Source organism: Acidocella sp. C78, assembly GCF_907164655.1.
The window spans coordinates 17,501-71,608 of the sequence record NZ_CAJQZK010000018.1; the positions used below are offsets into that span (position 1 = coordinate 17,501).

46 protein-coding genes, 1 tRNA gene, 2 rRNA genes, 1 other RNA gene and 3 pseudogenes are annotated in these 54,108 nt (G+C 67.1%); 32 read left to right on the forward strand and 21 right to left on the reverse strand.

Annotation, left to right across the window (positions count from 1 at the left end):
* The first annotated feature begins 416 nt into the window (after nucleotides 1-416).
* From ACIDOCELLA78_RS000000107430 to hpf, 5 genes are all read left to right on the forward strand, one after another.
* A 23S ribosomal RNA gene (locus ACIDOCELLA78_RS000000107430) occupies nucleotides 417-3,154 on the forward strand.
* Between the two features lie 93 nt (nucleotides 3,155-3,247).
* Nucleotides 3,248-3,362: ribosomal RNA gene (gene rrf / locus ACIDOCELLA78_RS000000107435) — 5S ribosomal RNA — on the forward strand.
* Nucleotides 3,363-3,387: 25 nt separating this feature from the next.
* Nucleotides 3,388-3,464: transfer RNA gene (locus ACIDOCELLA78_RS000000107440), tRNA-Met, on the forward strand.
* Nucleotides 3,465-3,613: 149 nt separating this feature from the next.
* Nucleotides 3,614-5,086, forward strand: coding sequence for an RNA polymerase factor sigma-54 (rpoN, locus tag ACIDOCELLA78_RS000000107445; protein WP_201729040.1), 1,473 nt, complete (start codon nucleotides 3,614-3,616; stop codon nucleotides 5,084-5,086).
* A 127-nt stretch (nucleotides 5,087-5,213) separates the two neighbouring features.
* Nucleotides 5,214-5,819 (forward strand): ribosome hibernation-promoting factor, HPF/YfiA family, encoded by a 606-nt coding sequence (gene hpf / locus ACIDOCELLA78_RS000000107450; protein ID WP_201729041.1) that lies wholly within the window; start codon nucleotides 5,214-5,216, stop codon nucleotides 5,817-5,819.
* 169 nt (nucleotides 5,820-5,988) lie between these two features.
* Here the strand turns inward: hpf and ACIDOCELLA78_RS000000107455 are convergent, their stop codons facing one another.
* The 7 genes from ACIDOCELLA78_RS000000107455 to ACIDOCELLA78_RS000000107485 form a co-directional block, all read right to left on the reverse strand.
* Nucleotides 5,989-6,909, reverse strand: coding sequence for a type II secretion system F family protein (locus ACIDOCELLA78_RS000000107455; protein ID WP_201729042.1), 921 nt, complete (start codon nucleotides 6,907-6,909; stop codon nucleotides 5,989-5,991).
* Between the two features lies 1 nt (nucleotide 6,910).
* Nucleotides 6,911-7,864, reverse strand: coding sequence for a type II secretion system F family protein (locus tag ACIDOCELLA78_RS000000107460; RefSeq protein ID WP_201729043.1), 954 nt, complete (start codon nucleotides 7,862-7,864; stop codon nucleotides 6,911-6,913).
* Nucleotides 7,861-9,195, reverse strand: coding sequence for a CpaF family protein (locus ACIDOCELLA78_RS000000107465; protein WP_249676086.1), 1,335 nt, complete (start codon nucleotides 9,193-9,195; stop codon nucleotides 7,861-7,863). The genes ACIDOCELLA78_RS000000107460 and ACIDOCELLA78_RS000000107465 overlap by 4 nt, the downstream gene beginning before the upstream one ends.
* Nucleotides 9,195-10,397, reverse strand: coding sequence for a pilus assembly protein CpaE (locus ACIDOCELLA78_RS000000107470; protein ID WP_249676102.1), 1,203 nt, complete (start codon nucleotides 10,395-10,397; stop codon nucleotides 9,195-9,197). Before ACIDOCELLA78_RS000000107470 ends, ACIDOCELLA78_RS000000107465 begins: the two co-directional genes overlap by 1 nt.
* A complete protein-coding gene (gene cpaB, locus ACIDOCELLA78_RS000000107475; RefSeq protein ID WP_201729044.1) occupies nucleotides 10,394-11,221 on the reverse strand; it encodes a Flp pilus assembly protein CpaB in 828 nt (275 codons plus the stop codon). The genes ACIDOCELLA78_RS000000107470 and cpaB overlap by 4 nt, the downstream gene beginning before the upstream one ends.
* Nucleotides 11,222-11,382: 161 nt before the next feature.
* Nucleotides 11,383-11,595 (reverse strand): Flp family type IVb pilin, encoded by a 213-nt coding sequence (locus ACIDOCELLA78_RS000000107480; RefSeq protein ID WP_249676105.1) that lies wholly within the window; start codon nucleotides 11,593-11,595, stop codon nucleotides 11,383-11,385.
* A gap of 180 nt (nucleotides 11,596-11,775) precedes the next feature.
* Nucleotides 11,776-12,768 carry an adenosine kinase gene (locus tag ACIDOCELLA78_RS000000107485; RefSeq protein ID WP_201729046.1) on the reverse strand — a complete coding sequence of 331 codons (993 nt, stop codon included), beginning with the start codon at nucleotides 12,766-12,768 and terminating at the stop codon, nucleotides 11,776-11,778.
* Between the two features lie 386 nt (nucleotides 12,769-13,154).
* On the opposite strand from ACIDOCELLA78_RS000000107485, the gene ACIDOCELLA78_RS000000107490 reads away from it, so the two are divergent.
* The 3 genes from ACIDOCELLA78_RS000000107490 (at nucleotide 13,155) to gshB (ending at nucleotide 15,023) form a co-directional block, all read left to right on the forward strand.
* On the forward strand, nucleotides 13,155-13,622 hold the full coding sequence (locus tag ACIDOCELLA78_RS000000107490; RefSeq protein WP_201729047.1) for a polymer-forming cytoskeletal protein: 468 nt from the start codon (nucleotides 13,155-13,157) through the stop codon (nucleotides 13,620-13,622).
* A gap of 59 nt (nucleotides 13,623-13,681) precedes the next feature.
* On the forward strand, nucleotides 13,682-14,005 hold the full coding sequence (locus tag ACIDOCELLA78_RS000000107495; protein ID WP_249676107.1) for a hypothetical protein: 324 nt from the start codon (nucleotides 13,682-13,684) through the stop codon (nucleotides 14,003-14,005).
* 64 nt (nucleotides 14,006-14,069) lie between these two features.
* Nucleotides 14,070-15,023 (forward strand): glutathione synthase, encoded by a 954-nt coding sequence (gene gshB / locus ACIDOCELLA78_RS000000107500; RefSeq protein WP_201729049.1) that lies wholly within the window; start codon nucleotides 14,070-14,072, stop codon nucleotides 15,021-15,023.
* Nucleotides 15,024-15,074: 51 nt separating this feature from the next.
* Here the strand turns inward: gshB and ACIDOCELLA78_RS000000107505 are convergent, their stop codons facing one another.
* Nucleotides 15,075-15,914, reverse strand: a complete 840-nt coding sequence (locus ACIDOCELLA78_RS000000107505) for an N-acetylmuramoyl-L-alanine amidase (RefSeq protein ID WP_201729050.1) — start codon at nucleotides 15,912-15,914, stop codon at nucleotides 15,075-15,077.
* 181 nt (nucleotides 15,915-16,095) lie between these two features.
* Here ACIDOCELLA78_RS000000107505 and ACIDOCELLA78_RS000000107510 point away from each other — a divergent pair, with 181 nt between their 5' ends.
* Nucleotides 16,096-16,512, forward strand: coding sequence for a DUF2177 family protein (locus tag ACIDOCELLA78_RS000000107510; protein WP_201729051.1), 417 nt, complete (start codon nucleotides 16,096-16,098; stop codon nucleotides 16,510-16,512).
* A gap of 9 nt (nucleotides 16,513-16,521) precedes the next feature.
* Here the strand turns inward: ACIDOCELLA78_RS000000107510 and ACIDOCELLA78_RS000000107515 are convergent, their stop codons facing one another.
* Nucleotides 16,522-17,985 carry an NADP-dependent isocitrate dehydrogenase gene (locus ACIDOCELLA78_RS000000107515; protein WP_201729052.1) on the reverse strand — a complete coding sequence of 488 codons (1,464 nt, stop codon included), beginning with the start codon at nucleotides 17,983-17,985 and terminating at the stop codon, nucleotides 16,522-16,524.
* Between the two features lie 298 nt (nucleotides 17,986-18,283).
* Here ACIDOCELLA78_RS000000107515 and ACIDOCELLA78_RS000000107520 point away from each other — a divergent pair, with 298 nt between their 5' ends.
* Nucleotides 18,284-19,753: a DHA2 family efflux MFS transporter permease subunit gene (locus ACIDOCELLA78_RS000000107520; RefSeq protein WP_249676148.1), complete on the forward strand. Its 1,470-nt coding sequence runs from the start codon at nucleotides 18,284-18,286 to the stop codon at nucleotides 19,751-19,753.
* A gap of 30 nt (nucleotides 19,754-19,783) precedes the next feature.
* On the opposite strand, the gene ispF is transcribed toward ACIDOCELLA78_RS000000107520, so the two are convergent.
* Nucleotides 19,784-20,302 carry a 2-C-methyl-D-erythritol 2,4-cyclodiphosphate synthase gene (gene ispF, locus ACIDOCELLA78_RS000000107525; RefSeq protein WP_283770845.1) on the reverse strand — a complete coding sequence of 173 codons (519 nt, stop codon included), beginning with the start codon at nucleotides 20,300-20,302 and terminating at the stop codon, nucleotides 19,784-19,786.
* A gap of 118 nt (nucleotides 20,303-20,420) precedes the next feature.
* On the opposite strand from ispF, the pseudogene dusB reads away from it, so the two are divergent.
* The 5 genes and pseudogenes from dusB (at nucleotide 20,421) to ACIDOCELLA78_RS000000107550 (ending at nucleotide 27,702) form a co-directional block, all read left to right on the forward strand.
* Nucleotides 20,421-21,468, forward strand: a pseudogene (gene dusB / locus ACIDOCELLA78_RS000000107530) (tRNA dihydrouridine synthase DusB).
* Nucleotides 21,465-22,610 (forward strand): nitrogen regulation protein NR(II), encoded by a 1,146-nt coding sequence (locus ACIDOCELLA78_RS000000107535; protein ID WP_201729054.1) that lies wholly within the window; start codon nucleotides 21,465-21,467, stop codon nucleotides 22,608-22,610. Before dusB ends, ACIDOCELLA78_RS000000107535 begins: the two are co-directional and overlap by 4 nt.
* Nucleotides 22,607-24,070 (forward strand): nitrogen regulation protein NR(I), encoded by a 1,464-nt coding sequence (gene ntrC / locus ACIDOCELLA78_RS000000107540; RefSeq protein WP_201729055.1) that lies wholly within the window; start codon nucleotides 22,607-22,609, stop codon nucleotides 24,068-24,070. The genes ACIDOCELLA78_RS000000107535 and ntrC overlap by 4 nt, the downstream gene beginning before the upstream one ends.
* A 4-nt stretch (nucleotides 24,071-24,074) precedes the next feature.
* Nucleotides 24,075-26,300: an ATP-binding protein gene (locus tag ACIDOCELLA78_RS000000107545; RefSeq protein ID WP_374223258.1), complete on the forward strand. Its 2,226-nt coding sequence runs from the start codon at nucleotides 24,075-24,077 to the stop codon at nucleotides 26,298-26,300.
* Between the two features lie 7 nt (nucleotides 26,301-26,307).
* Nucleotides 26,308-27,702: a sigma-54 dependent transcriptional regulator gene (locus tag ACIDOCELLA78_RS000000107550; protein ID WP_201729057.1), complete on the forward strand. Its 1,395-nt coding sequence runs from the start codon at nucleotides 26,308-26,310 to the stop codon at nucleotides 27,700-27,702.
* 76 nt (nucleotides 27,703-27,778) lie between these two features.
* Here the strand turns inward: ACIDOCELLA78_RS000000107550 and ACIDOCELLA78_RS000000107555 are convergent, their stop codons facing one another.
* The 6 genes and pseudogenes from ACIDOCELLA78_RS000000107555 to ACIDOCELLA78_RS000000107580 form a co-directional block, all read right to left on the reverse strand.
* Nucleotides 27,779-29,083: an MFS transporter gene (locus ACIDOCELLA78_RS000000107555; RefSeq protein WP_201729058.1), complete on the reverse strand. Its 1,305-nt coding sequence runs from the start codon at nucleotides 29,081-29,083 to the stop codon at nucleotides 27,779-27,781.
* Between the two features lie 75 nt (nucleotides 29,084-29,158).
* Nucleotides 29,159-30,283, reverse strand: a complete 1,125-nt coding sequence (gene tcuB, locus ACIDOCELLA78_RS000000107560; RefSeq protein WP_201729059.1) for a tricarballylate utilization 4Fe-4S protein TcuB — start codon at nucleotides 30,281-30,283, stop codon at nucleotides 29,159-29,161.
* A pseudogene (gene tcuA / locus ACIDOCELLA78_RS000000107565) lies at nucleotides 30,270-31,675 on the reverse strand (FAD-dependent tricarballylate dehydrogenase TcuA). The gene tcuB and the pseudogene tcuA overlap by 14 nt, the downstream one beginning before the upstream one ends.
* 60 nt (nucleotides 31,676-31,735) lie before the next feature.
* A complete protein-coding gene (locus ACIDOCELLA78_RS000000107570; protein WP_201729060.1) occupies nucleotides 31,736-32,446 on the reverse strand; it encodes a GntR family transcriptional regulator in 711 nt (236 codons plus the stop codon).
* Nucleotides 32,447-32,503: 57 nt separating this feature from the next.
* The gene (locus tag ACIDOCELLA78_RS000000107575) at nucleotides 32,504-32,941 is read right to left on the reverse strand and encodes an RbsD/FucU family protein (RefSeq protein ID WP_201729061.1); all 438 of its coding nucleotides are present in this window, start codon (nucleotides 32,939-32,941) and stop codon (nucleotides 32,504-32,506) included.
* Between the two features lie 95 nt (nucleotides 32,942-33,036).
* Complete coding sequence (locus ACIDOCELLA78_RS000000107580; protein WP_201729062.1) at nucleotides 33,037-34,356, reverse strand: ammonium transporter; 1,320 nt, start codon at nucleotides 34,354-34,356, stop codon at nucleotides 33,037-33,039.
* 331 nt (nucleotides 34,357-34,687) lie between these two features.
* Here ACIDOCELLA78_RS000000107580 and ACIDOCELLA78_RS000000107585 point away from each other — a divergent pair, with 331 nt between their 5' ends.
* Nucleotides 34,688-34,843: a hypothetical protein gene (locus tag ACIDOCELLA78_RS000000107585; protein ID WP_249676110.1), complete on the forward strand. Its 156-nt coding sequence runs from the start codon at nucleotides 34,688-34,690 to the stop codon at nucleotides 34,841-34,843.
* Between the two features lie 235 nt (nucleotides 34,844-35,078).
* Here ACIDOCELLA78_RS000000107585 and ACIDOCELLA78_RS000000107590 read toward each other — a convergent pair whose 3' ends face one another.
* Both ACIDOCELLA78_RS000000107590 and pdxY read right to left on the reverse strand, forming a co-directional pair.
* A complete protein-coding gene (locus tag ACIDOCELLA78_RS000000107590; protein WP_201729063.1) occupies nucleotides 35,079-35,516 on the reverse strand; it encodes a CBS domain-containing protein in 438 nt (145 codons plus the stop codon).
* 118 nt (nucleotides 35,517-35,634) lie between these two features.
* Complete coding sequence (gene pdxY, locus ACIDOCELLA78_RS000000107595; RefSeq protein WP_201729064.1) at nucleotides 35,635-36,513, reverse strand: pyridoxal kinase; 879 nt, start codon at nucleotides 36,511-36,513, stop codon at nucleotides 35,635-35,637.
* Nucleotides 36,514-36,568: 55 nt separating this feature from the next.
* On the opposite strand from pdxY, the gene ACIDOCELLA78_RS000000107600 reads away from it, so the two are divergent.
* The 7 genes from ACIDOCELLA78_RS000000107600 (at nucleotide 36,569) to ACIDOCELLA78_RS000000107630 (ending at nucleotide 44,249) form a co-directional block, all read left to right on the forward strand.
* Nucleotides 36,569-37,651, forward strand: a complete 1,083-nt coding sequence (locus tag ACIDOCELLA78_RS000000107600) for an NADH:flavin oxidoreductase/NADH oxidase (protein WP_201729065.1) — start codon at nucleotides 36,569-36,571, stop codon at nucleotides 37,649-37,651.
* Between the two features lie 150 nt (nucleotides 37,652-37,801).
* The gene (lexA, locus tag ACIDOCELLA78_RS000000107605; protein WP_201729066.1) at nucleotides 37,802-38,497 is read left to right on the forward strand and encodes a transcriptional repressor LexA; all 696 of its coding nucleotides are present in this window, start codon (nucleotides 37,802-37,804) and stop codon (nucleotides 38,495-38,497) included.
* A 56-nt stretch (nucleotides 38,498-38,553) separates the two neighbouring features.
* A complete protein-coding gene (locus tag ACIDOCELLA78_RS000000107610; RefSeq protein ID WP_201729067.1) occupies nucleotides 38,554-39,324 on the forward strand; it encodes a TerB family tellurite resistance protein in 771 nt (256 codons plus the stop codon).
* Entirely contained in the window at nucleotides 39,321-40,001 is a 681-nt protein-coding gene (locus tag ACIDOCELLA78_RS000000107615; protein WP_201729068.1) for an N-acetylmuramoyl-L-alanine amidase, read from the forward strand. The genes ACIDOCELLA78_RS000000107610 and ACIDOCELLA78_RS000000107615 overlap by 4 nt, the downstream gene beginning before the upstream one ends.
* A gap of 21 nt (nucleotides 40,002-40,022) precedes the next feature.
* An RNA gene (gene rnpB / locus ACIDOCELLA78_RS000000107620) (RNase P RNA component class A) lies at nucleotides 40,023-40,414 on the forward strand.
* Between the two features lie 91 nt (nucleotides 40,415-40,505).
* A complete protein-coding gene (gene gyrB, locus ACIDOCELLA78_RS000000107625; protein WP_201729069.1) occupies nucleotides 40,506-42,953 on the forward strand; it encodes a DNA topoisomerase (ATP-hydrolyzing) subunit B in 2,448 nt (815 codons plus the stop codon).
* Between the two features lie 72 nt (nucleotides 42,954-43,025).
* Complete coding sequence (locus ACIDOCELLA78_RS000000107630) at nucleotides 43,026-44,249, forward strand: TCR/Tet family MFS transporter (protein ID WP_201729070.1); 1,224 nt, start codon at nucleotides 43,026-43,028, stop codon at nucleotides 44,247-44,249.
* On the opposite strand, the gene ACIDOCELLA78_RS000000107635 is transcribed toward ACIDOCELLA78_RS000000107630, so the two are convergent.
* Nucleotides 44,207-45,295, reverse strand: a complete 1,089-nt coding sequence (locus ACIDOCELLA78_RS000000107635; RefSeq protein WP_201729071.1) for a glycosyltransferase — start codon at nucleotides 45,293-45,295, stop codon at nucleotides 44,207-44,209. The genes ACIDOCELLA78_RS000000107630 and ACIDOCELLA78_RS000000107635 overlap by 43 nt on opposite strands.
* A complete protein-coding gene (locus tag ACIDOCELLA78_RS000000107640; RefSeq protein WP_201729072.1) occupies nucleotides 45,292-46,497 on the reverse strand; it encodes a glycosyltransferase in 1,206 nt (401 codons plus the stop codon). The genes ACIDOCELLA78_RS000000107635 and ACIDOCELLA78_RS000000107640 overlap by 4 nt, the downstream gene beginning before the upstream one ends.
* 136 nt (nucleotides 46,498-46,633) lie before the next feature.
* Between ACIDOCELLA78_RS000000107640 and ACIDOCELLA78_RS000000107645 the strand changes: the two genes are divergently transcribed.
* From ACIDOCELLA78_RS000000107645 to tolB, 9 genes are read left to right on the forward strand one after another with little or no spacing between them, the layout of a single operon-like run.
* Nucleotides 46,634-47,383 (forward strand): YebC/PmpR family DNA-binding transcriptional regulator, encoded by a 750-nt coding sequence (locus ACIDOCELLA78_RS000000107645; RefSeq protein ID WP_201729073.1) that lies wholly within the window; start codon nucleotides 46,634-46,636, stop codon nucleotides 47,381-47,383.
* Nucleotides 47,384-47,421: 38 nt separating this feature from the next.
* Nucleotides 47,422-47,925 carry a crossover junction endodeoxyribonuclease RuvC gene (gene ruvC / locus ACIDOCELLA78_RS000000107650; protein WP_201729074.1) on the forward strand — a complete coding sequence of 168 codons (504 nt, stop codon included), beginning with the start codon at nucleotides 47,422-47,424 and terminating at the stop codon, nucleotides 47,923-47,925.
* Nucleotides 47,922-48,536, forward strand: coding sequence for a Holliday junction branch migration protein RuvA (ruvA, locus tag ACIDOCELLA78_RS000000107655; RefSeq protein ID WP_201729075.1), 615 nt, complete (start codon nucleotides 47,922-47,924; stop codon nucleotides 48,534-48,536). The genes ruvC and ruvA overlap by 4 nt, the downstream gene beginning before the upstream one ends.
* Nucleotides 48,533-49,573, forward strand: a complete 1,041-nt coding sequence (ruvB, locus tag ACIDOCELLA78_RS000000107660) for a Holliday junction branch migration DNA helicase RuvB (protein WP_201729076.1) — start codon at nucleotides 48,533-48,535, stop codon at nucleotides 49,571-49,573. Before ruvA ends, ruvB begins: the two co-directional genes overlap by 4 nt.
* Nucleotides 49,574-49,584: 11 nt before the next feature.
* Entirely contained in the window at nucleotides 49,585-50,073 is a 489-nt protein-coding gene (ybgC, locus tag ACIDOCELLA78_RS000000107665; protein ID WP_283770847.1) for a tol-pal system-associated acyl-CoA thioesterase, read from the forward strand.
* A gap of 2 nt (nucleotides 50,074-50,075) precedes the next feature.
* Nucleotides 50,076-50,792, forward strand: a complete 717-nt coding sequence (tolQ, locus tag ACIDOCELLA78_RS000000107670; protein ID WP_201729078.1) for a protein TolQ — start codon at nucleotides 50,076-50,078, stop codon at nucleotides 50,790-50,792.
* Nucleotide 50,793: 1 nt separating this feature from the next.
* Nucleotides 50,794-51,237, forward strand: a complete 444-nt coding sequence (gene tolR, locus ACIDOCELLA78_RS000000107675; protein ID WP_201729079.1) for a protein TolR — start codon at nucleotides 50,794-50,796, stop codon at nucleotides 51,235-51,237.
* Nucleotides 51,238-51,289: 52 nt separating this feature from the next.
* Nucleotides 51,290-52,252 (forward strand): hypothetical protein, encoded by a 963-nt coding sequence (locus ACIDOCELLA78_RS000000107680; RefSeq protein ID WP_201729080.1) that lies wholly within the window; start codon nucleotides 51,290-51,292, stop codon nucleotides 52,250-52,252.
* Nucleotides 52,253-52,283: 31 nt separating this feature from the next.
* Nucleotides 52,284-53,885, forward strand: a complete 1,602-nt coding sequence (gene tolB, locus ACIDOCELLA78_RS000000107685; protein ID WP_249676112.1) for a Tol-Pal system beta propeller repeat protein TolB — start codon at nucleotides 52,284-52,286, stop codon at nucleotides 53,883-53,885.
* Here the strand turns inward: tolB and ACIDOCELLA78_RS000000107690 are convergent.
* Nucleotides 53,843-54,108, reverse strand: a pseudogene (locus tag ACIDOCELLA78_RS000000107690) (lytic transglycosylase); the annotation flags it as partial. The gene tolB and the pseudogene ACIDOCELLA78_RS000000107690 overlap by 43 nt on opposite strands.

Consider the following 54,108-nt stretch of genomic DNA (forward strand, 5'->3'; position numbering starts at 1 on the left):
TGGGTGGCCTGAGGGCATTTAGCCTGACGCTGGTCTGTGTGGACTGAAGACTGATGTGGAGGCCTTGAGATACGGTGTTCTGATGAGCGCCGTTGGTGATCGATCTGTGTCGTTCTGCGGCACGGGTTGTTGTTCTTTGATTGGTGAATAGGATTTGGTGCGTTCTGGACGCGTGTATTTTTGTCCTGAACTGCTGGTGATGGGGATTGAAAAATTCCTGTTGTCTGGTGGTTTTGGGGAGCAAAAATCCGGTCGGATCATTCTGGGTGTCTGACCCGGACGTGGCTTAGGCCATTGCCGAAGGATGATGCGATTGAGTGTTCAGAGCGTTGAGTGCTGTGTGCGGACATTGTGATGGTGTCTGTGCATGGTGGGCCGCCATGCTTCTCCTTGGGAGTGTGGCGGTGCGTTGAGACTTCAAGTGAATGAAGGGCATTCAGTGGATGCCTTGGCACCAGAAGGCGATGAAGGACGTGGCACGCTGCGAAAAGCCACGGGGAGCCGCGAGCAGGCGTTGATCCGTGGACATCCGAATGGGGAAACCCACCCGCAAGGGTATCTGCATCTGAATACATAGGGTGTAGAGGCGAACCCGGGGAACTGAAACATCTAAGTACCCGGAGGAAAAGACATCAACCGAGATTCCGTCAGTAGTGGCGAGCGAAAGCGGAGCAGGCCAGTGCCTTGTCATTGAGTAGCAGAACGGATTGGAAACTCCGGCCATAGCGGGTGATAGCCCCGTATGCGAAGCGAAATGGCAAGGCCTTGAGTAAGGCGGGACACGTGAAATCCTGTCTGAAGATGGGGGGACCACCCTCCAAGCCTAAATACTCTCTGGTGACCGATAGTGCACAAGTACCGTGAGGGAAAGGTGAAAAGCACCCCGACGAGGGGAGTGAAAGAGACCTGAAACCGGATGCCTACAAGCAGTCGGAGCCGCATCTGCGGTGACGGCGTACCTTTTGTATAATGGGTCAGCGAGTTTCTGTTTGCAGCAAGCTTAAGCCGGTAGGCGTAGGCGTAGCGAAAGCGAGTCTGAATAGGGCGCGTAGTTGCAGGCAGAAGACCCGAAACCGAGTGATCTAGCCATGGCCAGGCTGAAGGTGCGGTAACACGCACTGGAGGGCCGAACCCACGCCTGTTGAAAAAGTCGGGGATGAGCTGTGGCTAGGGGTGAAAGGCCAATCAAACTCGGAGATAGCTGGTTCTCCGCGAAATCTATTGAGGTAGATCGTCGTGTGTATGCCTTCGGGGGTAGAGCACTGGATGGGCTAGGGGGGCCCAAAGCCTTACCAAACCTAACCAAACTCCGAATACCGAAGTGTCTTGCGCGGCAGACAGACGGTGGGTGCTAAGGTCCATCGTCGAGAGGGAAACAGCCCAGACCACCAGCTAAGGTCCCCAAATTGTGGCTAAGTGGGAAAGGATGTGGGAATTCCAAAACAACCAGGAGGTTGGCTTAGAAGCAGCCATCCTTTAAAGAAAGCGTAATAGCTCACTGGTCTAATAGAAATCCTGCGCCGAAAATGTAACGGGGCTAAAGCCACATACCGAAGCTGTGGGTGCATGGAAACATGCGCGGTAGCGGAGCGTTCCGTAGGCCTGTGAAGGGAGATGGGGTGACCCCTCCTGGAGGTATCGGAAGTGCGAATGCTGACATGAGTAGCGACAAACAGAGTGAGAAACTCTGTCGCCGAAAGTCCAAGGGTTCCTGCGCAAGGTTAATCCGCGCAGGGTGAGCCGGCCCCTAAGGCGAGGGCGAAAGCCGTAGTCGATGGGAAGGGGGTGAATATTCCTCCGCCTGCTGGAAGTGACGAATGCGAGATGTTGTCTGTCCTTATCGGATTGGGCGGGCTTTTTGAGCATTCCGGGAAATAGCTCCAGCGTATAGACCGTACCCTAAACCGACACAGGTGGACTGGTAGAGTATACCAAGGCGCTTGAGAGAACGATGTTGAAGGAACTAGGCAAATTACTCGCGTAACTTCGGGATAAGCGAGACCCGTATGTGGGCAACCATGTGCGGGTGGCACAAAAGAGGGGGTAGCGACTGTTTAGTAAAAACACAGGGCTCTGCGAAGTCGAGAGACGACGTATAGGGTCTGACGCCTGCCCGGTGCCGGAAGGTTAAGAGGAGAGGTGCAAGCCTTGAATTGAAGCCCCGGTAAACGGCGGCCGTAACTATAACGGTCCTAAGGTAGCGAAATTCCTTGTCGGGTAAGTTCCGACCTGCACGAATGGCGTAACGACTTCCCCACTGTCTCCAGCATCGGCTCAGCGAAATTGAATTCCCCGTGAAGATGCGGGGTACCCGCGGTCAGACGGAAAGACCCTATGAACCTTTACTGCAGCTTTGCAGTGGCATCAGAAGAGTGCTGTGTAGGATAGGCGGGAGGCATTGAAGCATGGGCGCTAGCTTGTGTGGAGCCAACCTTGAAATACCGCCCTGCGCGCTTTTGATGTCTAACCGTGGCCGGTTATCCCGGTCCGGGACCCTGCATGGTGGGCAGTTTGACTGGGGCGGTCGCCTCCTAAAGAGTAACGGAGGCGCGCGATGGTGGGCTCAAGCCGGTCGGACATCGGCTGTTGAGTGCAATGGCATAAGCCCGCCTGACTGCGAGAGCGACAGCTCGAGCAGAGACGAAAGTCGGCCATAGTGATCCGGTGGTTCCACGTGGAAGGGCCATCGCTCAACGGATAAAAGGTACTCTAGGGATAACAGGCTGATCTCCCCCAAGAGTCCACATCGACGGGGAGGTTTGGCACCTCGATGTCGGCTCATCACATCCTGGGGCTGGAGCAGGTCCCAAGGGTTCGGCTGTTCGCCGATTAAAGTGGTACGTGAGCTGGGTTTAGAACGTCGTGAGACAGTTCGGTCCCTATCTGCCGTGGGTGTTGGAGACTTGAGAGGATTTGTCCCTAGTACGAGAGGACCGGGATGAACATACCTCTGGTGCATCGGTTGTCACGCCAGTGGCACAGCCGAGTAGCTAAGTATGGACGGGATAACCGCTGAAAGCATCTAAGCGGGAAACCCACCTCAAAACTAGGTCTCCCCGAGGGTCGTGATAGACCATCACGTCGATAGGCCGGGTGTATAAGCGCGGTAACGCGCTCAGCTAACCGGTACTAATCACCCGATAGAACTTGAATATCTCAACCACCCCCACCATGCACAAACACCAACACAGTCTCACTCAACACACCAAATCCACACCAGTCCAAAACATCACGATAGATTGGACGACCTGGTGGCCATTGCGGGGAGCCCGCACCCGATCCCATCCCGAACTCGGCCGTGAAAACCCCCAGCGCCCATGGTACTGTGCCTCAAGGCACGGGAGAGTAGGTCGCCGCCAGGTCCTCCAATCTATCGTCCACCACAACCGCGGGGTGGAGCAGCCCGGTAGCTCGTCAGGCTCATAACCTGAAGGTCACAGGTTCAAATCCTGTCCCCGCAACCACCATTACCGAACTCGCGAACAAACCAGATACAGCCGCGCCACACAGCGCGGTTCTTGTCGTTCTGGCAGTATGATCTCGGAAATTTAAATAGTGTCGCGAACGCTAGTGCCGTATTCCGCTTTAAGCGTGGATTTGGTATGATACATGCATGGCGATAGGACCCCGTCTCGATCTGAGGCATACGCAGTCGCTGGTGATGACCCCCCAGCTACGGCAGGCCATACAGCTTTTGCAGTTCAACAACGCCGAGGTCAACCAATTCATCGAAGAAGAACTGCTCCGCAACCCGCTCCTCGAACGGGACGACTCTGATACCTCCGGGGGGATTGCTGAAGTGTCCGGTGGGACGGCGTTGATCGACTCCAAGCTTGCGGTCACGGATACTGTCGAGAAGGTCGTCGACCCCGATCCTTCAGGGGTCCATCTGCCGCTCGACGCCGACTTTTCCAATGTCTACGACCCTGGTGGCGGCGCAGAGGCAGCCGGTAATGGCTCCGCCGAAGACCATGACTGGATCGGGCAAATCGCGGATAGTCCCCCGGGGTTGCAGGAAAGCCTGGAACAGCAGGCGCGGCTCGCCTTTTCCGACCCGACCCGCCGCCAGATCGCGCTTGCGCTGATCATGGCGCTCGACCCGGCAGGGCGGCTGGCCGAGCCGCCTGAACGCATCGCCGAGATGCTCGGGATTGAGCAGGATGTGCTGGAATCGGTGCGGCAGATCATGCTCCGGTTCGAGCCAACTGGTATTTTCGCCATAGATCTTGCCGAATGTCTGGCTGTCCAGTTGGAGGAGCGAAACCGGCTCGACCCTGCGATGTCTGCCCTCCTCGCTCATCTCGATCTGCTGGCGCGGCGTGATCACCGTGCGCTCATGGAGGTGTGCGGCGTCGATGGGGAAGATCTTCGCGACATGATTGCAGAGATTCGGCAACTGAACCCCAAGCCAGGAGCCGCTACCGACGCCGCAGCGATTACGCCGGTGATCCCCGATGTGCTCATGCGCCCCGGGCCGGATGGCCAATATCTGCTTGAGCTTAATCCCGAAACAATGCCGCGGGTTCTGATCCGGCGCGGCTTTCACGCACAGATTGCGGCGCGGGCCACGCGCGAGGCGAAGCAGTTTCTCTCGGAACGGGTGCAGAGCGCGAACTGGCTGGTTCGCGCCCTTGAGTCGCGGGCCGAGACGATCCTGCGCGTTGCGGGCGAGATCGTCGCGCATCAGGAGGCCTTCTTCCGCCGCGGCATCGGGTTCCTCCGGCCGCTTACGCTGCGCGAGGTCGCCGCCGCGCTTGAAATCCATGAAAGCACCGTCAGCCGAGTGACATCGAACAAGGTGATTGCAACACCGCGCGGCATTTTCGAGATGAAGTTCTTTTTCACCACGGCGCTCGCCGGTGCGAATGGCGAAAGCCACAGTGCCGAATCCGTGCGGCACCGGATTGCGGCGCTGATCGAGGCGGAACCGCCAGGGAGGGTCCTATCCGACGATGCGCTGGCGCAACTGTTGCAGAAGGAGGGTGTGGATATCGCGAGGCGGACCGTCGCAAAATATCGCGAAGCCATGCGCATCCCCGGTTCGGCGCAGCGCAAGCGGGAAAAAAACCTGCTGGCGGGAGGTTGACGCGCCACGACCCGCAGCAGTGTAATGCTTTTGTCTAGGATCGAGCCGTCTCCGAGCAAGCGTAAACGCCCGCTTCATCAAGGCGGGGCTACAATAACCGCATTGGCTCTAGCAAAAGGATCTCTCTATGCAGATCACGGTTTCCGGTAAGCAGGTCGACCTCTCGGATGCCCTGCGCGTTCATGTCGCGAACCAGCTCGACAATATCGCTGGAAAATATTTCGATCACGCAATCGAGGCGAACGTAACGTTCAGCCGCGCCCGCAGCTTTTTCACTTGCGACATCAATGTTCACGCCGGACGGGGGCTGACTTTGCGCGGCGAGGGCGAGGCGGCTGACGCACATGCGGCATTTGACGACGCGGCGGAACACATTGCGAAGCGGCTGCGGCGCTACCGCCGCCGTGTGAACGATCACGCGCGCGAGAGTGCCACGCGCGGCCGAACGGAGACTGTCCGGCAATACGTGTTGCAGGAGGTGGAAGCCGAAGGCGCTACCCCGCATGCGCCGGTCGATGGAGCTGCTGGGCTCGATCCCGGGCCATATGCCGCCGTGGTTGCGGAAACGCCGGCGGAGATAGCGTTCCTGTCCGTCAGCGAGGCGGTGATGCGGATGGATCTGGCGAACCAGACAATGCTCATGTTTCGCAACTCCGCGAACCGGGCGCTCAGCGTGGTCTATCGCCGCAGCGACGGCAATATTGGCTGGATCGACAGTTCGGCACTGAGCTGACCTCCTTGTCCGGCGCCCGGGTCGCGTCCTTTATCCGCTCCAGGGACGGGTGGATTGCGGATCAGCGTTCGGACACTCACCACCTATAGGCTGATGGCGAGCAGCCCCTGAAATTCAGACGAGATTTTCAGGGGCATGCTTACCTGCCCGCGGTGCGAAGCAGACTGCTCTAAAGAGAGCCAACCAGTCTGAGCACGGCCGGGCCACCGACGACCAGAAACACGCATGGCAGAATAAACAGGATCATTGGCAGGGTCAGCAGAACCGGCAGCCGCGCGGCACGTTCCTCGAAGCGGGTCAGCTGTTCCTGGCGCATTTCAGCGGAGAGGGTTCTGAGCGCCTGGGTCAGCGGGGTGCCGTATTGGAGCGTCTGGATCAAGGTCGAGGCCAAGCGCTTCAGATTGTCGAGCCCGGTTCGCTGGCCGAGGCCGGCGAGCGAGTCGCGGATATTGCCGCTGATGCGCATTTCCTGCGCCGTCAGTGTCAGTTCCTGAGACACCGCCGGATGCGTCAGTTGCAGTTCGGCGGCAACACGGGTGAGGCCGGGTTCGAGGCTGAGTCCAGCATCGGCGCAGATCACCATCAGATCGAGCGCCTCGGCCAGCCCGGCCTCGACCTTGCGGATAAACCGCTTCCGCCGCTGCTGGATCAGGATGTCCGGCAGGAGAAGACCGAACGCGGCGGCGATGGCGGCGGCGATCAGCCCATGCAGCATGCCGAAGCGCAGAACGCGGGAGGCCGCCAGAACGCCGGCGAAAAAACCCACCAGTGAAAGCAGCTTGGTTCCGACGAATACGGCCAGCGCGCCTTTGTCCCGAATTCCGGCCATTCGCAATGTGTGCCGCAGTTCTTCGAGCGTGCGGTTGCTGAGCAGGCCGCTGCGGGCGACCGCGAGGCCTACACCCATGGCGATCCGCATATGCAGGAGCTGAGCCGGCTCGTCGCTGTCGCCCGCGGCGGAGCCCGCGCCGATCGCCCGGTCCAGCCGCCGCTGCAACCTCTCTTCCGCGATGACCAGACGCAGCATCAGCACCGCAACCGCCGCCACGAAGAGAAAGAGGCCGAAAATCCACACGAGCGCGGTATTCATTTCAGTTGAGGCTGCGCCGGATGATTTCGCGCATGACCATCGCGCCGCCGGCCAGCAGCCCGATGGCGACCGCCAGCAGGATTTTCCCGGCATGGGTCACGAACAGCACACGCAGATAGGAGGGCTGGATCACCTCGATCGCAAGCGCTGCAACGAGGGGAATGATACCGAGGACAAGGGCGCTGGTGCGCGCTTCGGACGCCAGCGCATAGCCGCGGGCCTTCATCGCGACACGCTTGCGGATGACTTCCGCCAACCCCTCAAGTGTTGTCACGAGACCGCCGCCATAGCGCGATTGCAGGCTGATGGCCGTGGCGAAAAACCCGTATTCGGCGAGCTTCACCCGGTCCGCCATCTGCCTTAGCGCCTGTTCGAGCGGCGTGCCGATCGCCACCTGATCGGCGATCCGGCTGAACTCCCTGCCGGTTGGCGCCGGCATGTCCTGGGCGACGACCCGGAGCGCCTCTTGCACGGGGATGCCAACGCGAACGGTGCGGACGATCGTGGTCAGCGCGTCGGGAAACTGGCGCAGCAGCAGGGTTGACCGGCGGGCATGCACGGTGCCGAAGGCAAGCCGCGCCACGAGAATGAACAGCGGTAACCAGACGAGCCAGCCGAGCCCCGCGGCCACGGTGCCGATCAGGAAGGAGATACCCCTGGACGCAACGACGGCGCCGATCATGATGATCCACCACGGGACAGGGTAATCCGGCGCGCGCGCCAGATCGACCCCGACGAGCCCCAGCACCGCCATTGCGGGGCGCCGGAACCGGCCGAGCGGATCATTCGGCTCGCTCTGGCTCTCGATTCTTGTGACGAGGGTCTGGCCCGATACCCGCATAAGGCGCAGTTCGATCGCCTTTTTGGTCCGGTCCGCCCGCACCCCGCCCATCAGCGCGAGCGAGGTGGCGCCGAGGATCAGAAGCAGGAGCGGCAGGAGGAGCAGGCCGCTCACGCCGCCGCCTCCTCGAGCGCCACCGTCCATGCGCGGAGCAGGCCGAAATAGCTGAGCCGCTCGTGGAAGCTCGCCCGCGTGTGGGAGACGGCGTAGCGGCCGATGACCCGGCCCGTTGCATCCTCGCCCAGAACCTCGAACTTGAAGATGTCGTTGAGCAGGGGGGTTTCGCCCTCGATTCCGGCGATTTCGGTGAGCTGAATGAGACGGCGGCCGCCATCGCGCTGGCGTTCCACCTGGACGATCAGGTTGACCGCCGAGACCACCTGCATGCGGATCGCCCGCGGCGACAGGCCCATGCTCGCCATCTGCACCATGTTCTCGATACGGGCCAGCGCATCGCGCGTGGTGTTGGCGTGGATGGTGGACATCGACCCGTCATGGCCGGTGTTCATCGCCTGAAGCATGTCGAACGCCTCGGGGCCGCGGACCTCGCCGATGATGATGCGGTCGGGGCGCATGCGCAGCGCGTTGCGGACGAGGTCGCGCTGGGTGATTTCGCCCTTGCCCTCAAGGTTCACCGGCCTGGTTTCGAGACGGACGACATGCGGCTGCTGGAGCTGGAGTTCGGCGGCGTCCTCGACGGTGACGATGCGTTCCTGCGGATCGATGAAGCTGCTCATCGCGTTCATCATCGTCGTCTTGCCGGAGCCGGTGCCGCCGGAAATGATGACATTGAGACGGCAACGCGCGGCGATTTCAAGCACCCGCGCGACCGGCGGGGTCAGCGATCCATACTCGATCAGCTTGCCGAAATTGATCGGCTTGCGTGAAAACTTGCGGATCGAGAGACAGGGGCCGTCGATCGACAGCGGCGGCAATACGATGTTGACGCGCGAGCCGTCCTTGAGTCGCGCATCGACCATTGGGCTGGATTCATCGACCCGGCGCCCCACTGTGGCGGCGATGCGCTGGCAGATATTGGTCAGATGGGCATTGTCGCGGAAGCGCACCCCGAGCTGCTCGAGCCGACCCCGCCGTTCGACGAAAACCCGTTCCGGCCCATTGACCATGATGTCGGTAATGGTCTCGTCCTCGAGCAGGGGCTCCAGCGGCCCCAGCCCGAGCATGTCGTCCACCAGTTCGGCGGCAATCTGGTTTTGCTCGTTGCGGTTCAGCTGGATGCGATGTTCGGTCGCCAGCTCCGCCACCATGGCCTCGACGCGTTGCAGCAGACGCGGGTGATTGAGCCCCACGATGGTCGAGGCGTCGATGCTGGCGAGGCAGAGGCCCCGGATCATTTCGACATCTTCCTGGCGCAACCGCACCGCCTGGTGAACAGGCGCGGATGGATCGACCGAGCGGCGGCCGAAGACCGGTAGCGCGTCCATCAGGCAGCCATGGCCGTGGTGCCGACGCCGAGCCTGGCGGCGAGCGCGATGATCGCCTTGCGGAAGACGCCTTTCCGGCCGACGGCGGGCTCGCCGAGATTGTTTCCCTGGGCGACCAGGGCGGGGAGTTCGGGGATCACGATGGCGATTTCGGTTCCAAGCAGTTCGGCGATCCGCGACACGGCGGGTGCGGTCCGGCGGTTGTGGCGGTTCAGAATGACGAGGGGCGGGCCGGACTGCATCTGGCCGGCCGGCAATGCAAGCCAGCGGCGCGCATTCGCGATGCTGTGCGGCGATCCGGTGGTCACGATGACGCGCGCATGGGCGAGCGCGAGCAGTTCCGTTGCAAACCGGGAGGGGCGCGCCGGAATGTCCGCCACAACAAGATTGTATCGCTGGCGCAGCGCCGACACCAGCGCAGCGCCGCCTCCGGCCTGGTAATGCCAGGCTTCGTTCAGGGGCTCCTCCGCGCCGAGGACATGAAGGCGGCCGGTCGAGGGCTGGGCGGCGCGCTCGATCAGCAGGGGGTCGATCCGGTCCGGCGTGTCGAGCGCGTTGCGCAGGCCGGTACTGGGCGGGACGTTGGTTGCCAGCGCGGCGCTGCCGCGTTGCAGGTCGGCGTCCAGCAGGATTGTATGGCGGCGAACATCCCCGCCCACATGCCAGGCGAGGCTGCTGGCAACCGTGGTGGCGCCAACGCCGCCGGCGGCGCCGCACACAGCGACCATCGAGCCGCCGCGCGCCGCTTCGAAGGCGGGCACGCCGCCGGCCGCCCATGGCAGCAGCTCGCGCGCCACCATCGCCGGATCGAGCGGCTTCGAGAGATATTCGCTGACGCCCAGCGTGCGCGTGAGGCTGCGATAGAAGCCGATGCTGCGCTCGCTGCCGATGATCAGCACGCGGGTTCCGGGGTCCACCACCGGTTCCAGCCGATGCACGGCGCTCATCGGCTGTTCCTCGCCGGAGATGTCGACAAGGAGGGTTCGCGGCGTGTCGAACCGGGCGAGATAGTCCAGCGTTTCGGCGAAGGTGGCGCGCTGGAGCGGGACGCCGGTGGGAAATGCCGGCACCAGCGCCGTGCGGATGGTCTGCAGGCTCGCGTCATCGCTGACGAAGCCCATGAAGGCGGGGCGGCCGCTCCCTTGCGGCCCCTGCGGCGGCGCGTGCGAAGCGCCCACCCGATCGAAGGCGGAAGCCGTCATTGCGGATGATACTCGGTTTTGCCTGTGGCGCCCTGGAAGACCGTGATCCCGGTCTGGCCCGGCATGTCGAGCGCGGCGAGGGCGGGGGATACCTGGCCGCTGAAGACCGGCGGCGGTTTGGACGGGCTGCCTTTCGGCGCCTCGCTGGGGCGGACGATCAGCGACAGCGGGCCAAGATGGGCGGCGACCTCGACCTGTTCGGCCTGTTCCGGCGTGACTTCCAGCGTGACGGTCCGCGCCGTCGACTGCGCGGCCGTGTGGCTGCCGCTTGCGCCTTGCACCAGGCGCTGATCGATCGCGATCACCCGCACGTCGGACAGGACGGTTTCCGCGGCCACCTTGCGCGTCGGCGGCAGGTTGGCGCCGACCAGGTTCTGGGTCAGCAGAAGATCTACATGGTCGCCCGGCCAGATCAGGCCGGCGGCGCCGGTGATCGCATCGACCCCGACCGACACCGCCCGCATGCCTGGTTGCAGCACGGCGGCGAGAAAGCCGTGATCGCCGGGGCGAATGGCGATATCCGTGGTCAGAAGCGCCCCGGCGCTCAGCCGGCGGCGGATCATCGCGCCGGTATAGGAGGCGCGGTTCGCCGGTGTGTCTCGCACCGCATCCGCGGGCACCTGCGCCGGGGGGCGGTCCTGCACGATGAAATCGGAGGGTTGCAGCAGCGTGCCGGGCGGCAGAGCCTTGCCCGTCGCCAGCAAGGCGATGGTTGGCGCCGCCTTCTTGTGGGGGTGTGCCGGATGCATGTCGATCCAGGCGACGGTTCCGAAGCCGGCAAGCCCCACGGCCAGGACGATGAACAGAACGAGTCTAAGAATCATCAGGACATGTCTCAAAAGAAGCACAGGCCGGATTGGCCTGTGACTGGCACGGCCCCGACACGGCGCCCGCAGCCTCGCCCGGCGGAATTTCGCTGTAGATGGCCCCGGCGCCGCGTGGAACGACCGGGCGACGGGGCCTGCTCATACCCGGTTCAACGAGGTCAGAGATTGGTTGTGTTGTTGCTCAGCGTTCCGGCGATCTTGTTGACGGCGTTGCCGAGATCGTTGGCGAGCAGACCGAACGCACCGATGATGACAACCGCCATCAGCGCCGCGATCAGCCCATATTCCATCGCGGTCACCCCGCGATCATCCCGTGCGAACGCAAGGCCGCGAACCGCGAGCCAGGTTTTCACGTAGTCAAGCATTGTCATGTCTCCTGCACACCGCATGACGATCCACTGCGCGGCGATATTGACGACAGCGCCAGAATTTTGCTGGCAGAAGACCCGCGGACCAATGCCGCGGACCGGAAATCCACGACATGATCAAATCAAAACAACCTTACTAAAACGTTAATTAACTGGACTGTGAAAGATTACTTTTGCACCGTCTCAGGCTGTCTCGCTGGCGAGGAGGGATAGCGCCGCCGCATCCGGCCGGGCGCCGATCCGGCCAATCGCCGTCGCGGCCACGCGGCTGGCCAGGGCCGCGCTCTCGACGAGCGACACCTTGCGGGTAAGGCCGACCATGAAGCCCGCGGCATAGGCATCGCCGGCGCCCGTGGTGTCGACGACCTCCACCGGAACCGCGGCGACGACATGGCGTTCCGCACCGGCGACGACGACGCTTCCCGCCTCGCTGCGCGTCAGCACCGCGAGCGGCAGCGTGTGGGCGGCCTCGGTCACCGCCCCGTCGAAGTCGTTCTGTTCGAACAGCGAACAGATCTCGGCCTCGTTGGCGAACAGGATGTCGATGCCGCCGGAGGTGATCAGGTCGAGGAAGGCGGCGCGATGGCGATCGACGCAGAACGCGTCGGACAGCGAGAGCGCCACCTTGCGCCCGGCGCCGCGGGCGATGCGCACGGCCTCGCGGAAGGCATGCTGCGCCCGCGGCGGATCGAAGAGATATCCCTCGAGATAAAGGATCGAGGAGGACTGGATCGCCTCGGCATCGAGGTCGGTGTGGTCGAAATCGATGCAGGCGCCGAGATAGGTGTTCATGGTGCGCTGGCCATCCGGCGTGACCAGGATCAGGCAGCGGGCCGTCGGCGCGCCCTCGGGCAGCGGCGCGTGCGGAAAATCGACGCCGATCGCCCGGAGATCGTTGGCGAAGGCGATGCCAAGCTCGTCGCGCGCCACCTTGCCGAGAAAGGCCGCGCGGGCGCCGAGGCCGGACGCGACCGCGCAACTGTTGGCAACCGAGCCACCGGAGGCGATCTGCCCTGGCGGCATCACTCCGAGAATGCGCTCGGCGGCCTCGGCGTCGATCAGCCGCATCGCGCCCTTGCGCATGTCGTGCCGGTCGAGAAAATGATCATCGGTGCGGGCCAGCACATCGACGATCGCATTGCCGATGCCGATGATGTCGTAGCGGGTCGTGTCCATGCCTGTCCCCTGCAAGGTCGGTGTAAATGCTCCCTTCGCCTATCACCCGAAAGGCCAGGTCACAAATCCGCGCCCGTCATGAACGCGCAGTTAATCCTGATCCATACGATCTCCTTGCGGAACCTTAGTAAAAATGCACGCATTTGGGGCCGCAGGCGATTGTCCGGAGCGCGTGTCGCGTGCTAGCGGACAGACAGTAAAAGTTGTGGAGGGTTCGTGATCAGCTTCAGAAAACGCGACGACCAGCCGCCGGAGGGCAAGCCGCGGCAGACTCCCGCACGGCAGGATGGCGCCATGGATGACGGCCTCAGCATGCCTCCCTTCCGTCCCGCTTCCCCGAAACGGTCCCGCAACAAGCGGATGACACAAAGGCTAAGGAGATGCCCATGGCCCGAACCCCCTTTTCGCCCAGCCAGCCGGCTACGCCCGCGGCAGGCGGCGCCCCGGCGAGCCCTCCGGCTACCGGGACCGGCTTCCGTCCGCCGGTGCGGGATGCCGAAACCGCCGAACGCCGCACCCTGGTGGTCGGCCGCGGCATCAGCCTGCAGGGCGTGGTTCAGGATGCCGAGCGGCTGGTGGTCGAGGGGACGGTCGAGGCGACGATGATCAAGGCCGCCGAGCTTGCGATCAGCCCGGGCGGCGTTTTCAAGGGCGAGGTCGAGGTCGAGGAGGCCGAGGTTGCCGGCGTGATCGACGGCACGCTGACGGCGCGGCACTCCCTCATCGTGCGGGCGACGGGCCGGGTTCTCGGAACCGCGCGCTGCCGGCGGCTGCAGGTCGAGGATGGCGGGCAGATCACCGGCCGGATCGAGATGATCACCGAAGGTGCTGCCAGCTCCCAGGCCACCGACTGACCCTGACCGGCCCGCGGAGGGCGTGAGCACGGATGAGACGCCGCGTCTTTATCGGCCTGTTGAGCGCAGCCGCGCTCGCAGGCTGCGCCGCGCGGCCGGGAACGATGGCGGGTGGATCGGCCGCCTCCTTCGCGTCGGCTGCACCGGTCAGCCTGGTCGGCGCGACGCCGGGCGATCTGCGCGCCAGTCTGGGCATGCCCTCGCTGTTGCGGGTCGATGGGCCGGCGCAGGTCTGGCTTTACCATTCCCCGATCTGCCGGCTCGATCTGGTGCTCTATCGCGGCACAGTCGGCCTTCCCGTCGTTCGCCTGGCGCGAACAATGCCGCACGGCGTGCCCGATGCTACCTGCGTTGCCAGTCTGGAACAGCAGCGCGCCTCCTGATATCGAACGGACGGATGACCGGCGTGCCGAAAGCGCGCGGGGCGCGATGCATGACGGAGGGCACATGAACGGTTTACGGGTCGCGATCCAGATGGATCCGATGGAAAGCGTGGATATCGACGGCGACTCGACCTTCGTGCTGATGCTCGAGGCACAGCGGCGCGGCCATATGCTCTGGCACTACTCGGTGCGCGAGATGTGGCTGGAAAGCGGGGCGCTCAAGGCGCGGGTGCGGCCGGTGACGGTGCGCCGCGAGGCGGGCAACCATTTCACTTTCGGGCCGGCCGAGACGGTGGATCTCGCGGCGATGGACGTGGTGCTGATGCGCCAGGATCCGCCCTTCGACATGGGGTATATCACGGCGACGCACCTGCTGGAGCATATCCACCCGCGGACTCTCGTGGTGAACGACCCCGCATCGGTGCGCAACGCGCCCGAGAAACTGCTGGTCATGGAGTTCCCCGACCTGATGCCGCCCACGCTGATCGCGTGGGACCGCGCCGCGATCCGCGAATTCCGTGCCCATCACCGCGACATCATCGTCAAGCCGCTCTTCGGCAATGGCGGGATGGGGATTTTCCGGATCAAGCCGGATGATGAAAATCTCGGCGCCCTGCTCGACACGCATTTCGGCAATTCCCGCGAACCGCTGATGGTCCAGCGGTACGAACCGGCGGTGCGGGCGGGCGACAAGCGGATCATCCTGATCGATGGCGAGCCGCTGGGCGCGATCAACCGGGTTCCCGCCGAGGGCGACGCGCGGTCGAACATGCATGCCGGCGGCGTCGCCCAGCCGACCACGATGACCGCGCGCGACCGCGAGATCTGCGAGCGGATCGGGCCGACACTGAAGGCGCGCGGCCTGCTCTTCACCGGGATCGACGTGATCGGCGACTATCTCACCGAAATCAACGTCACCTCGCCGACCGGCCTGCAGCAGGTGGCCCGGTTCGACAACGTGCATCTCGAAGCGACGATCTGGGACCGGATCGAGGCGCGGCGGGCGCAGGGCGTCTGATCGCCTCGCCGGCGGCCGGGCGGTGCGATCCGCCCGGCCGCCGCGGCGCTCCTACAGGTTGGCGACGGCGTGCTGCCGCGCGAGGAACCAGGCGTCCACCGCCGATTTCATCGATTGCGCGATGCGGCGGCGGAAGGCCGGCGTGCGCAGTTCGGCCTCGTCCGCGGGGTTGGAAAGAAACGCGGTTTCCACCAGAACGCTGGGGATGGCGGAGGATTGCAGCACCGCGAACGTGGCGTGGCGGGCCGGGTTCGGCAGCAGCGGCACATGGGGCGCAAGCGCGCCGACCATTTTCTGTTGCAGCAGATGCGACTCGATCTTGGTGCTGTGCGCCATCAGCGCGAACAGGATTTTCGCGACTTGCGGCGACACGCCACGGAAATTGGGGTTGGACAGGCTCTCGACACTGTTTTCTGACTGCGCCATCCGCGCCGCGAGCTGGTCGGAGGCATGATTCGAGAAGGTGTAGATGCTGGCGCCGCGCACCGCGGGGTCGTGCGCCACGGAATTGGCGTGGATCGAGAGAAACAGTGTCGCCTTGTGGCGTTCCGCGATATCCACCCTTGTCTGCAACGGGATGAAGATGTCCCGCGACCGTGTCATCACCACCTCATAGCCGCCGCGCTCCAGCGCCTGGCGCAGATCGTGGGCGGTGGAAAGCACGATGCTTTTCTCGAAAATGTTGCCCTGGCCGATGGCACCGGGATCGTGCCCGCCATGACCGGGGTCGATCACGACGAGGCGCCTTGCCGAGGCCTCGCGCCAGGCGGCGCGGCTGAGCCGCGGCGGCAGGCCGGGGGTGGCGCGCGCCAGGGCGGATTGCATCCACAGCGGCAGCGTGATCGTGGCTTTCACGCCTGAATCGAGCAGGAAGCGACGGGACAGACGCATCGCAAACCTCCTTTCTGTCGACCGAAATTATTGACTTCGGCCATGAAGTGCCATCATGCTCTCAGGAATGCACGTTAAATCATTGAGATTGACATAAGATTGATTGACGTCCCCCGGCTTCCGACGCCCCCCGGGTTGTGATTTGCTGCGCCCGTCGCATATCAGCCCAGGGGAAAACATCATGCGCGCAACCATCGTCTTCTACGGTGTGGCCCTGCTCGCCTACCTGCTGATCGATGCGATCTGGCTGGGGCTGACCGCCGATACGCTCTATCGCGCCGCACTCGGGCGGATCATGCTCGAACATTTCCGGCCGCTGCCGGCCTTCGCGGTGTATCTGCTCCAGGTGGTCGGGCTCGCGGTGTTCGTGCGGCCGCGCGCCTTCGCGCAAGGCGGCGCCGCCGCACTTGCCTACGGCGCCGCGTTCGGCGTTTTCACCTATGGTCTCTACGATCTTACCAATCTTGCCACCCTCACGGGCTGGACGGTCGGGCTCAGCCTGACCGACATCGCCTGGGGCGGCACGGTCTCGGCTCTTGCCGCGCTGTGCGGATGGCTGGCGGCGCGGCGGCTGTTGCGGCCGCGCATCTTCAGGTAGGGCGGCGGTTCAGCTCTCTCCCTGCGGCCGCTCGAAGGCGTCCTTGCCGTCGAAACGCTGGAGCTTTTCGACATGCATCCAGGAGTGTTTCTGACCAATCGCCTTGACCAGGTCGGAGATGCCCTGCGGCCCATTGCCGGCCGCAGGCTCCTTGAGCATGAACCGACAGTCGAAATGGTCGACCAGGAAGGTGCTGCCGCCGGTCGCCGGCCAGACCTGCACGCCGCGATTGGAGATCGAATCGAGGCGCAGCGCGCTGCCTTCGGCGATCGCGGTCAGCGAGGCGCCGAGTTCGGCCGCGGACAGGCTACTTTCGAGGAAGATGTCGACGCCGAGCAACTCGCGGCTTGCGGGCTCGGTATGGGCGGTGCGGTCCGGCCAGGCCTTGAGCGTGAGCGGGCGGTAGGCGCGCGAGGGCAGATTGCTGGTGCGGCCGAGATTTTCGATCACCTGGCCGACGAACTTGTCGGTGCCGACGCCGTGGCCGCGCGGCGACAGGTCGCCGGTCAGGTTCTCCCCCTCGGCGAGGGTGATGAACAGCGCCTGCTCGATCGTCTCGGCCGTCTCGAAGGCGCCGATATGGCGGAGCATCATGATGGCGGCGGAGAGCAGCGCGGTGGGGTTGGCGAGGCCCTTGCCGGCGATGGTCGGTGCCGAACCGTGCACCGCCTCGAAAATCGCCGCGTGATCGCCGACATTGGAGGATGGCGCGATGCCGAGACCGCCAACCAGCCCGGCGGCGAGATCGGAAATGATGTCACCGTTCATGTTCGAGGTCACGATCACGTCGAACTGCTCGGGGGCGATCACGAGCTGGTGGGCGCAGTTGTCGATGATGATGTGGTCCTGCGCGATATCCGGATAGTCGGGGCCGACCGCCTCGAAGACGCGCTTCATCATGCCCTCGGTGAGTTTCATGATGTTCGCCTTGGTCGCACAGGTCAGCTTCCGGCGGTCTTCCGCCTGGGCGAGGCCGAAGGCGGCGCGGATGATCCGCTCGCAGCCCGGCCGCGTCATCAGCTTGAGGCACTGGGCGACATCCGGCGTCTGCATGTGTTCGATGCCGGCATAGACGTCTTCGACATTCTCGCGGACGATGACCATGTCGATCCCCCGCCCGGTGAAGGGCGTCTTCACGCCGGGCAGTTCGCGGACCGGGCGGATATTGGCGTATAGCTCGAAATGCTTGCGCAGCGTGACGTTGGCCGATTTGTTGCCATGGCCGACCGGGGTTTCGAGCGGCCCCTTCAGCGCGATCCGGTTGCGGGCGATGCTATCGAGGGTTTCGCGCGGCGCGCCGGAGGCGATGCCCTTCCTGAACGCGGCGGCGCCGGCTTCGGCGATGTCCCACTCGACCGGCGCGTTGGCGGCCTCGAAGATGCGGCGCGTCGCGTCGAAGACTTCGGGACCGATCCCATCGCCCGGCAGGGCGGTGACACGGGTCTTGGCGAGGGCGGGCGAGGCTGCGTTCATCGTTGGTCCCCCATGGTCAGGTTGTGGCTGCGCGTATACGCCCGCCGGTCCGCCGAGGCCACCGCAGCGCAACAAATGGCAGCCCAGACGGAATACCGCGACGATGACACGAAACGGTTAACGAAATCTGCGCCGGCCCGGCGCATGATCGCGTTTTCGCAAGGCTGAACCCCGCGTCGCCATCTGGACAGGGCGGCGGGTTTTTCTATTTTCGGGCAGAATGTCTGCCTCATCATCCACACGCGAACTTGATCTCCCAGCCCCCGCCGGCGCTAACGGCCGGGTCGCGCTGGTGCCGATGACCATCGGCGCCTGCCTCGGCCTTGCCGCGGGGTCGTTCTGCGGCGGTTCGCTGCAAAGCATCTATCCCTATGTCGCCGGCCGGCTGGCGACGAGCAGCGATCACGCGCTCTGGACCCTGACCTATTTCCTCATCCACTGGGCGCTCGGCATCGCGCTGATGCCCTGGTTCGCCCGCAAGCTCGGCTTCAAGCGGCTGTTCCTCGCCAGCATGATCATGCTGGCGATCGGCGCCGGCATGGGCATTCTGTCTCATTCGCTGATGACGATGCTGGTCGCGCGCGGGGTGCAGGGCATTTCCTCGGGCCTGCTGGTGCCGCTGGTGCAGACGCTGCTGCTGCGCCATTTCCCCAAGCGCCATCACACGCTGGCGACGGCGCTGTGGAGCAATTCGATGCTGGTGCCGTTCTTCTTCGGCCCGGCCTTCGGCGGCTGGCTCGCGGTGAATTACAACTGGATCGACCTGTTCTGGCTGGTCATCCCGTTCGCCCTGCTCGCCTTCGTGCTGATCCGCGTCTCCCTGCCGGAAGACCGTCCGGCGGCGGCGCCGCCGCCTTTCGATCTTGTCGGCCTCGCCCTGCTCTGGCTCGGGCTGATCGCGCTACAGATCGTGCTGAACCAGGGCGAGCAGTTCGGCTGGTTCGGCTCGCCTTTCATCCAGCGCTACACGATCGCCGCCCTCCTGCTGCTCGGCTGCTTCGTGATCTGGGAGCTGACGAGCGAGGCCCCGCTGCTCGAACTTCGCTTCGTGACCAACCGGAATTTCGGCTTCGGCCTGCTGCTGCTCTGCCTCGGCTGGTCGATCTTCGTCGGCTGGAGTTCGATTCTGCCGCTCTGGACCGAGATCGACCTCGGCTATAACGGCTGGTGGGGCGGGGTGTTGCTGATACCGCTGGCGCTGACGGCGATTCCGGTGGCGTCCGCCATGGGGCGCATTGCCCGGCATGTGAGCCTGCGGGCCCTCGCCGCCCTCTGTTTCCTGCTCTTCGCCATCGCCTTCGCCATCGCCGTCTACAACCCCGAGATCGGCCTCGCGGCAACGGTGCCGAGCGAGCTGTTGCAGGGGATCGCGGTGGGGATGCTGTTCGTGCCGCTCACCATGATCATCCTGTCGGAAATTCCGGTCGAGGACCTGGCGGCGGCCTCGACGACCAGCAACTTCATCCGCCTCGCCAGCGACATTGTCGGCGTCACCATGCTGCAGACGCTGTGGCAACGGCACGCCGAAGCCGTTGCGGCGCTGACGCGCGGCGCCATGAGCGACGCCCTCGTGCGGCAGACCCTCGCCGAGGCGGCGCAGCGGGGCGTGTCCCATGCGCAGGCCATGGCGCTGATCGCCGGGCGGTTGCAGCTCGACGCCAGCACCTGGAGCCTCGATGACGCGCTGCGCCTTTCCGCCTGGATCTGCCTTGGTGCCGCGGCGGTCTCGCTCGTCCTGCTGAAGAAGCCCCACCGCCAGGGGGGATGAACGGGCGCTCGCGGTCCGTCGCTGCCGGGATTACGCCGCGAGCGGCATCAGCAGCATCACCGCGGCCTGCGCCGCGATCCCCTCGCCGCGGCCGGTGAACCCGAGGCGCTCGGAGGTCGTCGCCTTCACCGACACCCGATCGAGCGGAATGCCGGCCAGCGCCGCCACGCGGGTGCGCATCGCCAGCGCGTGGGGAGTGATTTTCGGCCGCTCACAGATGATGGTGATGTCGACATTGGCGATCGCGCCGCCTTTTTCCGCGACCAGCCCCGCCGCGTGGCGGAGAAACCGCGCCGAATCGGCGTCCTTCCAGGTGGCTTCGGAGGGAGGAAAATGCCGGCCGATGTCGCCCTCGGCCATGGCGCCGTAAATCGCGTCGCACAGCGCGTGCAGCGCCACATCGGCATCGGAATGGCCGGCCAGCCCCTTTTCATGCGGCACCTCGATGCCGCAAAGCATCAGTTTCCTGCCCTCGGCCAGCACATGCACGTCATAGCCGGTGCCGACACGGGGCAGCGCGCCGCTGGCGAGAAGGGTCTTGATGTCCATGGGCCGGAATCTCCAGATGGCTGGCGGGCGGGGTTCGCGCCGGAACAGGGCGGCTTTGGCAACTGGACGATTGCGCGTCAATGCCCGGCCCTGTAGTGCTTAATTCATGGGCAACGAGATGAGCAGCTTTCCGAAATTGCGGCCGATCCGGCTCAAGGCGCCGGGCGGCGCCGCGCGCGATGTGACGATCGAGACGCCGGTGATCCTGGCGCCGATGTCCGGCGTGACCGACCTGCCGTTCCGCCGGCTGGTCAAGTCGATGGGGCGGGGCTCGTGGTGTCGGAAATGATCGCCTCCTGGGCGATGATCCACGAGAACGCGGCGACACTCCGCATGGCGTCGGTCGATGAGGGCACGGGGCCGAATTCGGTGCAATTGGCCGGTTGCGACCCCGATGCGATGGCGGAGGCCGCGCGCATCGCCGTCGCCGGCGGCGCCGATCTGGTCGACATCAATTTCGGCTGCCCGGTGAAGAAGGTGGCGGTCGGCCAGATGGCCGGCTCGGCGCTGATGCGCGACGAGCTGCGCGCCGCCCGCATTCTCGAAGCCACCGTAAAGGCGGTCGACGTGCCGGTGACGCTGAAGATGCGCATGGGCTGGGACCGGCAGAGCCTCAACGCCCCCGCCCTCGCGCGGATCGCCCAGGAAAGCGGCATCGCCATGGTCACGGTGCATGGCCGCACCCGCCAGCAATTCTACGAGGGCACGGCGGACTGGGATTTCATCGCCTCGGTGAAGGGCGCGGTGTCGATCCCCGTCATCGCCAATGGCGACATCACGACCGAGGACGAGGCGGAGGACGCGCTGCGCCGCTCGGGGCCGATGGCGTCATGATCGGCCGCGGCGCCTATGGGCGGCCGTGGTTTCTCGCCCAGGTCGCGCGCTATCTCACCGCCGGGCAGAGGGTTCCGGCGCCTGATCTCGCAACGCGGCGCGATGTGCTGATCCGGCATTACCGGGCGATGCGGGCGCATTATGGCGAGCTTCCCGGCCTGCGGATGGCTCGCAAGCATATCGGCTGGTATGTGCGCGGTCTGCCGGGGGCCGCGGAATTCCGTGGCGTCGTCAACCGGCAGGACGATCCCGCCGTGGTCGAGGCGATGATCCACGACATCCATGCCCGGGCGATGGGCGAGGCGGCGGCGCCGGTCCAGGCGGCCGCATGACCGCCCCGCGCGGCGCCTTCGCGCGCCGGGGACCCGCGACCAGCACGCCGGACCTGCCGACCGGTGCGGGGCAGCTCCTCGCAGCACTGCCTCTCGCGGTGATCGAGCTTGACGCGGACGACCGCTTCCTGTTCGCCAATTACGCGGCCGAGGAGATGTTCGGCGCCTCGCAGGCGGTGCTCGCCGGCCGGCGGCTGCACGAATTCGTGCCGGCCGATCACCCGATCTTCATCCTGCTCGATCGCGCCCGGCGCGACGAGGCGCCGATTGCCGAGCATGACCTGGTCCTCGAAGGCCCGCGCTTCGCCCGCCGCGGCGTGTCGATGCAGGCGGCGGCGATCGTCGATGCGCCGGGCCATCTCGCCGTCACCCTGCAGGACAGCTCCGCCGCCCGCGCGCTCGACCAGCAGCTCTCGGCGCGGAACGCCGCACGCAGCATCACCGGCATGGCGGCGGTGCTCGCGCACGAGGTCAAGAACCCGCTTTCGGGCATACGCGGCGCGGCGCAGCTGCTGGAGGCGAACGCCACGCCGGCGGACCGGGAACTCGCGGTGCTGATCCGCGACGAGGTGGACCGCATCCGCGATCTGGTCGAGCGGATCGAGGTGTTCGGCGACAAGCCGCTCGACGTCACGGCCATCAACATCCACCGGGTTCTCGAACATGTGCGCCGGCTCGCGCAATCGGGCTTCGGCGCGCGCGTCCATTTCGTCGAGACCTACGACCCCTCGCTGCCGCCGGTGCTGGGCAATCGCGACCAACTCGTCCAGGTGCTGCTCAACCTCGTGAAGAACGCCGCCGAGGCGATCGCCGAAACCCAGCGGCCGGACGGCGAGATCACGCTGATGACCGGCTTCCAGCACGGGGTGCGGCTGGCCGCCTCCCCCGCGCGCGGCCAGCGCAACCTGCCGATCTTCATCGCGGTGCGCGACAATGGCGCGGGAATTCCCGAGGATATCCGGCGCCATCTGTTCGAGCCCTTCGTCAGCACCAAGGCCGCGGGCTCGGGACTCGGGCTCGCGCTCGTCGCCAAGATCGTCGCCGATCACGGCGGGCTTATCAATGTCGACAGCCGGCCCGGCCGCACCGAATTCCGGATCCATCTTCCTCAGTTCGAGGACCGCGCCGAGAGTCTGCCATGACCACGCTGCCGACCATCCTGATCGCCGATGACGACCGCTCGATCCGCACCGTGCTGACCCAGGCGCTGGGCCGGTCGGGCTATCAGGTGCGCACCACTTCCTCGGCGGCCACGCTCTGGCGCTGGGTCGAGGATGGCGAGGGCGACCTCGTGATCACCGACGTGGTGATGCCGGACGAAAACGGGCTCGATCTGGTGCCGCGGATCAAGCGCATCCGCCCCGAACTGCCCGTTCTGGTGATGAGCGCGCAGACCACCATTCTCACCGCCGTGCAATCGACCCAGCGGGGGGCGTTCGAATACCTGCCGAAGCCGTTCGATCTCGGCGAACTGCTCGCCATTGTCGATCGGGCGCTGAAACAGCCGGCGCTGCCCGTCCCGGCCGAGCCGCGCGGCAGCCCGGAGGACAATCTCCCGCTGATCGGCCGTTCCGCCGCGATGCAGGAGATCTATCGCGTCATCGCCCGGCTGACCACGACCGACCTGACGGTGATGATCACCGGCGAATCCGGGTCGGGCAAGGAGCTGGTCGCCCGCGCCCTGCACGATTATGGCCGCCGCCGGCAGGGGCCGTTTGTTGCGATCAACATGGCGGCGATCCCGCGCGAACTGATCGAGAGCGAGCTGTTCGGCCATGAGCGCGGCGCCTTCACCGGGGCGACCAACCGGCATGTCGGCCGGTTCGAGCAGGCCGCCGGCGGCACGCTGTTCCTCGACGAGATCGGCGACATGCCGCCCGAGGCGCAGACGCGGCTGCTGCGCGTGTTGCAGGAGGGCGAGTTCACTACCGTGGGCGGGCGGCAGCCGATCCGCGCGAATGCGCGCATCGTCGCCGCCACCCATCGCGATCTCAGGGTGCTGATCCGCTCGGGCCAGTTCCGCGAGGATCTGTTCTACCGGCTCAATGTGGTGCCGATCCGTCTGCCGCCGTTGCGCGAGCGGCCGGATGACATTCCGCTGCTGGCCCAGCATTTCCTCAACCGCGCGCACGCGGAGGGGCTGCCGGCCAAGACCATGGCGCCGGAGTCGATGGTACGGCTCGCGCAATATCGCTGGCCGGGAAATGTGCGCGAGCTTGAAAACCTGATGCGTCGGCTCTCCGCGCTGGTGCCGCAGGCGACGATCACCGAGGAGATCATCGAGGCCGAGCTCGCCGACCGAGCGATGGACGAACCGGCCCAGACTATGGGCGACGAGCCGGGCGCGGCCTCGCAACAGGGCGTCGAGCACGTCATCGAACGGCATGTCGCACGGCTGATCGCCGAGGCGCGCGAGGCCGGCGAGGACGGCGTTCTGTATGACCGGGTGCTTGCCGCCTTCGAGGCGCCGCTGATCCGCCTCGTGCTCGGGGAGACCCGCGGCAACCAGATCCGCGCCGCCGCGATGCTGGGTCTCAACCGCAACACGCTGCGCAAGAAGATCCGCGAGCACGATATCGGCGTGTCTCGCCGGGTTGGCTGAGAGGATGATGGACCCGCAAACCGCGCGGCCCGGGGTGCAGGCGAAGCCGCGCCGCAGAGGGCCGCTCGATTTCCTGCTCGGCCGGGTATCGACGCTTATCCTGGCGACGCTCGCGCTGCTGCTCGGGATCGGTTCGTTCGCCTATCTCGCCGGCGGCATCAAGCTCGAACTGCATTCGGGCGCCGCCGTGGGGCTTGCGATCGGCGATATCGCGATCCTGCTGCTGCTGATCACGGTGCTGGCGGCCAGCGTCACCCGCGTGGTGATGGAAAGCCGGCGGGGTGCGGCGGGGGCGCGGCTGCACGTGCGCCTCGTGCTGCTGTTCGGCGGCGTGGCGGCGGTGCCGGCCATCCTTGTTGCCATCTTCGCCGCGGTCTTCTTCAATCTCGGCATCCAGGCCTGGTTCAACCAGCGGGTGCGCACCGCTCTCGCCGAAAGCCAGCAGGTCGCCGAAGGGTATCTCGACGCGAAGAAGAACAGCATCCGGCTCGACGCGCTGGCGATCGCCAACCAGCTCAACCAGAACGGGCCAATCTTCTACGGCAACCCGCAGAACTTCTTCGACCAGGGGTTCCTGAACGTTCTGGTGGCGCAGACCGCGCTGCACGGGCTCACGCAATCGGCGATCTTCGAGCCGCTGACGAACAAGGTGGTGGCCTCCGCCGGGCTGTTTTCGTCAGAAGGCGTGACCCTGCCGCCCGGCAACATCATCGCCGAGGCGGAGAAGCATCAGGTCGCGGTCTGGAGTGCGCCGAACTCGCTGCTGGAGCGCGCCGTCGTCGAGCTGGAGGCGACGCCGACGCTGATGCTGATGGTCGAGCGGCCGATCGATCCCTCGATCCTCGCCCATGTCGACCGCACGCGGCAGGCCGTCGCCGAATATAACCGGCTCGAACATCATCGCGCCCAGTTCGAGCTGTTCTTCGCGCTGATCTTCGCGACGGTGGCCCTGCTGGTGCTCTCGGGCGCCGCGCTGATCGGGCTGCTCTTCGCCAACCAGATCGCCCGGCCGATTTCCTACCTGATCGAGGCGGCCGAGCGGGTGCGCACCGGCGACTATCATGTGCGGGTTCCCGAAGGCGACACGCGCGACGACGTCGCCGGCCTGTCCCGCGCCTTCAACCGCATGACCGGGCAGATCGCCGAACAGCGCGCCGAGCTGATGAGCGCCTATGGCCAGATCGACGAGCGGCGCCGCTTCACCGAAACCGTTCTGGCGGGGGTTTCCGCCGGGGTGATCGGGCTTGATCCGCGCGGCCGGATCGAGTTGCCAAACCGCACGGCCTCCGACCTGCTCGGGATCGACCTGCTCGATCATCTGGGCGGCGCGCTCGGCGATCTCGTGCCGGCCTTCCTGCCGCTCCTCGACCAGGTCAGGGAGATTCCGGCGCGGCCGGCCACCGGCGAGGTCGACTACGCCAGGGGTGGCGACCGAAGGGTGTTTCTGGTGCGGATCGGCGCCGATCTCAAGGGTGAACGGCCGACCGGCTTCGTCGTCACCTTCGATGACATCACCGAGCTGCAATCGGCGCAGCGCAAGGCCGCCTGGGCCGATGTGGCGCGACGGATCGCGCACGAGATCAAGAACCCGCTGACCCCCATCCAGCTCTCCGCCGAGCGGCTGAAGCGTCGCTTCGCCCGCGAGATCACCTCGGACAAGGACAGCTTTACCCAGTGCGCCGACACGATCGTGCGCCATGTCGGCGATATCGGGCGGATGGTGGATGAATTCTCCGCCTTCGCGCGGATGCCCCAGCCCAGCATCAAGCCCGAGGATCTGGCGCGGATCGCGCGCGAGGCGGTGATTCTCCAGCGCGGCGCGCATCCCGGCATCGAGTGGGTGGTGGAAAGCCCCGAGCCCGCGCCGCGTGCGGCGTGCGATGCGCGCCTGATCGGCCAGGCGCTGACCAACCTGTTGCAGAATGCGGCCGATGCCATCGGCATGCGCCCGGACAATGCCGGGCGCGAGGCTCCGGCCGGCCATGTCCGGCTCCGGATCGAGCGGCAGGGCGAGGAGTTCCGGGTTTCGGTCAGCGATGACGGAATTGGCCTGCCCGCGCAGGATCGCGCCCGGCTTACCGAGCCCTATATAACGCAGAAACCGAAAGGAACCGGTCTGGGCCTCGCCATCGTTCGCAAGATCATGGAAGATCATCACGGCAGGCTTGAACTCGCCGACCGCGAGGATGGGGCGGGAGCCGTGGTGACGCTGGTGCTGAAGGCGCGTTAGGAGTTTCATGTCCGAGATACTGATCATCGATGACGAGCCCGATATCCGCCTGCTGGTCGATGCGATCCTGCAGGACGAAGGCTACGCCACGCGCAATGCCGGCAATTCGGACGAGGCGCTGGCCGCGTTCCGCGAGCGCCGGCCATCGCTCGTCGTGCTCGATGTCTGGCTGCAGAACTCGCCGCTCGATGGGCTCGATCTCCTGAAGGTGATGAAGGCCGAGGACGAGGGCGTGCCGGTGGTGATCATTTCCGGCCACGGCACGATCGAGATGGCGGTCAATGCCATCCAGCTCGGCGCCTACGACTTCATCGAGAAGCCGTTCAAGTCGGACCGGCTGATCCTCGTCATCCAGCGGGCGCTCGAAGCCGCGCGCCTCGCCGCGGAAAATGCCGAGTTGCGGCTGCGCGCCGGTGCTGATTCCAGCCTGACCGGCGACAGCCCGGCGATCAACGGGTTGCGCCACGCCATCGAGAAGGTCGCGCCGACCGGCTCGCGCGTGCTGCTCTCCGGTGCCGCCGGCGCGGGCAAGGAAGTGGTCGCGCGGATGATCCATGCCAGCTCGAAGCGGGCGGACCAGCCCTTCATGGTGCTGAACTGCGCGATCCTGGCGCCCGAGCGGTTCGAGATGGAGCTGTTCGGCACCGAGGCGGGAGCCGATCCGCAGGCGCAGCCGCGCCGCGCCGGGGTGCTGGAGCGCGCCCATGGCGGCACGCTGCTGCTCGACGAGATCGCCGACATGCCGGTGGAAACCCAGGGCAAGATCGTCCGCGTGTTGCAGGACCAGGCCTTCGAGCGCATCGGCGGCTCGACGCGGGTCAAGGTCGATGTCCGCATCATCGCCAGCACCGCCCGCGACCTGCAGGCGGCGATCGGCGCCGGGCGGTTCCGCCAGGATCTGTATTATCGCCTCGCGGTGGTGCCGCTGCGGGTCCCCTCGCTGCGGGAGCGGCGGGAGGATATTCCGGCCCTGGCCCAGCATTTTCTCAAGCGCGCTGCCGACACTTCGGGCCTGCCGCTGCGCCCGCTGTCATCCGAGGCGCTGGCGGCGCTGCAGGTTCATGACTGGCCGGGCAATGTCCGGCAGCTCCGCAACGTGATGGACTGGTTGATGATCATGCATCCGGGCGAGCCCGGCGAACCCTTCCGCGCCGAGCACCTGCCCGCCGAGATCGGCGCCCACGCGCCCCGCGCCTTGGCGATCGACCCGCTGGCCGACATTATGGCCCTGCCGCTGCGCGAGGCGCGGGACGTGTTCGAGACGCAGTATCTCCAGGCGCAACTGCTGCGCTTCGGCGGCAATATCAGCCGCACGGCGAATTTCGTCGGCATGGAGCGCAGCGCCCTCCACCGCAAGCTCAAGCAGCTGGGTATCGGCGCCGAGGATCGCGGCGCGCTCTGATCCGGGCGGTATCCCGGACCCGGCCGGATGATGGTTCCGGCCGGGTTTTGCCGCCTGTGCCGGGCGGCGGCGCGGGTCAGGCCTCCAGATCGGTGCCCGTGGTGTCCGGCGTCGTCAGGATCGCGTAGATCGCCAGCAGCGCATAGGCCATCACCATCAGGCCGATATAGACATAGGCATGCGCCATGCCCGCGCTGTGCAGCATGAGGCCGGCGAGGATGGGGATCAGCCCGCCGCCATAGACCTGGGAGATCTGATAGCCCAGGCTCGCTCCCGAGGCGCGGTACCGCGTCGGGAAGTTTTCGGTGTAGAACGCCGGAATGGCGCCATAGCCGAAGCCGAACACGAAGCCGAACCCGATGATCTCGGCGATCATCGCCAGTACGAAATCATGGGTGTTGATCAGGTCGAAATACGGGATCGCAAACACCAGGAACACTCCCGCCGAAATCAGCAGCACGGTGCGGCGGTTCAGCCGGTCGGCGAGGCGGGCGCCGATATACATGAAGACGAACATCGACGCTGCGGCGATCAGCCCGATGGTTTCGGCCTGGGTCGCGGTGAAGCCGACCGCCTTCATGTAGCTGGTGCCGAAGATGAAGCAGAGGAAGAACGCGCCGCTGAACATCGCGTTCACCATCGAGGTGCGCAGGATCCGGCCTGGCATTTCGCGCCAGACCTGGCTTGCCGGCAGTTCGAGCACCGCTTGCCGCGCGCGATGCCGCTCGAACACGAAACTGTCCTCGGTGCGGACGCGGATGACGATGCCGACGATGGCGACGAGGAAGCCGATGAAGAAGAAGATGCGCCAGCCCCAGGCGATGAACTCGGCATGCGGCATCATCGACTTCACCACGATCACCGAGCCGAAACCGAGCAGCAGGCCGATCGGGATCGCGAAGCCGACCCAGGCGCCCCAGAAGGCGCGGTGCCGCGAGCGCGCCGCCTGCTCGACGACCCAGGTCGACGCCGTGCCGAATTCGGCGCCGAAGCTGATCCCCTGGGCGAGCCGGAAGACGATCAGCAGCATCGGCGCGGCAGCACCGATCGAATCATAACCGGGCGTCAGACCGATCAGCAGGGTGCTGACACCCATCAGCACCAGCGCATAGACCATCGCGTCCTTGCGGCCGCGCCGATCGGCGATGTTGCCGAAGATGAAGGCTCCCAGAGGGCGGATGACGATGCCGATGCCATAGACGCCGATGGCGGCGGCGATCGCGGCAAGCCCGGGCAGCTTGAAGAACACCCCGCCCCACACCGTGGCGGCGATGATGCCGGTGACGAGAAAGTCGTATTGTTCGATCACCGACCCGATGATGCGGGCCAGTGCGACTTTGTAGATCTGCTTTTCGCTCGGCGCGTCGGCCGCGTTTGTCATGTGTTCCTCCCTGTTATTCGTTGTTGGCGTCGGTATCCGTGGTGGTGACAGAGGTTCGCGTCTCTCCGGGTCTTGTCAAGTCGCGGCGTCGGACTCGGCGGCGCCGGTCTGCCCCTCGGCGGCATGCCGCAGCAGGGCGGCGAAACGCCAGATGCCGTGGACGAACTTGCCATAGGGCATGGTCAGGAAGAATCCGAGCACGACGCCGAGATGCAGGCAGAGCAGAACCGCCGCCCAGGGTGTCGCGCGCAGGGCCAGCAAGGCAAGGCCGGTCAGCCCGACCAGGAACAGCGACAGGACGAAGGCGAGGTCGAGCGGGCGGCCCGCCGCATCGGCGAAGTCGCGCTTGCGGCGGAGTTTCTCGAACAGCAACCCCGGCGCGCCGATCACGAGCCCCACCCCGCCGGCGGTGCCCAGCAGCACCGGCAATGACAGGAACGGATAGGGCGCCTCGCGCCCCAGCACGTAGTGAAAGAGGGTCGCGACCGTTGTCGCGGCGAAGCAGAGGCCGAAGCCGTAGAACACCAGGTGGTGATATATCTTGCGATGGTCCCGCGGTGCGTCCTGCGTGTCCGGGCAGCCGGCGCCGCCGCCATCGAGATAGCGCAGCCGTGCCGCGTCATTCAGCGCCACGGCGATGGTGGTGCGGCCGATCGCTCGCGCCGCGCCGCCCGCGCGCCAGAACCGCCTGACCCCCGCGGCGATCGCGAACACGGCATAGACGAACGCCAGTCCGAACACCGCGACCATCATCTGGTGCGACATGAGGCGATAGAACGCGCCCGGTGCGGCCAGCACGCCCCTCGTCCCCGACATTGCGGGGGCGAGAACCAGCAGGAACGCCGCAATGCTGGCCAGCATGACCGCGGCGGTGATGCGGCCGCCATGGAGGAAGGCGATGCCGGTCCCGCGCGGCCAGGCATGTGCCGCGTAGGATTCGCGCCGCGCGGCCGCCATGGTGCGCGGCACGTTGACCGCGAATTCGTGCGGCGGCGCGAACTGGCAATCGTCGAGGCAGGCGCCGCAGCCATGGCAAAGGCTGGCAAGATGGGCGAGGGTGCCGGCATCGAAGGTGGTGTGCCGCTCCATCGCCGGAAAGACGGCGCACAGCCCCTCGCAATAGCGGCAGGAATTGCAGATCGTCATGACCCGCCCGGCCTCTTCGAGCGCGGCGCCCGCCTTCATTTCAGTTTCGCCCATGGCGCGCGGCCTCCCGTCCCGCAATCCTGCCGAACACGCTGCCGATCGTCATGCCGATACCCGCGGCATAGCCGCGCCCGAGCACGTTGCCGGCCATGATCTCGCCGGCGGCGAACATGTTGGGCGAAGGCCGCCCGTCCTGCATCCTGATCCGGGCGTTCCGGTCCACCCGCACGCCGAGATAGGTGAAGGTGATGCCGGGCGGACCGGATAGGCATAGAAGGGCGGAGTGTCGATCCGCCGCGCCCAGTGGGATTTCGGCGGATCGAGACCTTCGGTGCGGCAATCGTCGAGCACCTTATGATCGAACGTCCCGTCGCGGATGGCGGCGTTGAAACCGGCGAGCGTGGCCTGGAAGCGGCTCGGGTCGAGCCCGAGCTTTGCTGCCAGCGAGCCGAGGTCATTTGCCTGCACCGGCGGAAACAGCGATGGCATGAACAGGCCGAGGGATTTGGCGTCGAACACGATATAGGCGATCTGCCCGGGCTGGGCGGCGATCAGGCGGCCCCAGATCGCGTAGCGCTTCGGCCAGACATCCTCGCCCTCGTCGTAGAAGCGTTCGGCATTCGCGTTGACCACCACGCCGAACACCACGCAATCCAGCCGGGTGATGATGCCGCCATCGAACCGCGGCGCCCGGGCGTCGATGGCGACGGCGTGGCACTGCGTCGGGTCGCCAACCGGCATCGCCCCGGCATCCAGCAGCAACCGCAGCACGGTGCCGCGATTATACGGCGTGCCGCGGATGAGGAAATTGTCGGCGGCCGGCCCCCAGGAGTCCCTGAGCCACTCGGTATTCGCCTCGAACCCGCCGGCGGCGGCGATCAGCGTGCGCGCGCCGATGCTCACGGTGCGCTCGCCCCGGCGGACCCGGGCGGCGCGGAACACGCCATCCTCGATATCGAGGCCGACCACCTCCGCCTCGTAGGCGACGCGGACCCCGAGAGCCTCGGCGGTGCGATAGAGCGATTTCAGCATGGCGCGGCCGCCGCCGAGGAAGAAGGAGTTGGTGCGCCCGAGGCTCAGCGTGCCGCCGAGCGAGGGCTGGAACCGCACGCCCTGCTGGCCGATCCAGTCCAGCATGTCCTTCGATTCCGCGATCATGTGGCGGGCGAGGTCCTCGTCGGTCTCGCCGCCGGTCACGCGCAGCAGGTCCTGCCAGAATTCCTCCTCGGTATAGGGGCCGGTGAGAAACGCCGTCGCGCTGTCATGGGCGCAGCGCATGTTGCGCGTGTGCCGCGTGTTTCCGCCGCGATAGAATTCGGGCGCCGCCTCCAGAACGAGAACCGACGCGCCGCCGCGCCGCGCGCTGATCGCGGCGCAGAGCGCGGCATTGCCGCCGCCGATCACCAGCGTATCGATCGAATCGGGAAGGTCCGCTCCGTTCGCCATGGACGACACACCTAGAGCGGCGCGATGGTCAGGTCAATATTGTATACAATCGGATGCAATTCACGGTTCGCAACCGGCATCCCGCATCGCCGCCCGCAGGATGCGGGCCTGAAACGCCGCCCGGATATGGTCCCTGGAAGCAGCCTCGGCGCCGTCCGGATCGCGTGCGGCGATCCGGTCGAGGATCGCCCTGTGTTCCTCGACGGATTTCGCGGCGCGCCCCGCGACGGCAAGGCTCGTGCCGCCGAGCAATGCGAGCGACAGCCGCAGGCTTTCGAGCATGTCGTGCAGATACCGGTTGCGCGACGCGGTCAGGATCTGGCGATGAAACAGGCGGTTGTTGAGCGCGAGGTCTGCGGGGCTGCCGATGAGGGCGGCGTCGCGCTCGATCAGCGCCGCGAGCAGGGCGATGTCGGACTCCGCTGCATGCTGCGCGGCCATCCGCGCCGCCGCCCCCTCCAGCACCGCACGCATTTCGTACAGCTCACTCATCTGCACATCGCTGAGCGTGGCCACCGTGGCCCCCTGATGCGGGGTGTGGACGACAAGCCCCTGATGTTCGAGCCGTTTCAGGGCCTCGCGCACCGGGGTGCGGCTGATGCCGAAGCGTTGGGCCAGCTCGGCCTCGCGCAGCCGCGCGCCCGGCGGCAATGCGCCCTCCTCGATCGCCTTCAGCAGGCTCTCATAGGCATCCGCGGCACTCGGGCGGCGTCGTTTGGGGGAACGATCCCGCGGCGGCGGTGCGGCTTGCGACGGCTCAGAGACTGTCATCGTCCCTGCCTTGATCCGGGCCGCGTCCGCTCCAACCCTGGCGGCGAGGTCGCATCTTCATGCCCCGGCCGCGATCACGCCTTTGGTGATGAGGATATTGGCATAGGCTCGGCGATCCCCGGTCTGCACGATGGCGAAGCTGTCGCGTGACTCGGCATAGAATGCGTGTCTGTCGCGCCCGCCGATGCGCGCGCCGCCGATCCCCGCCGCCGCCGCGATCTGGCGGAACTCGGCCACCGCCGGCGGCACCGCCGCCGGGTCGCCCACCACCTGCATGGTCCGCAACGGTTCGGCCACGAAATCATCGATCGGCAGCACGCCGAGGACCGCCCGCATCATCTGCCCCGAACTGGTTCCCGGCAGGACGATGAGGCGCCGCGCGCAGGTCGCCGCCGGAAAATTGGCGTCGACCACCGAGATGCTGTCGCCATGCCCCATCGCGCGCAGCGCGTGCAGCAGGTCGGCGGTGAGAAGCGGATCGAGGCCGATGAGCATGATGGTTTCCTTCGGGTATCGCGGGCGCCGGACGCGCCATCGTTCGCCTGCGGACCCGTGGCGTCAAGCCGGCCCGCGGACGGGCCGGCCCGGCATCATGCGATCGACTCGCCGTGCAGCACTTCGTCGAGCCCCTGCCGCTCCTCGTCGCGGCTCACGCGCAGCCCGACCAGGCGCTGGGTCACGAAGAGAATCCCCGCGGTGACGATGCCGCAATAGATGATGGTGGCGGCAACTCCGAGCGCCTGGATGGCAAGCTGGTGAAGGCCCGGCCGCACCGCGCCGCCCGAGAGCGGGGCGAAGGCGAGCAGCCCGGTCGCGAGCGTGCCGACGATGCCGGCGACGCCGTGCACGCCGAAGGCATCGAGCGAATCGTCATATCGCAGGCGGATCTTCACCACCGTCACGGCCCAGAAACAGACGACGCCGGCCGCGATGCCGAGCAGCAGCGCCGGCCCCGGCAGCAGAAAGCCGGCCGCCGGGGTGATCGCGACCAGGCCGGCGACGGCGCCGGAAATCGCGCCCAGCACGGTCGGCCGGCCGAGATGCGCCCATTCGATGGCGGTCCATGACAGGGTCGCGCCCGCCGCCGCCATCTGGGTGACCAGCACCGCCATGCCGGCATTGGGGTTGGCGCCGCCAGCCCCGCCCGAGTTGAAGCCGAGCCAGCCGACCCAGAGCAGGGAGGCGCCCATCACCGCATAGGACAGGTTCCACGGCATCATGTTGTCCTGACCGAATCCGAGGCGGCGGCCGAGATAAAGGGCGCAGATCAGGCCGGCGATGCCGGAATTCACCTCCACCACCGTGCCGCCCGCGTAATCCGCGATGCCGAGCCGGTAGAGCCAGCCGGCCGGGCTCCAGACCCAATGCGCGATCGGCGCATAGACGAGCAGCGACCATGCGGCCATCACGATCAGCAGCGCCGAGAATTTCATCCGCTCGGCGAAGCTGCCGGTGATCACCGCCGGCGTGATCACGGCGAAGGTGAGCTGGAACATGACGAAAACGCTCTCCGGCACCCGCATATGCACCGCGCCGGGCAGCCCGGCGCCCAGGGTGAAGGGCTGGTTCCAGTCGCCCGCCAGGTTGTTGAGCAGGACATCCCCGATGCCGCCGATGAAGCCGTTGCCGTTGGAAAACGCGAGGCTGTAGCCGACGACGAGCCAGAGAACCGTGACCGCGGCGCAGATGATCACGCTCTGCATCATGATCGACAGCACGTTCTTCTTGCGGACCATGCCGCCGTAGAACAGCACGAGGCCCGGAATTGTCATCAGCAGCACGAGGACCGAACTGACCAACATCCAGGCAGTATCGCCCGCGCTCAACCCGGCTTGTGCCGCTTTTGCAGGCAGACAAACAGCTTGCAGCGCGAGCACGAGGGCTCCCGCGGTCCAAAAACGCCGCTTCATGGCGACCTGCTCCTTTTTTATGCCGTCCGTTACCCGGTGCGGCTGATCCGTGTGACAGGGGGTTACAAGCAGAAAATGTGCCAATCTCGTCGGCGCAAATGCCGGCATGTCAACCTTCGCGCATGAAAACGCTTGACGGACGCTGTTGATCCGCCAACGCTGCGCCGTGTGGAAGATTTACGTCGCACCGTCGCGCCCGGACTCCGTTTTGCCATGATTCCACGCTGTGTGAGAGGCCGACAGGCGATACCGTTCACCGCAAGGAACACGCTTCATGAATGACCGCCCGGCTTATCGGCGACTGGCAGCCACAATCGGCCTCGCAATTTCCATGGCCGTATCGCTGACGGGGTGCGGCACGCAGGCGAGCAACCGCCTCGGCGGTGGTGCCGCCGGCGGCGCGGCCACGGGGGCGACGTTCGGGCTGATCGGCGGTCCGATCGGGGTTCTGGTCGGCGGTGCGGTGGGGGCGGCATTGGCGCGCTGACCGCCGCCAACACGACGCCGAAGCAGGTCAATCTCGGCAATCCGCCCTGGGCTGGCGGCGCCACGGCCGCGCCCGGTGCGCAAGCAGGGGCATCAGCCGGGGGGCGGCCGCAATCGCTGCAACCGGCGGCGGCGCCGGTCTCCGGCTATACCAATGCACCCGCCGCGACGGATGCGGCCGGAAGCGTGCAGGCCCAGCCCCTCGCGCCGCCGCGCTGAGCGCCCCGGCGGCGCGGTCAGACGCCGCCGTTCACATATTCACGCAGGCTGCGGACCTCGTGGGTCTGCACCTCGATCAGCGACTTGACGACGTCGCCGATGCTGACGACGCCGATCAGCTTCCCGCCATCGACGATGGGCAGATGGCGGAACCGGCCATCGGTCATCAGGTTTTCGGCTTCGAGCACGGTGGTCGCCGGCGTCGCCGTCGTCGGCGCGCGGGTCATCAGCTGGCTCGTCTGCATGTCGAGCGTCGCCGCGCCGTTGGCGGCGAGGCTGCGCACCACGTCGCGTTCGGAGAGAATGCCGAGCAGGTCGTTCTCCGCCGACTGCACCACAACCGCGCCGATCCGCTTCTCGGCGAGAAGCGCGACGACGTCGCGGATACGTGTCTCGGGCTGGACCGAGATCAGCGCCATGGGTTTGCGCTTCAGAATGGCGGCCATCGTTGTCATTGCGATCCTCCCGAGAAAGCCCGCGCCGCAGGACGAGGCGGCAGTCAGACCATAGAGCGACAAGACTATGACAACGCTTTAACCAAGATCAACTGAATTGCTCGGGCTGGCCCGATTTTCATTGTTTGGCGTCTTGCGCCGCGGCGATCCATGCGTCCTGCCCGGCGACGATCGCCAGCTCGTCGGTGCCGTGGCGAAGGGTGGCGCGCAGCAGCGCGGTCATCGATGCCGAGGCCGCCGCCAGCGCCTTGTCGAGATGGCGCTCCGGCAGATAATGCGCGAGGAACAGCGCGGCGAAGGCGTCTCCTGCGCCGGAAAACCGCCCGGCGAGGTGCGGCACCGCGATCTGCCGCGGGCCGTCGCCGTCGAGTGCCAGGATGTCGAGCATGTCCGGCGGCGTGTCCGCGCCGCAGAAACCGGTGAGGATGACGGTGTTCGGGCCGAGAGCTTCCATCGCCGCGAAGGCGGAACGCCGGTCGGAAGGCGGCGATCCGGCGAGCACGCCGAGCTCGAACGCATTGGGCATCACGATGTCGGCACGCGGCACCAGCCGCTCGCGGATCGCCGCGATCAGCGCTGACGGCACATAGGCCCGGCCATGATCGCCGATCACCGGATCGCATACGTAGAGCGCGCCCGGATGGGCCGCCCGCGCGCGCGCCACCGCGTCCTCGACGATGGGCGCGGCGGCATCGACGCCGAGATAGCCGGAGACGACCGCCTCGCACCGGGCGAAGGCCCCGCGCGCGGCGAGCCCTGCGACCAGTGCGGCGAGCCGCGCCGGCTTCACCGGCCCGCCCTCGGCGCCGCCATGGCCCGGATGATGCGACAGCAAGACCGTCGGCAGCGGCCAGACCTCGTGGCCAAGCCGCGCCAGGATGAACGCCGCACCTGAATTGCCGACAGCGCCGTTGAGCACCTGGGACTGGATCGAGAGAATCGCCATGCGCCGAGTTGGCGGCAGCGCGGGGCTGCTGGCAAGGGCCGGCGGTTGCATGCCCGCCTTCCCTGGGCCATCTGACCGGTCAGATTCACGATCGAAAGGGTTTTCCATGGCGCGTATCCCCAAGCTTCTGCAGCCGGTCAGCTTTCGCAGCGTCGAGGCGCGCAACCGCATCGTCGTCTCGCCGATGTGCCAGTACAGCGCGATCGACGGTGTGGGACAGGACTGGCACATCCAGACCCTGGGCTCGAAGGCGATGGGCGGCGCCGGCATCGTCTTCACCGAGGCCACCCATGTCTCGCCGGAGGCGCGGATCACCGCCCATTGCCTCGGGCTCTGGAATGACGAGCAGGAGGCCTTCCTGAAGCGGGTGGTCGCGCTCATCGAGTATGGCGGCGCGGTCCCGGCCATCCAGATCGCCCATGCCGGCCGCAAGGCGAGCCAGACCCAGCCCTGGAAAGGGGATGGGTTCGTGGCACCCGATGCGCCGGATGGCTGGCTGCCGGTGGCGCCGAGCCCGCTGCCCTTCGCGGCCGATCGCCCCGCCCCGCACGAGCTGACCACCGGCGAGATCGCCGCCATCCTGCGCGATTTCGCCGCGACCACGGCGCGCGCCCGCCGCGCCGGGTTCCGCGTCGTCGAGCTTCACGCGGCACATGGCTACCTGCTGCATCAGTTCCTCTCGCCGGTCAGCAACCATCGCACCGATGCCTATGGCGGTGACCTTGCCAACCGCGCGCGGATCGTGATGGAGGCGATTGACGCGATGCGCGCGGAATGGCCGGACGACCTGCCCTTTTTCGTGCGCCTGTCCTGCACCGACTGGATCGAGGGCGGCTTCGACGCCGAGCAGGCGGTGACGCTCTGCCGCTGGCTCGCCGCGCGCGGCGATGTCGACCTGATCGACAGCTCGACCGGTGGCATCGCGCCGCAGCAGAAGATCCCCTCGATCCACCCCGGCTACCAGGTGCCCTTCGCCGAACGGATCCGGCGCGAGGCCGGGATCGCGACCGGCGCCGTCGGCATGATCCGCGCGCCGGAGCTTGCCGCCGAGATCATCGCCAACGAGCGGGCCGACCTCGTCTTCGTCGCCCGCGCGGTGCTGGCCGATCCGGCTTGGCCGCTGAACGTGGCCCGGCATTTCGGCTTGCAGCCGGAACTCGTGCCGCAATATCAGCGCGCGACCGTCTGACGGAACGCCGCGTCAGGCTCTGCCCGCGGGAAGGGCTTGACGCGGCGCCGAAGCGGCCGGTAAAACGATGTTAGCGCTTTGTTCCCTCGTTGCGTTGCCGTTTTCCCGGCCCTTCAGGCGCGTTCGGGAAGCGCACGCCGGAGTTTGTCGATGCTCACCCGCAAGCAACACGAACTGCTGGTCTTCATCGATCAGCACCTGCGCCGGACGGGTTGCTCCCCGAGTTTCGAGGAGATGAAGGACGCGCTCGATCTCAAGTCGAAATCGGGGATCCACCGGCTGATCGGCGCGCTCGAGGAGCGCGGCTTCCTGCGGCGCCACAAGCACCGGGCGCGGGCGCTTGAGGTGCTGCGCCTGCCGTCCGACGTGGCGGCGGAGCGGCGGGAGACGATTTTCGCCCCGAACGTGATCCAGGGCAATTTCGCGGCCCGGCTCCAGGGCGCGCGCGCCGCCGACCCGGCGGCGGCCATCACCCTGCCGCTCTACGGGCGGATCGCGGCGGGACAGCCGATCGAGGCGCTGCGCGAGACCCAGAGCGAGATCGAGATCCCCGCCTCCCTCGTCGGGCCCGGTGAACACTATGCGCTCGAGGTCACCGGCGATTCGATGATCGAGGCCGGTATTCTCGATGGCGATCTCGCCATCATCCGCCGCGGCGAAACCGCCGAAACCGGCGAGATCGTCGTCGCCATGATCGACGACACGGAAGTGACCCTCAAGCGCCTGCGCCGGCGCGGCAATTCGACGGCGCTGGAGCCTGCCAATCCGCGCTATGAAATCCGCATCTTTCCCGCGGAGCGGGTCAAGGTGCAGGGCCGGCTCGTCGCCCTGTTCCGGCGCTACTGACTTGTTTCATCTAGCCCCCCTTTGACCCCTTACCCGCGCGGGCCGATACTGGGCGCATGAACGTGTGGGGCAAGATCATTGGCGGCGTGGCCGGTTTCGCCGTGGGCGGGCCGCTCGGCGCGGTTGCCGGAGCGGCACTCGGCCATGCGGCCGATACCGGCGATCTCGGCTCGTTCGGCGCCCGGCTCGGTCGCGCCCTGCCGCTCGACTCCGCCCGGTTTGCCGCCATGCTCGGCCGGCGCGAGCAGGTGTTCGCGATCGGCGTCACCGTTCTCGCGGCGAAGCTGGCCAAATGCGACGGTCCGGTGGTGCGTGCCGAGATCGACGCCTTCAAGCGGCAGTTCCGGATCGACGAGGCGGCAATCCCGACCGTCGGACACCTGTTCGACCAGGCCCGCGAAGACGCCGCCGGGTTTGAGCCCTATGCGCGGCAGTTGGGCGAGAGCTTCGCCGACAACCGGCTGGCGCTGGAACAGGTTCTCGGCGCCCTGTTCGCCATCGCCCGGGCGGATGGGCCGGTCAACCCGCGCGAGGCAGACATGCTCGCCCGCATCGGCACCCTGTTCGGACTAGGCGAGACGGCGCGCGGCCGGGCATCCAACCCCTCCGGCGGCGATGCCGCGGAAGACCCCTACCAGGTTCTCGGCATCGCCCGCAGCGCTTCCACGCCGGCGATCCGCGCGCACTGGAAGACGCTGATGCGCGAGAACCACCCCGACCAGCTGGCCGCCCGCGGCGTGCCGGCGGAATTCATCGCCCGCGCGACGGAGCGGGTCGCGCGGATCAACGCTGCCTGGGACGCGATCAAGCGCGAGCGCGGCGCGTGATCTCGCCGAACCATGACGACCGGCCCCAAGGCGTACCGGTCGATCATCTGGTTCTGCACTATACCGGGATGCGGAGTGCGCACGCGGCGCTGGAGCGGCTGTGCGATCCGGCGGCGAAAGTATCGTCCCATTACCTCGTCGAGGAAGACGGCGCGGTCCACGCCCTCGTGCCGGAACCCCGGCGCGCCTGGCATGCCGGGATCAGCTTCTGGCGGGGCGCCAGCGCGCTCAACGACCGCTCGATCGGCATCGAAATCGTCAATCCAGGCCATGAATGGGGCTATGTCCCGTTCCCGCGGCGGCAGGTCGACGCCGTGATCGGGCTCTGCCGGGACATCGTGGCGCGGCACCCGGTGCCGCCCCGCAACGTGGTCGGGCATTCCGACATCGCGCCGGACCGCAAGCAGGACCCGGGCGAGCTGTTTCCCTGGCCATGCCTTGCCGCCGCCGGGGTCGGGCTGTGGACCGACGCCTCGGCCGATGGTGCCGATATCCTCGCCGAACTCGCCGCGATCGGCTACGACACGTCGTTGCCGGCCGCCATCGTGGTGGCGGCGTTCCAGCGGCGGTTCCGGCCCGCGCGCGTCGATGGTGTCGCCGATGCGCAAACCCGCGGCCGCGCGGCGGCGATCCGCACCCTGTTCGAGGCGTCCGCCCCGCCATTGACCAAACCCTGACGATCGCCCAAGAAGCACGGGCCAGACGGTTGGACGGCCGCCGTGCCGCAAGCGGCGCGGAGGAAAGTCCGGGCTCCATGGAATGACGGTGCCGGCTAACGGCCGGCGGGGGCGACCCCAGGGAAAGTGCCACAGAAAACATACCGCCAGCACGCTTCGGCCTGCCGGCAAGGGTGAAAAGGTGCGGTAAGAGCGCACCGCGGTCCCGGTGACGGGAGCGGCAGGGTAAACCCCACCGGGAGCAAGACCGAATAGGGGCGGCCGGCGGCGTGAGCGATCATGGCCGCGAAGGGATTCCGCCTTGTCGCCCGGGTTGGTCGCGTGAGGCGCGCAGCAATGCGCGTCCCAGATGAATGGCCGTCCAGCGTCCGCGAGGATGGGGACAGAACCCGGCTTACAGACCGTCTGGCATTTTTCGCCCGCCCCTCCGCCACGATTAGGCGATCTGCGCCGCTTCTGCTAAGAAAAAGGGTGATTTCCTGACCAATGGAGTGCTTGACCGGCATGACCAGCACCGCCGACTCGACCGCCGTTCCCGCTTCGGATGAAACGGCGGGTTCCGACCTTGCCCCCGACACCGCCTATGACGCCGGCTCGATCAGCGTGCTGCGCGGGCTGGATGCGGTGCGCAAGCGACCCGGCATGTATATCGGCGACACCGATGACGGCTCCGGCCTGCACCATATGGGCTTCGAGATCATCGACAACGCGGTGGACGAGGCGCAGGCCGGCTTCGCCGACCGCGTCGATGTCGTGCTGAACGGCGACGGGTCGATGACCGTGACCGACAATGGCCGCGGCATTCCGACCGACATCCACGCCGAGGAAGGTATCTCCGCAGCGGAGGTCGTGCTCACGCGGCTGCATGCCGGCGGCAAGTTCAACCAGAATTCCTACAAGGTTTCGGGCGGCCTGCACGGGGTGGGCGCGGCGGTGGTCAACGCGCTGTCGGAATGGATGGAGGTGCGGATCTGGCGCGAGGGCCAGGAGCATTTCATCCGCTTCGAGAACGGCGACACGGTCGCCCCCCTCGCGGTGACCGGCCCGTCCGGGCACGCCACCGGCACATCCGTCACCTTCAAGCCCTCTGCTGCCACCTTCACCCGCACCGAATTCGATTTCGCGATCTACGAACGCCGGCTGCGCGAACTCGCCTTCCTGAATTCCGGCCTGACGATCACCCTGCGCGACGAGCGGCACAGCACCCCGCAGGACGCCCATTTCCGCTACGAGGGCGGCCTCGTCGAATTCGTCTCTTGGCTCGACCGCTCGAAAACGCAGCTCTTTTCGCCGCCGATCGCCACCTTCAGGGACGACAGCTCGGCGGGCATGAAGGTCGAGTTCGCCCTCGCGTGGAACGACACCTACCACGAGACGATGCTCTGCTTCACCAACAACATCGTCCAGCGCGATGGCGGCACCCATCTCGCCGGGTTCCGCTCGGCGCTGACCCGGATCGTCTCGAAATACGCCGAGAGCATCGGCAAGAAGGACAGCCTCTCGCTCTCCGGCGAAGACATGCGTGAGGGGCTGACGGCGGTGCTTTCGGTGAAGGTGCCCGATCCGAAATTCTCCTCGCAGACCAAGGACAAGCTGGTCTCCTCCGAGGTGCAGCCGCTGGTCCAGGCCGCGGTGGCGGACACGCTCGAACACTGGTTCGAGACCCATCCGAAGGAAGGCAGGCTGATCGCCCAGAAGGTGATGGACGCCGCCTCGGCCCGCGAGGCCGCGCGCAAGGCCCGCGAACTCACCCGCCGCAAGGGCGTGCTCGACATCTCGACCCTGCCGGGCAAGCTGGCCGACTGTCAGGAACGCGACCCGGCGAAGTCGGAAATCTTCATCGTCGAGGGTGATTCGGCGGGCGGCTCGGCCAAGCAGGGGCGCGATCGCAAGACCCAGGCGATCCTGCCGCTCAAGGGCAAGATCCTCAATGTCGAGCGGGCGCGGTTCGACCGCATGCTGGGCTCGGCGGAAATCGGCACGCTGATCACAGCGCTCGGCACCGGCATCGGCCCGGCCGAGCCGGAGCAGGGCGGGTTCGACATCTCGAAGCTGCGCTACCACCGCATCGTCATCATGACGGACGCGGATGTCGACGGCTCGCATATCCGCACATTGCTGCTCACCTTCTTCTTCCGCCAGATGCGCGAGCTGATCGAGCGCGGCCATCTCTACATCGCGCAGCCGCCGCTCTACCGCGTCAAGCGCGGCAACGAGGAGCGATATCTGAAAGACGACGACGCGATGGAGGCCTTCCTCTTCGAGCGGGCACAGTCCGAGGTGACCATCGAGGGGATGGACCTTTCGCGGGAACTGCCGTTCATGCGCGAGGCGGCGCGGCGCATCGTCGATCTCGCGCGCGACATTCCGGTCGCCTATGTCGAGCAGGCGGCCATTGTCGGGCTGCTCAGCGCGGCGCCGGAAACCGTGTCCGATCTTGCGCCGGTTCTCGCCGCGCGGCTCGATTCCATCTCGCTGCCGAACGAGCGCGGCTGGGTCGTCGCGGTGGACGCGCAGGGTGTCACCATGGCCCGCACGGTCCGCAGCGTTGCCGAGCGGCACACGATCGACCTCGCGATGCTCCGTTCGACCGACGCGCGATGGCTCGCGGAACGCGTCAGTCGGCTTGCCGGCGATTTCGCTGCCGGCCTGCACCTCGTCCATGGCGCGCAGACGCTGCCGGTGCGGGGGCCGTCCAGCCTCATCGAGCAGCTTTTCGCGATCGGGCGCAAGGGCCTGTCGATCCAGCGCTTCAAGGGGCTGGGCGAGATGAACCCGGACCAGCTCTGGCAGACCACGCTCGATCCGACGACCCGCCGCCTGCTCCAGGTGCGTATCGGCGATGCCGAGGACAGCGACCAGATCTTCTCCACCCTGATGGGCGATGTGGTGGAGCCGCGCCGCGAATTCATCGTCGGCAATGCGCTGAAGGTGGCCAATCTCGACGTCTGATGCGGCATTGTCCGCGTGCCATGCGGGCCTGCCCCGCATGATGCGCGGTGCCGTGCGCCGGGCGGAGGCGGGTTGAGCTTGGGCTTCATTTTCGCCGTTCTCGTCATCGATTCCATCGGCTTCGGCCTGGTCGCGCCGATCCTGCCCGATCTTGTGGAACATCTCTCGGCCACGCCGGCCTCGCAGGCGGCGCTCTGGGTCGGCGTGCTGAGCATGACCTTCGCGGCGACGCAGTTCTTCGCCGCCCCGGTGCTCGGCCAGCTCAGCGACCGGTTCGGCCGCCGCCGCCTCATCCTCGTCTCCCTTGCCGGAAGTGCCGCGAATTATCTGCTGCTCGCCTTCGCGCCCAACCTGCTCTGGCTATTCGTCGGCCGGCTGATCGCCGGTGCGACGGCCGGCAATGTTTCGGCCGCCAGCGCCTATATCGCCGACATCACCCCGCCGGAGCGCCGGGCCCAGCGTTTCGGCCTGATCGGCGCCGCCTTCGGCCTCGGCTTCACCACCGGCCCGATGATTGGCGGCTTTCTCGGCGCGATCGACCTGCGGCTCCCCTTTCTCGCCGCCGCCGGGCTGGTCGGGGTGAACGTGATCTATGGCGTTTTCGTGCTGCCCGAATCGCTGCCGCCGGAGCGGCGGCGGCCGTTTCGCCTGCGGGAAGCAACGCCGCTCGGCGCGATCCGGCTGCTCACCGCGGCCCCGCGTCTCTGGCGGCTGGCCGCGGCCTGGAGTGTGCGATGGTTCGGTCTCGGCGCGATCCAGGCGGTGTTCGTTCTCTATGCCGCGCTGCGCTTCGGCTGGGGGCCGCGCGAGAGCGGCGTCTATTTCGCCTGCATCGGCCTCGCCTCGACGCTCGTGCAGTTCGGCCTCGTCCGCCGGGCGGTGACATGGCTCGGCGAGCGCGGCGCCGCTTTCGCCGGCTTCGCCTGCAACGCCGCCGCCTATCTCATCTTCGGCCTTGCGCCTACGGCGTCCTGGCTGTTCGCCGGGGTGGGGCTGATGGCGCTGGGCTCGATTGCCAACCCCGCGATCCGCAGCATGCTTTCGCGCGCCGCGCCGGCGGACCAGCAGGGGCGGATGAACGGCGCGCTGTCCTCCATCGAGGGGCTGACCGCCATCGTCGCCCCGCTGACCGGTGCTGCCGTATTCGAGGCGTTCAGCGGCTTCCTGCCGTGGCGCTTTCCCGGCGCGCCGTTCGTGATGGTCGCGGCCATGCTGGCCGGCGCAGCACTGCTCGTCTGGTCGGTGCAGCCGGCTCAGCCCGAACCCGAAAGCGCCTCCAGCCCAGCGCGAATCTGAGCCGCCATCGCCGTCCACGCCGCCATCGGATCGGTGGGCCTCCAGGCTCCCTGCGTGTCCCGCCGATCCCGCCAGCGCCGCAGCGCATCCGCCAGCGCGCCGGCATCCGGCGGGCAGAGGATCGCCTGCGGCGCGTCCCGCAACTGTTCGGCGAGACCGCCGACATCGGTGGCGATCACCTGCCGGCCCAAAGCGAGCGCCGCCGCCGCAACACCGGACTGGCTCGCCTGCCGGTAGGGCAGGACCAGCGCGTCCGCCTCGCCGATCAGCCGTGGCAGTTCGGCCTCGGGAATCCAGCGCCGGTCGAGCGTGACATGCGGCATCGCGCCGAGCCGGCCGAGTTCGGCCGAGTCCGGACCATCGCCCGCCACGCGCAGCCCGAATCCCGGATCGGGGCCGAGGCGTTCCATCGCCTCGCACAGCAGGTCGAGCCCCTTGTAGGGCAGCAGCCGGCCGAACATCAGCAGTCGGGGCAGGCCGCCATGGGCGAAGGGCGCGGCTGGCATCGCGCCATCGCCTACCGGCATCGGCGGATGCGTGAGGGTGAGAACCCGCTGGCCGGGGCGGACCGCGCCAGCACCGTGCAACTCGTCGGTCACCGCCTGGCTGAGCGTGACGAGCAATCCCGCGCCGCGCAGCAGCCGCGCCTGGTTCACCAGCCGGAAACTCAGGCTTTCCCCCGGATGCGAGACCGCGTCATGCACGATGAGTCCGTAGGGCACGCGCAGATTGGCGACCATCAGCCGGTCGAGCACCGCCGGCATGGCGCATAGCGCCACATCCGGGGCGAGGCGCGCGAGGTCCGCCCGAACGCTGCGCCCGGCGAGGGGCAGGGTGAGCAGCCGCGCCAGCGCGCCGGCGGCGCTCGCATAGGTGGGATATCGCCAGGCGCAGTCGGGCGCATCCGCCGCGGCGAGAATTTCCGCCTCCGCCGAGAGCGACAGCATCGCTTCGGTCGCCGGCAGGCGGCCGAACGCCGCATGGAGCAGGGCGGCGAAGCGCGGCCCGGCGCCGCGCCGTCCCCATTGCCAGGTCAGGACCCTCATCGGATGCCGGACGCGCCGAGCGCGGTCCGCACCGGCGCATCGCCGAGCGCGCGCATCGCGTGCTCCCGTCCGCGCGCTGCGAGCGCCGCCCGCGCTGCGGGATCGTCGGCGAGTTGCCGGAGCAGGACGGCCGCATGCCCGGCATCCGGCTCCGCCCAGCGGCTTCCCGCCAGCCGGTAGGTGCCGCGCGGATCGTTCACCGGCACCAGATCGTACCGCACGAGGGCGGCGCTGTCCGCATCCATGAAGCTCATGTTGCCGGACCAGCCGGTGGTCACCACCGGGCGGCCGAGCAGCATCGCGGTGGCCGGGATGAGGCCGAACCCCTCGGCGCGATGCAGCGACATCACGATGTCGCTCGCCGCGATCAGGCCGCGGAGCGCGGGCTCGGGAATGGTCTCGTCGATCACCCGGATGTTCGGCGCATCGGCCACCAGCGCCCGGATCTCCGCCAGATCCTCGGGATACATCGTCGTGCCGGAGAGTTTGAGCACCAGCATCCGGTCGGCGCGGTCGCCGAAGGCGGTGCGGAAGGCGCGGATGGCGCCTTCGGGGTTCTTGCGCACGCGGCTGGACGCGAGATTGAACACGACGAGCACCACCAGCGCGCCTTCGGGCAGGCCGAAATCGGCGCGCCCGCCCTCGATGCGCGGCGGTGGCAAGGCGGCGAGGGGATAGGGCACGACGCGCACGCGCCCCGGCGCCAGGGGCTCGAACGCCTCGGCGCAGAAGGCGGACGGCGCCCAGATCTCGTGGACGAATTTCGCCCCCACATGCCAGGCGGCCGGCACCGCCGGCAGTTCCCACACGAACAGGCCGATCACCCGGCGGCCGCGCATCAGCGCGCGCGGCCAGCGGGCGAGGCCGACCGGCAGGATCGGCGCGTTCACCACCGCGAGCATCGCGGCAGTCGCCGGCGGCAGCCCAGCCGGTGCGGGCGTGACGCTGGGCAGGCCGAGCTGGATGGTGCCGCGCCCCACGCCGATCTGGCGGAACACCGTGTCCATGATCCGGCTGGTCTCGGCGAGGCCGTTCGCTCCGTCGATATCGCCCGCCACCACGATGCCCTCGCTCGCTGCCGGCGGCGCGCGGTCGGGCCGGCCGGCGACGAGGCCCGCCACCCGGGTCATCGCCCGGCGCCGCGTCTCGGCCGGCAGCATGCGCCATGCGCGATGCGCCAGCCCCAGCGAAGCTCTCTCCATCCATCCCCCGATCGTGGCCGCAACACCCGGCCGCTGACGGGGCATATCAAATTCGGACCGGACATGATATCGCCACCCGCGACCGAAACTCCCGGAGCGCGCCCCCGCGCTCCGATGCAGAACCATGGATTTTCTGATGGCCGGACATTCGCAATTCAAGAACATCATGCACCGCAAGGGCGCGCAGGATGCGCGGCGCGCCCGGCAGTTCGCCAAGCTGATCCGCGAGATCACCGTTTCGGCAAGAACCGGCCTGCCCGACCCGGCAGCGAACCCGCGGCTGCGCGCGGCCTGCGCCGCCGCCCGCCAGGCGAACATGCCGCGCGACACGATCGAGCGGGCGATCAAGAAGGCGGCCGGTGGCGCCGGTGGCGACGATTACGTGGAGGTGCGCTACGAGGGCTACGGCCCGTCCGGCATCGCGATCATCGTCGAGGCGCTGACCGACAACCGCAACCGCACGGCCTCCGACGTGCGGGCCGCGTTCTCGAAGCATGGCGGCGCGCTGGGCGAGACCAATTCTGTCGCCTTCATGTTCGACCGGATCGGCCTGATCCGCTATCCCGCCGCCGCGGCGAGCGCGGACGACATGCTCGAAGCCGCGATCGAGGCCGGGGCGGACGACGTGCAGAGCACCGATGAGGGCCACGAGATCGTCTGCGCGGTGGAAAATGTCTTCGCCGTGCGCGATGCGATGGAGCAGAAATTCGGCGAGCCCGAAACCGCCAAGCTCGACTGGCGGCCGACCACCACCACGCCGCTCGACGAGGAGGCCGCTCGCAGCGTGATGAAGCTGATCGACGCGCTGGAGGAGAGCGACGACGTGCAGAGCGTTTACGCCAATTTCGAAATTCCCGATGAGGTGATGCAGGCGCTCTCGGCCTGACCGGACGGGGGGCGCCGAATCCTCTATAGTCCGCAGACATGCCGATTCGCGCGCGCATCATCGGGATCGATCCCGGCCTTCGCTTCACCGGCTTCGGCATCATCGAGGCCGACGGCAACCGGCTGCGCCATATCGCCGACGGGGTGATCGCGACCGATGGCGCGGCGGCGGTGGCCGAGCGGTTGCATACGCTCGATGCGGAACTCGCCCGGCTGCTCGCGGCCTATGCGCCGGATCATGCGGCCGTCGAGGAAACCTATGTCAACCGCAACGCGACCGCGACGCTCAAGCTCGGCTACGCCCGCGGCGTCGCCCTGCTCGCGCCGGCGCGGGCGGGCATCGCGGTTGCCGAATATGGCGCGAAAACGGTGAAGCGCGCGGTGGTCGGCACCGGGGCGGCGGAAAAGGACCAGGTCGCCCTGATGGTGCGCCGCCTGCTGCCGGGGGCGGCGATCACCCGCGCCGACGCGGCGGATGCTCTGGCCGTCGCCATCTGCCATGCGCATCATCTCGCCACCGCCAGCCGGGTGCCGGCGGCATGATCGGGCGGCTGTCCGGCACGGCCGAGCAGATCGAGGACGGGCGCTGCCTGATCGATGTGAACGGCGTCGGCTACGTGGTGCTCTGCTCGGCGCGCAGCCTCGCCGCGCTGCCGGCGCCGCCGGCGCGCGCGACGCTGCTCGTCGAAACCCAGGTCCGCGAGGACGCGATCACCCTGTTCGGCTTCATCGACGCCGCCGAGCGCGACTGGTTCCGCCTGCTCACCACCATTCAGGGCGTGGGCGCGAAAGTGGCGCTCAACCTGCTTTCGGCGCTGCCGCCGGACCAGCTCGCCAGCGCCATCGCCGCGAGCGACAAGGGCGCCATCACCCGCGCCCCCGGTGTGGGCCCGAAGCTCGCCGCCAGACTGATTTCCGAATTGCGCGAGCGGATCGCCGCGATGCCCACCGGCTCCGTCTTCGCCCCGGCGGCGACCTCCCCGTTCGCCGCCCTGCCGCAGGGACCGCTGGCCGACGCGCTTTCGGCCCTGGTCAATCTCGGTTACCGCCGCGCCGAGGCGGAGGCCGCCCTCGCCGCGGTCCAGGCGGAAGCCGGCGAGGACGCGCCGCTGGATGAGCTGATCCGCGGCGGGCTGAAGCGGCTGGCCCGATGAGCGGCGCGGAAGATCGGGCCCTGCTTTCCGGCGTGCGCGATGCCGAGGACGGGCCGGAGGCCGCCCTGCGGCCGCAAACTCTCGCCGAATTCACCGGGCAGAAAGCGAGCCGAGAAAATCTTGCGATATTCATCGCCGCGGCACGCGGCCGGGGCGAATCGCTCGACCATGTGCTGCTGCACGGCCCGCCGGGGCTGGGCAAGACCACTCTGGCGCAGATCATCGCCCGCGAGATGGGGGTGGGTTTCCGGGCAACCTCGGGGCCGATCATCCAGAAATCGGGCGATCTCGCGGCCATCCTGACCAACCTGCAACCGAGGGACGTTCTGTTCATCGACGAGATTCACCGCCTGCAGCCCTCGATCGAGGAGGTTCTCTATCCCGCGATGGAGGATTTCGTGCTCGACCTGATCATCGGCGAGGGGCCCGGAGCGCGTTCGGTGCGGATCGACCTGCCGCGCTTCACCCTGATCGGCGCGACCACGCGGTCCGGCCTGCTCGCCAATCCGCTGCGCGACCGCTTCGGCATTCCGCTGCGGCTGGTTTTCTACACGCCCGAGGAGCTTCGACTGATCGTCACCCGCGCCGCTTCACTGCTGGAGATGGACATCACGGCGGATGGCGCCGCGGAAATCGCCCGCCGCTCGCGCGGCACGCCGCGGATCGCCGGCCGGCTGACGCGCCGGGTGCGCGATTTCGCCGCTGTCGCCGGCACGGCGACGGTCGATCGCGCGGCGGCCGACGCGGCGCTGACCCGGCTCGACGTCGACCAGCGCGGGCTCGATGCGATGGACCGGCGCTATCTCCGCCGCATCGCCGAGCACCACAATGGCGGGCCGGTCGGCATCGAGACCCTGGCGGCGGCGCTTTCCGAGCCGCGCGACACGCTCGAGGACGTGATCGAGCCCTATCTGATCCAGGAAGGTTTCGTGATCCGCACCCCGCGTGGGCGAATGCTGGGACGCGAGGCCTGGGCGCATCTCGGCCTGCTGCCGACCGCCGCCGTGCCCGGCCAGGCGGACCTGCCGTTGGAGTGATGACCCCCGCGATGAAAACGATGGACAACGCGCTTCATGGCGGTGAGCACCGGCTCGATATCCGCATCTATTTCGAGGATACCGACGCCGGGGGAATCGTCTATCACGCCAATTACCTCCGCTATGCCGAGCGCGCGCGGTCCGAAGCCCTGCGTTCGCTGGGGGTGCCACACGCGCAAATGGTAGAAGTCCACGACCGTATGTTTGTGGTGCGCCATGCGGAAATCGACTATGAGCGGCCGGCGCGGCTCGACGACCTGATCACGGTGGCGACGAGGGTGCGGCGGGTTTCCGCGGCAACCGTCACTCTCGACCAGATGATCAGGCGTGGTGACGAGACGCTGGTGCGGATCGGCTTGCGGCTGGCCTGTGTCGACCGGGCGGGCGGGCGGGCGTCTCGCCTGCCGGCGGACATGCGCGCTGCGCTGGTGCGGATGCATGAGGCGGGCGTGCCGGGCGGCGAAACAGGTGACGGCCAGAGGGCCGTGGAAGGGGACTGAAGGTGGATCAGGCTGTGAACACGACCGGGCTGGCGACGCCGGGGTCAGATCTGTCGCTGCTGGGCATGTTCCTGCATGCGGGATTCGTCGTGCAGGTGGTCATCATCCTGCTGCTGGCCGCCAGCGTCTGGGTCTGGGCCATCATCATCGAGAAGTCGATGACGATCCGCAAGATCAATCGCGCCGCGGACGCGTTCGAGGACAAGTTCTGGTCCGGTCGCAGCCTCGATGAACTCTACGACCAGGAAGGGGCCGAGCCGGACCATCCGATCGCCGCCGTCTTCGGCGCCGCGATGGGCGAGTGGCGCCGCTCCAGCCGGATCGCCGGCGCGGACATCGCGCGCTCCAGCGTTTCCGCGCGCATCGACCGGGCGATGGATGTCACCACCATGCGCGAGATGGAGCGACTCGAGCGGAACATGATCTTCCTCGCCTCGATCGGCTCGGTCGGCACGTTCGTCGGCCTGTTCGGCACGGTCTGGGGCATCATGCATTCGTTCTCGGCGATCGCCGCGATGCACAACACCAATCTCGCCGTGGTGGCGCCGGGTATTGCCGAGGCGCTGTTCGCCACCGCCATGGGCCTCGTGGCCGCGGTGCCGGCGGTTCTCGCCTACAACAAGCTCTCGACCGACCTGACGCGGATCGCCGGCCGGCTCGATGCCTTCGCCGCCGAATTCAGCGCGATCCTGTCGCGTCAGGCCGAGGAGCGCGGCTGAGATGGCCGGGGGCGTGGTCGAGCGCAAATCCGGCAGCCGCCGCGGCCGCTACCGGCCGATGTCGGAAATCAACGTGACTCCGCTGGTCGACGTGATGCTGGTGCTGCTGATCATTTTCATGGTGACCGCGCCGCTGATCACCTCGGGCGTCACCGTCAACCTGCCGCACGCGAACGCGAAGCCGGTCAATTCCGACGCCACGCCGATCACCATCACCGTCAAGTCCGATGGCGGCGTCTACCTGCAGAATTCGGCGGTCCAGCTCGACAACCTGGTCGCGACCCTGCAGCAGATCGCCAAAAACAACACTGACCGCCGCATCTTCGTGCGCGGCGACACGGCGGTGCCCTACGGAACCATGCTGAAGGTCATGGCGACGATCACCAATGGCGGGTTCAACAAGGTCGCCCTGCTTGCCCAGCAGCCGACCGCGGCAAAACGCTGATCCCGGAAGACCCGGCATCCGGCGCGTGCATCGATTGAGGCGGGACTGACCCATGGAACCAGAGCTTCGGCGGGGAGCGATCGTCTCGGCAATCGTCCATCTGGCGATCGTGCTGCTGCTCGTCGCCGTCCTGCCGCGGGAAAAGCTCGACGCGCCGGCGGCGGAAGCCGTCGACGTCACGCTGGTCGGCAACGCGGCGCCCCAGCAGGCCCTGCACAAGGGCAAGGTCGCAGCGCCGGCAAAAACCAAAACCGTGCACAAGGCGCATCTCGCGGTGCAGAAGCCGACGCCGCAGCCAAAGGTCGCGCCGCCGCCACCCCCACCGCCGCCGCCGCCGGCACCCCACGCCACGCCGAAACTGCCGCAGCCGCCATCCCCGCCGCCGCCGCCCCCACCGCCCACGCCGGCGCCGACCCCGATTCCCACGCCGCCGCCGCCGCCGCCACAGCGGCCGCAGAAGCCCACGCCGCCGAAGCCGGCCAAAAAACTGCCGCTGCCGCCGAAAAAGACGCCGCCCGCCCCGGCGGAAAAGAGCCCGACCAGCCAGAAGCACACGGTCAAGACGCCGGTGCCGATGAGCCAGTCCGTGCTGAATACGCTGGCGAAATTGCGGTCACTGCAGAAGCAGAAGAAACCGCCGACCGCGCGCTACAACCCTGAACAGGGCGGCGCGCCGCATGGTGGCGGCTCGAAGATGAGCACCGCCAATTCAGGTCTGTCGGCATCGCAGCGCAACGCCATCGCCAACACGGTCAGGCCCTGCTGGGGGATCGACGCCGGGGCGCCGGGTGTACGGAAATTCAGCGTGCTGCTCCAGGTCGTGACCGATGCGGCCGGCATCGTCCGCGAAGCGCAGGTCGCGCCGCAGGACCAGGGCAAGCTGGGCGATCCGCTGTTCGCCGCCTTCGCCAACCGGGCCGTCGACGCGGTTAAGAACTATCAATGTGCCAAGCTGCCGCTGCCGTCCTATATGCTCGGCTCGGTCCATACCTTCATTTTCAGGTTCACGCCGTAGCATTCAAAGCGTTTCAGGATAGAGGTCCTTCATGACGATCCGCCGTCCGCAGCCAACCGCTCACCCGCGCCTTGCGGGAACCACGATGGAACGCCTGCCGTCGCTCTCTCGCCGTTTGCTGATGGGCGCAGGCGCCGCGGGTCTCGTTCTGCCGCGCTTCGCCCGGGCGCAGAGCGCCTCGAACGGCCCCGGCGATGCGATCAACGTTTCGGGCGCGCACAACGCGCCGATCCCGATCGCGCTGCCCTCGTTCACCGACGCCAGCGGCAACACCTCCGATCTCGGCGCGCAGATCACCCAGGTCGTCACCTCCGATCTCGACCATTGCGGCCTGTTCCGCGCGATCGACCAGACGAGCTTCGTGCCGAATTCGGTGGTCAACAGCATTCCGGTCTGGAACAACTGGAGCATCCTTGGTGCCCAGGCGCTCGTCACCGGGCAGGTGACGAACCAGGGCGGCGGGCAGATCCGTGTCGAGTACCGGCTATGGGGTATCTCGCAGCAGAAGCAGCTTCAGGGCACCGCCTACACGACCGCGTCCAACAACTGGCGCCGAATCGCGCACATCATCGCCGATGACATCTACCAGCAGATGATTGGTGAAAAGGGCTATTTCGACACCCGCGTCGCCTTCATCTCGGTCGCCGGCCGGCCGACCGATCCGATCCGTCGCATGGCCGTGATGGATTACGATGGCGCGAATGTCCGTTTCCTGACCTCGGGCCGGAACATGGCGCTGTCGCCGCAGTTCAACCCGTCGCGCCAGCAGCTCGCCTTCGCCAGCTTCGAGAACGGTCAGCCCCAGGTCTATCTGTTCGACCTGCAAACGGGGGCGCGCACCAATATCGGCTCGTTCGGTGAGATGAGCTTCGGCCCCCGCTTCAGCCCCGATGGTTCGGCCCTGCTGTTCTCGGTCTCGAAAGGCGGGGGGGCGATGATCGTGAAATACGAACTCGGCAGCCGCAGGATGACCCAGCTGACCGACGCGAATTCGATCAACGTCACCCCGTGCTACAGCCCGGATGGCACCAAGATCGTGTTCAACTCGGACCGCGACGGTCCGGGCGACCAGCAGCTTTTTGTCATGAACGCCGATGGCACGAACATCCAGCGCATCTCCTACGGTCATGCCCGCTACGCCGAGCCGGTCTGGTCGCCGCGGGGCGACATGATTGCCTTCACCCGGCTGGATGCCGGCGGTTTCGGGATTGGCGTGATGAAACCGGATGGCTCCGGCGAGCGGCTGCTCTCCCAGGGGTATCTCGAAGAGGCCGCGACCTTCTGCCCGAACGGGCGGGTGATCATGTTCTATCGCCAGAATCCCCTCAAGATCGGCAATGTCTCGCATCTGGTGACGATCGGTGTCGACGGGTTCAACGAGCGGATCACGCCGACGCCGACCAATGCCGAGGACCCGTCCTGGGGCCGCTGCTCTCCTGAGCCGTTGCCGGCCGCTTGGGATGACGTTCCGGTCATCAACAGGATAAAGCAGTTCCCGGCCCGGGTGGATCGGGAACTGCCCGAGTGTCCTGCTTCTGAAATCCGATGGATTTCAGAAGCAGGACACGAGGTGAAACTCAGGGCGCGTTATCAGGAAGACGCGCCGGCGATCGGGATCGGCATCCGCCGGTAGGCGGCGAGGGATCGGCCGGCCATTGCGCCGCCAATGCTCCCCGGCACGGACACGTGCGGCCCCGGCGCCGCGGGCTGGTTCTGCAGCGGCAGGATCGATGCGGTGCCGTGCAGCGGCGCAAAGGCGAACGAGCCCGGTGCGAAATGCCGGACATCGATTCCACCGGCGGTCGGCTTGGCCTTCTTTCCGGCACTCCCGGCGGCGGCCGTCCGGGTGGGCGGCT

What these genes read in the sequence shown, in the direction of transcription:
- rpoN (WP_201729040.1), top strand. Translation starts at nt 3,614, where the DNA reads ATGGCGATAGGACCCCGTCTCGATCTGAGGCATACGCAGTCGCTGGTG.
- hpf (WP_201729041.1), top strand. Translation starts at nt 5,214, where the DNA reads ATGCAGATCACGGTTTCCGGTAAGCAGGTCGACCTCTCGGATGCCCTG.
- ACIDOCELLA78_RS000000107455 (WP_201729042.1), bottom strand. Translation starts at nt 6,909, where the DNA reads ATGAATACCGCGCTCGTGTGGATTTTCGGCCTCTTTCTCTTCGTGGCG.
- ACIDOCELLA78_RS000000107465 (WP_249676086.1), bottom strand. Translation starts at nt 9,195, where the DNA reads ATGGACGCGCTACCGGTCTTCGGCCGCCGCTCGGTCGATCCATCCGCG.
- ACIDOCELLA78_RS000000107470 (WP_249676102.1), bottom strand. Translation starts at nt 10,397, where the DNA reads ATGACGGCTTCCGCCTTCGATCGGGTGGGCGCTTCGCACGCGCCGCCG.
- cpaB (WP_201729044.1), bottom strand. Translation starts at nt 11,221, where the DNA reads ATGATTCTTAGACTCGTTCTGTTCATCGTCCTGGCCGTGGGGCTTGCC.
- ACIDOCELLA78_RS000000107480 (WP_249676105.1), bottom strand. Translation starts at nt 11,595, where the DNA reads ATGACAATGCTTGACTACGTGAAAACCTGGCTCGCGGTTCGCGGCCTT.
- ACIDOCELLA78_RS000000107485 (WP_201729046.1), bottom strand. Translation starts at nt 12,768, where the DNA reads ATGGACACGACCCGCTACGACATCATCGGCATCGGCAATGCGATCGTC.
- ACIDOCELLA78_RS000000107490 (WP_201729047.1), top strand. Translation starts at nt 13,155, where the DNA reads ATGGCCCGAACCCCCTTTTCGCCCAGCCAGCCGGCTACGCCCGCGGCA.
- gshB (WP_201729049.1), top strand. Translation starts at nt 14,070, where the DNA reads ATGAACGGTTTACGGGTCGCGATCCAGATGGATCCGATGGAAAGCGTG.
- ACIDOCELLA78_RS000000107505 (WP_201729050.1), bottom strand. Translation starts at nt 15,914, where the DNA reads ATGCGTCTGTCCCGTCGCTTCCTGCTCGATTCAGGCGTGAAAGCCACG.
- ACIDOCELLA78_RS000000107510 (WP_201729051.1), top strand. Translation starts at nt 16,096, where the DNA reads ATGCGCGCAACCATCGTCTTCTACGGTGTGGCCCTGCTCGCCTACCTG.
- ACIDOCELLA78_RS000000107515 (WP_201729052.1), bottom strand. Translation starts at nt 17,985, where the DNA reads ATGAACGCAGCCTCGCCCGCCCTCGCCAAGACCCGTGTCACCGCCCTG.
- ACIDOCELLA78_RS000000107520 (WP_249676148.1), top strand. Translation starts at nt 18,284, where the DNA reads ATGACCATCGGCGCCTGCCTCGGCCTTGCCGCGGGGTCGTTCTGCGGC.
- ispF (WP_283770845.1), bottom strand. Translation starts at nt 20,302, where the DNA reads ATGGACATCAAGACCCTTCTCGCCAGCGGCGCGCTGCCCCGTGTCGGC.
- ACIDOCELLA78_RS000000107535 (WP_201729054.1), top strand. Translation starts at nt 21,465, where the DNA reads ATGACCGCCCCGCGCGGCGCCTTCGCGCGCCGGGGACCCGCGACCAGC.
- ntrC (WP_201729055.1), top strand. Translation starts at nt 22,607, where the DNA reads ATGACCACGCTGCCGACCATCCTGATCGCCGATGACGACCGCTCGATC.
- ACIDOCELLA78_RS000000107545 (WP_374223258.1), top strand. Translation starts at nt 24,075, where the DNA reads ATGATGGACCCGCAAACCGCGCGGCCCGGGGTGCAGGCGAAGCCGCGC.
- ACIDOCELLA78_RS000000107550 (WP_201729057.1), top strand. Translation starts at nt 26,308, where the DNA reads ATGTCCGAGATACTGATCATCGATGACGAGCCCGATATCCGCCTGCTG.
- ACIDOCELLA78_RS000000107555 (WP_201729058.1), bottom strand. Translation starts at nt 29,083, where the DNA reads ATGACAAACGCGGCCGACGCGCCGAGCGAAAAGCAGATCTACAAAGTC.
- tcuB (WP_201729059.1), bottom strand. Translation starts at nt 30,283, where the DNA reads ATGGGCGAAACTGAAATGAAGGCGGGCGCCGCGCTCGAAGAGGCCGGG.
- ACIDOCELLA78_RS000000107570 (WP_201729060.1), bottom strand. Translation starts at nt 32,446, where the DNA reads ATGACAGTCTCTGAGCCGTCGCAAGCCGCACCGCCGCCGCGGGATCGT.
- ACIDOCELLA78_RS000000107575 (WP_201729061.1), bottom strand. Translation starts at nt 32,941, where the DNA reads ATGCTCATCGGCCTCGATCCGCTTCTCACCGCCGACCTGCTGCACGCG.
- ACIDOCELLA78_RS000000107580 (WP_201729062.1), bottom strand. Translation starts at nt 34,356, where the DNA reads ATGAAGCGGCGTTTTTGGACCGCGGGAGCCCTCGTGCTCGCGCTGCAA.
- ACIDOCELLA78_RS000000107585 (WP_249676110.1), top strand. Translation starts at nt 34,688, where the DNA reads ATGGCCGTATCGCTGACGGGGTGCGGCACGCAGGCGAGCAACCGCCTC.
- ACIDOCELLA78_RS000000107590 (WP_201729063.1), bottom strand. Translation starts at nt 35,516, where the DNA reads ATGACAACGATGGCCGCCATTCTGAAGCGCAAACCCATGGCGCTGATC.
- pdxY (WP_201729064.1), bottom strand. Translation starts at nt 36,513, where the DNA reads ATGCAACCGCCGGCCCTTGCCAGCAGCCCCGCGCTGCCGCCAACTCGG.
- ACIDOCELLA78_RS000000107600 (WP_201729065.1), top strand. Translation starts at nt 36,569, where the DNA reads ATGGCGCGTATCCCCAAGCTTCTGCAGCCGGTCAGCTTTCGCAGCGTC.
- lexA (WP_201729066.1), top strand. Translation starts at nt 37,802, where the DNA reads ATGCTCACCCGCAAGCAACACGAACTGCTGGTCTTCATCGATCAGCAC.
- ACIDOCELLA78_RS000000107610 (WP_201729067.1), top strand. Translation starts at nt 38,554, where the DNA reads ATGAACGTGTGGGGCAAGATCATTGGCGGCGTGGCCGGTTTCGCCGTG.
- gyrB (WP_201729069.1), top strand. Translation starts at nt 40,506, where the DNA reads ATGACCAGCACCGCCGACTCGACCGCCGTTCCCGCTTCGGATGAAACG.
- ACIDOCELLA78_RS000000107635 (WP_201729071.1), bottom strand. Translation starts at nt 45,295, where the DNA reads ATGAGGGTCCTGACCTGGCAATGGGGACGGCGCGGCGCCGGGCCGCGC.
- ACIDOCELLA78_RS000000107640 (WP_201729072.1), bottom strand. Translation starts at nt 46,497, where the DNA reads ATGGAGAGAGCTTCGCTGGGGCTGGCGCATCGCGCATGGCGCATGCTG.
- ACIDOCELLA78_RS000000107645 (WP_201729073.1), top strand. Translation starts at nt 46,634, where the DNA reads ATGGCCGGACATTCGCAATTCAAGAACATCATGCACCGCAAGGGCGCG.
- ruvC (WP_201729074.1), top strand. Translation starts at nt 47,422, where the DNA reads ATGCCGATTCGCGCGCGCATCATCGGGATCGATCCCGGCCTTCGCTTC.
- ruvA (WP_201729075.1), top strand. Translation starts at nt 47,922, where the DNA reads ATGATCGGGCGGCTGTCCGGCACGGCCGAGCAGATCGAGGACGGGCGC.
- ruvB (WP_201729076.1), top strand. Translation starts at nt 48,533, where the DNA reads ATGAGCGGCGCGGAAGATCGGGCCCTGCTTTCCGGCGTGCGCGATGCC.
- ybgC (WP_283770847.1), top strand. Translation starts at nt 49,585, where the DNA reads ATGAAAACGATGGACAACGCGCTTCATGGCGGTGAGCACCGGCTCGAT.
- tolR (WP_201729079.1), top strand. Translation starts at nt 50,794, where the DNA reads ATGGCCGGGGGCGTGGTCGAGCGCAAATCCGGCAGCCGCCGCGGCCGC.
- ACIDOCELLA78_RS000000107680 (WP_201729080.1), top strand. Translation starts at nt 51,290, where the DNA reads ATGGAACCAGAGCTTCGGCGGGGAGCGATCGTCTCGGCAATCGTCCAT.
- tolB (WP_249676112.1), top strand. Translation starts at nt 52,284, where the DNA reads ATGACGATCCGCCGTCCGCAGCCAACCGCTCACCCGCGCCTTGCGGGA.